Below are 57,671 nucleotides of genomic sequence, written 5' to 3'. Positions count from 1 at the left end.
TGGATCCAAATCGGTAATTTTTAAGGCGTAAGCCACCAAAGAACCGGCACCCGAACCGCGCCCAGGCCCCACAGGAATACCATTGTTTTTTGCCCACTGAATGAAATCCATCACCACCAAAAAGTAGCCAGGGAATTGCATTTGATTGATAACATTCAATTCAAAGGCGAGGCGATCTTCATACACTTTTCGACGGCTGCCATCAGGATCAGAGCCTTCTGGCAATAATTTTGGCAAGCGCTCTTCTAAACCCGCACGCGAAACTTGTTCAAAAAACTGCTCAATCGTCAAACCTTCCGGCACGGGGTAATTCGGCAAACACGGTTTGCCCAACTGCAACACCACATTACAGCGCTTTGCTATCTCAACGGTATTGGCTAAGGCCTGCGGCAAATCGCCGAATAATTCCTGCATTTCTTGTGCAGATTTTAGATATTGTTCTTCGCTATAACGGCGCTCACGGCGCGGATCATCCAGCGTACGACCGTCATTGATACAGACACGCACTTCATGCGCTTCAAAATCTTCTTGCGCAATAAAACGCACATCATTGGTTGCAACGAGCGGACAGTTTTTTTCTGCTGCCAAAGCCACTGCAGCATGCAAATACTGCTCATCACCGACACGATCCGTGCGCTGTACTTCCAAATAAAAACGATGAGGAAAATCTTTTTGCCACGCACTAAGCAGAATACGAGCTTCATCAATATTTCCCGACAACAGAGCGCGACCGATGTCACCCTGCTTACCACCAGAGAGCATGATCAAGCCATCATTTAACTCACTCAGCCATTGTCGCTGCACCACAGCGCGGCCTTGTGATTGTCCGTGTTGATAAGCACGAGAAATCAATTGCGTGAGATTGCGATAACCCTGATCGTTCTGCGCCAATGCTGTGACCATGACGGATGCGCCACATCTTCACCATCACTCAACCACAGATCACTGCCGATAATGAGTTTGATGCCTTTAGACTGCAGTTCCTTATAACACTTGATCAAGCCGTAAAAATTGCACAGATCCGTGATGGCAACTGCTGGCATCTCTTGCGCACGCAGGCGTGTCGTCAAGGCTTTGGTTGTCACCAAGCCATCAACTAACGAATATTCCGTGCAGACGCAAGTGGATAAATGTCGAGGCGCTCACAATTTCATCCAACCGATAAATGCTCTATATACCCTAGGCGGCAGCTCACCAATATACCTCAACCAGTTTCTCTATTCCGCTTTTACTGATCAATATGGACGAATCATGAGCAAGCCACTGTCGCACAAACTACAAAAATTGAGCAACCGTTGCTTTAGTACTGCCTACCGCCATAAAGTCCAGCAGCCCTGTTTTCGTCAATTTGAACAAAAAACGAAGGAGAGCCTATTCAGGACAAAAGTGGATTTTTATTCAACAATTTAAAAGTCTTTCCGAACAATTTGCAAATGCCGCGAAAAACCTGAGGATAAAAAGATACCGAAGCCAAAAGAGCTGGCAACTCCCGCGAAGAGCTAGAAGCTCGCATCAGCAAATATCTGCTAATGGATACTGATTTGCTAGAAGCGCAAATCATGATTGATCGTTTATGCAAATACATTGCAAGACGAGCATCAACATGATGTTGACTGCCTTAGCATGCGTTTAGAACGCCTTGCTGGCATCACCATAGAGCGAAGCAACTAACCCACTCACAGCAAAACACCTCACCACAGTATTTCATCAATGCTGTGACGCATTGCAGCCCAGCAAAAATGCGAGTGATGCAGCAATGACTAACTGGGGCAAAGCACTAAAGCTGCTTATCCACAGTGGATCAACACATCAACCAACTTCTCATTAAGCAGCATATTCTCCCCTCGATTAGACATGGATGATGTCAGCCAGCGATACGAGAAAAAATCAAGACAAAGCGCGTGAAATACGCAAAAACCTAATCGAAGAGGTATCACGGGAAAAAAACAAGATGCAGATACCAGCATCAGCAATGAAGACCTCATGCTTTCGATCAAAGCATTGGTGGCCTGCGCCGCAGCATCGAATACAGAGCTCAACAAACACATTGTTACAGGAACAACAGGGGGCACTTTAGCCACCAAAGAAGACATTTTTGAAGCCATCAATAGCATCACCAACACCGCTCAAGTTAATAGCGAGACGGGGTATCGCGAACTCCCAGAAATCAACCAATCACTGGCTGAGAAACTCGCCAGTGCTAGCGATATGCAGTCCAAGGCGCTTTCGACACTCAAACACAAAACTCTATTTCATTACTCTCTATGATGTTTGATCGCTTGCAGAACGAGGAGCAAATTGCAGCCCCCATCAAACCACTCATCGATGAACTACAAGCTCCCATCCTAAAACTTGCCGTTCAGAACCAAGATTTTTTTGCCAACCCTGACAACTCTGCACAAGAATTAATCAACGAGATCGCTCAGGTAGGCACACAGTGGACTCCCAAACAAAACATCAGCAAAGATCCCTTTTACAAAAAAATATCCTCGATTGTTGACGATATCAATGCATCAAGTTTATCAAGTACATCCATAGAACAGCACGAAGAAATTTTCGAAGAAAAACTTATCACACTGAAAGATTTTCTTGAGAGAGAGAAGCAACGATCGGCACTTCTTGGAAGAGCGCATCATTCAAGCGGAGTCCAGAAGGCTAGAACAGAAGCCGCGCGTGAAACTGCTGAAAAAACCATACTGAAGAAAATTTCGCTATAAAGCACCAGAACACACAGCTACATTTCTCTAAAGAATACTGGCAGCATGTTTTATTTTTCACATTAATCGCGATGATGACTTTCTCTATCAGAAGAACAACAAAAGCCAGAAAAACACTTGATGATTTGCTAATTTTTCTTTAGAGCAGAAAACCTCGATACCGAATTTAGCGCTGTTGCAGAGGCAATTGTTTGGCAACGGGTAATTCACATAGGCCTTGAGCTATCAAATGAAGAAGCAACACTGAAAGGTCTACGGGATGAATTCCACAACAGCCAACAGTCCATCAAAGATCAAATCAGCTGCCGCCGCAGAGGCTAGCGCAAAAGCAGCCGAGTTAGAACAAGCAGCAGCTCGTGCAGCCGAAGCACTGTCCAACGCTGTTAGCGTTGTTCTGAAGCGTTCAGGAAACCCAATCAGAGCCGATTCCTACGGCCAACACACACAGCCAATTGAACCACCGCCAGCGATTACTCAAGAAGCTGTTATTTTTGAAACAAGTAATACATCCCCCTCTCCATCTACTGAAGATGACACCACCTTTGACGGCGAAATCATTACAGACAGCCTGCCAGAAATAGATGACGAGATGACTTTGAAGATGAAATTTCACAAGACGAAGATTTTTCTGTCGAAGATATTTTTGATAAGCAAGCCGACATGTTGCGCGCTGACACATGGTTTAGGCTCAGTAATGCGACGCACGATAAACTAAAAATAAAGCTCGCCGTTATCAAACACAACGGCAACTATATTTTTTGGTAAACCGTGAAGGCGCAAAAATTATTACTGCCAAAAAGCCAGAGGTTGCCGAATTGTTGCGCTGTGGAGAATTAGAAATCGTGGATGACTCCATCTTTTTTGATCGCGCACTGGAATCTGTTATTCAGCCCTGCGCAAATAACACGCTTGACCGGCGCGTAGGATTTTCGATAATGGTGTTGCCCCCAAACGCTGCAGCGCCTCCATGTGCCGCACGGTGGGGTAGCCTTTATGTATCGCAAAACCATAGTCTGGATATTGCAGATCCAGCACAGACATTTCCCGATCGCGTTGCACCTTGCCAAAATAGAAGCCGCACTGATTACCGGCACGCGGCTATCGCCTTTCACTACCGCTTCTGCCGAATAGTGCCATTGCGGTAAACGATTGCCATCCACCAAAACAAATTCCGGTTGTATTTGTAGTGCTTCAACAGCTCGCTTCATTGCCAACAAACTGGCCTGCAAAATATTTAGTGCGTCAATTTCTGCTGGTGTTGCGCGAGCAATCGACCAGCACAATGCTTTTTCTTGAATCTCATCAAATAAAGCTTCACGCTTTTTTTCGCTAATTTTTTTTGAATCAGCCAATCCTTTAATAGGCTTTTCTGGATTCAAAATTACGGCAGCCGTCACCACATCTCCCACTAATGGCCCGCGCCCCACTTCGTCCACGCCGGCCAACAAAACATCTTGGTAAGAACAGATATATGCTTCGTTCACCCTGGCAATCTCAACAATTACGCTTTTGGCAGCAAATCGATGATTGCACGAGCTGCCGCTCTGCTGGCATCGCGACGAATATCTTTGTGGATCTCAACAAACGCCTGCTGCATATCAACCACTTTATTTGGCGCACGCAATATGTCGAGCAGTGCGCTAGCTAAATTTTCTGCTGTTGCTTGATCCTGCAAAAATTCTGGCACTAACGACTTATTCGCCAACAAGTTAGGCAGTGACACATAAGGTACTTTTAACAAGCGCGAAATAATGGCGTATGACAATCGAGCCATTTTGTACGCCACTACCATCGGCCGCTTCAACAACATTGCTTCTAATGTTGTAGTGCCTGACGCCATTAATACGATATCACTCGCTGCCATGCACAACTGTGACTGACCATCCACCAATTGCACAGTTAAATCGGAGTAATCTGCCAGCATCGCCTGTAATTGCTCCCGACGCGCAGCATTCGCAGCAGGCATCACAAACAACAATTTTCTTTCTCTCTGAATGCAACAACGCGCGGCATCTAAAAATAAACGCCCCATGCGTTCCACTTCACCCGCACGACTGCCTGGCAGTAATGCAACCACTGTTGCTGAACTTGAGATAGATAAAGCTACTCGCGCCTGCTGACTGTCACTCTCCATAGGAATGCTATCCGCCAAGGGATGTCCAACACAAACAGCACGCAACGAAGGATAGCGATCTGCGTTATCGCGATAAAATTTTTCTTCAAAAGGGAAAAGTGTTAGAACTAAATCTGTCGCGCGAGCAATTTTCTTTAAGCGACCTTGTCGCCAAGCCCATACAGAAGGGCTGACATAATGAACCGTCTTAATACCCGCTACACACAAAGACTCTTCCAGCGACATATTAAAATCAGGCGAATCAATACCAATAAAAACATCCGGCGGATTTGCCAAAAAATGTTCACGCAGAAATCGTCGAATGCGCAATAACTCTGGCAGGCGTTTGAGTGGTTCAATTAAACCCATCACAGCCAGACGATCTTGAGCAAAAAAGCTGTGACAGCCTTCCGCCAACATCAATGGACCGCCAATACCTTCTACTTGCAAGCCGGGATAACACTCACGCAGTGCTCGAATTAAGCCTGCGCCAAGAATGTCGCCAGAAGCTTCGCCAGCAACAATTCCCACACGAAAGTTTCTAGCACTCACAAAATATTCAACTAACGAACAATGCCACGCGTTGATCCGCGCAAAGATTCAATAAAAATATCGAGCGGCGGGCAATCAGAATGCATGACTTCCAACTCAGACAGCGCCTCTTCCAGCGTTAAACCTTCACGATAAACTGCTTTGTATGCACGATTAAGCACTGTCAATTGTTCACGCGTAAAGCCGCGTCGCTTTAAGCCTTCGAGATTAATTCCGCGCGCTTCTGCAGGATTACCATACGCCAACACAAAGGCAGGAATGTCTTTGCCCACAGCAGTTCCCATGCCGGTAAATGCGTGCGCGCCAATGCTGACGCGTTGATGCACCAGTGTATAGCCGCCCAATATTGCCCAGTCATTCACGCGCACATGGCCAGCTAACGCTGTGTTATTGACCAAAATTGTATGATCGCCAATCACACTGTCATGCCCGACATGCACATACGCCATCAACAAATTATGGTTGCCAATCGTTGTTTCAGCACGGTCTTGAATCGTACCGCGGTGAATCGTGACGCCTTCACGAATCACATTGTGATCGCCAATCACTAAACGCGTTTCTTCACCGCGGTATTTCAAATCTGGCGTATCCTCGCCCACCGTTGAAAATTGAAAAATGCGATTGTGTTTGCCAATAACGGTTGGGCCTTTCAAAACACAATGCGAGGCAACTTCTGTACCTTCGCCAATTTCTACACCAGGCCCGATGATTGTCCACGGCCCGACCTTTACATCGTTGGCTAGACGTGCTTGAGGATCAACAATGGCACGAGGATCAATCATTACTGCGCTCACACTTTGCGATCAGCACACAAAATAGTGCCTTCACTGGCCAACTCATCATCAACAAAAGCGCGGCAAGCAAATTTCCAAATACCACGCTTCTCAGAAATAATACTCGCTTCCAAACGCAAGCGATCCCCCGGTACAACAGGGCGCTTGAAGCGCACATCATCCGCACCGACAAAATAATAAATAGAACCGTCCTGCGGCTTTTTATTCATGGTTTTGAAGCCAAGAATACCAGCAGCCTGCGCCATTGCTTCAATAATTAAAACGCCAGGAAATACCGGAATATCGGGAAAGTGGCCATTAAAAATAGCCTCATTGATGGTGATATTTTTGAAAGCAACAATCGATTCGCCCTCTTTCAACTCCACAACGCGATCCACCAAAAGAAATGGATAGCGATGCGGCAAATATTCGCGAATTTCTTTTACATCCATCAACATATTTATTACCTTTTATAAATCGTAAAAACTACGAATGATTGCGTTTATTTTCGAGTGCTCGCACGCGCTGAAACAAAGACTCCAACTGTAAAAACCGCACTGCACTTTTGCGCCAAGCGGCTGTTTTTGTCAGCGCGGTTCCCGATGAATATGAGCCCGCTTCTGTAATCGAACCAGTCACCAAACTTTTTGCGGTGATGTGCACACGATCAGCAATACGCAAATGCCCGACAATACCCACCGCTCCAGCAATCGTGCAATGTTCACCAATTTCTGTACTGCCAGCGATGCCCGTGCAGGCCGCGATGGCCGTGTACTTACCAATCTTCACATTGTGCGCAATTTGCACAAGGTTATCGATGATAACGCCATCCTCAATCACGGTATCATCCAATGCACCGCGATCAATACAAGTGTTCGCACCAATCTCAACACGGTTACCAATTACCACACCACCCAATTGATGAATTTTTTGCCAACCATTGCTTTCTTGATCAGAAAAATTGGGGGCAAAACCAAATCCATCTGCACCAATAACAACTCCACTATGCAGAATGCAATTCTCACCAACTTGTACATTGTGATATATCGTCACGCGCGGGTGTATCAAGCTATTCGCACCAACGGTACTACCTCTCCCAACAAAACAGCCAGCTCCAAGCACAACACCGTTGCCGATGACTGCATTTTCAGAAACCACACAGTGCGCACCAATAACAGCCGTCGTTGCGACTTGAGCCGATGCGGCCACAACAGCGCTAGGATGAATACCTACATTTGTATAGGGCGCCTCAGCAAACAACGAAGAGAGTCGCGCATAGTCCAGATAGGGATTTTCAGAAATCAAACAAGGTACTGGGCAATCTGCAACCAATTCAGATTTGAGTATGACGGCGGCCGCTTGCGTTGATTGCAGTTGGTTACGGTAAGCTGGATTTGAAAAAAAACTGACACGCTCATTATTTGCAGCAGCGAGTGTTGCAAGGCCGCGAACAACTCGCTGGCTTGCATCGAGCGCCGAAACTCCCGATAAAGTTAGGGAGAGACGCTCGGCAATCTCAGCGAGCGTATATCCTCGCGACATTTTTATTTCTTACTGGATGATGTATTTAATTTATCTGTCACTTTTGCCGTGATATCGAAAGATCCATTGGCATGAATGACTGCTTTTCTATCTAACAACAGGCCAATACCTTCAGAATCGACAATGCTTTTTACTGCACTTTCTAAACGAGGACCAATGTTATCCATTAAACGCTTACCAGCTACCTGACGTTCTGCATTCAATTTACGCACAATCAATTCAAAATCAGCCTGCTTGAATTCAATTGTTTTTTGTTTTTCTTGACTACCACCTTTCTCAAGGTCTGTGCGCAAATTGGAAATATCTTTTTTGAGTTTTTCTGCATCATTGATCATTTTGAAATATCTGAGCGCGCTTCAAAAGCTTTCATTTCAGATTTAGCCATGCTGGTATTCAAAATAGCTTCTTGCACATCTAGTACAGCCACTTTACCACCATCAGCAAATACTACTGATACAGACATCAAAGCAACAACAGCAACTACCGTTCTCATCATTCTTTTCACAGTACAACCCCACATTACATCAGTTAAAAAAACAGCCGTTCATGCTACACAAAACAACATCAAGAAATCGTGACTTTTTTAGAAAGTTTGCCCCATTGAGAATTGGAACACCTCGGACTCATCATCGCTACCCGCATTCAGCGGCTTCGCCACACTAAACATCAGCGGTCCAAAACCAGTCACCCATGTCAAGCCAACACCAGTTGAATAGCGCAAATCTCCGGGGCTAAAGCTCAAGCCAGAGCAATTGACTTGTTTGCCACCGTAAGGTCTCGACGACATTAGCGCCAACAATAGTGGGCACTGCATCACTACAAGTGGTGTCGTATACATTACCAAAATCAAAGAATACTGAAGTCTGCATAGAGGATTGATCCTTCACAAACGGCGTGGGAACAATCAGTTCAACACTGCCGTCTATGACAACATTTCCACCAACAGGATCATCATTGCCGTCGTAGGAAATGCCCTCTACCAGGGTTTCATCGCCTGAAGCAGAAGTTCTCGCAACATAGGCTAACTGCCCATCAGGCATGACCGCGTATTGATACGCACGAGCAGGTGTTCCGCGCGGCCCTAATGTATTTCGCTTATACCCACGAACCGAGCCAAATCCACCTGCATAAAAGTTTTCAAAAAAGGGCAACTCGTCCGTACCGCCATAGCCGGCACCAAAACCAAAACGCCCACGGAATCTCAGCGTGTATTTATCGTTAAGCGGCTTAAAGACCTGACCGCGATAAACCGCTTTGAAATATTCAAGATCACTAATACCAGGAGCGGTTCCTTCAAATGCAAGGCTCTGTGAAAAACCACTCGTGGGTAATTTAGCTTTATTGAGCGTGGACTGGCTCCATGTTGCCGTTAATTTGATGTCATCAAAGCTATTTCCATGGCGATCCAAGAAGCCTTTGTAAGCGGGTCCAGCCGTCATACCCGTGTACACACCGTCAACAGGTGACTGCGGCGCACAAGTAGTGAGATCAGACAAGCATGATTGATCAACATAGGGAATACTAGGATCTGGAATCGATGCAGGAGTACCAGATATTTCCTGTGGGGGAGAAGAGCCTACTTTAATAGAGTTGTGTACATAGCCCACACCAAAGCCCAATCTTTCAATTTCAGAAATAGGGTATCCAAAATTCATATCTACGCCGTAACTATCGACTGAATAATCAGCAACGTTGTAGTTTTCTAAATCACGAGAGGTGTAATACACATTAAAACCGCGACTAACTCCATCTGCCGTGTAATAAGGATCCATATAAGAAAAACTGATTTGGTCCATGTAAGAGCTGGTGCTGATATTTAAGCCAACTTTTTTCCCTGTTCCCAAGAAATTATCCTGCTGAATACTTCCACCCAGAATCAATCCCGATCCTTGTGCAAAACCGATACTTGCACCGATGCTGCCAGAAGGCTGCTCTTCTACTGCGTACTCCACATCGATTTGATCACCGGTTCCCGGCACATCCGTTGTTTTCACATCAACCGTTTTAAAATACCCCAGACGCTCCAAACGCGTTTTTGACTGCTCAATTTTTGAAGAATCAGCCGTTGCAGATTCCATTTGACGCATTTCTCGACGCAACACTTCATCTGAAGTTTTCGTGTTACCTCTAAAGTTGATTCGATTGACATAAACACGATGATGCGGAATGACGGAGAAAGTAATTTTTACTGTTTTATCCGCTTCGTTTCTTTCAGGAATGGATTTCACCTCAGCGTAGGTGTACCCCTCACTTCCCAAACGCTTTGAAAGTGCCGTCTGCGAGTTAGTCAAGTTAACTTGTGAAAAAGTTTCGCCCTGCTTTAATGTCACTAAGCTGTGCATTTCTTCTTCCGGCACAATCAGCTGACCAGAAAAATCAATTTGGCTGACCGTATAAACATCACCTTCATGAATATTCACTGTAATAAAAATAGCCTCTTTATCATCAGACAAAGACACTTGCGTGGACTCAATATCGAAACGCAAATAGCCACGATCCATATAATAAGAACGCAACCGCTCTAAATCTCCCTCCATTTTTTCACGAGCATATTTGTCATTACTAGTAGCCCACGACAACCAATTTGAAGGCTCAGACTGAAACAAATCCAATAAATCTTCTGTGGCGAAAACGCTGTTACCGATAATATTAATAGCCTTGATACGCGCCACTTCTCCTTCGTCGATCCCAATAGAAATACCGACTCGATTACGCGGCAACTCGCGCACTTCTGTTTTTACTTTTGCACCGTAACGCCCTTGACCGACATACTGCCTTTCTAATTCAGAACCCATCGCCTCAAGTGTTGATGGCTTATAGATTTGCCCTTCTGTCATGCCCGCTTTTTTTAAGGCACTACTTAATTCTTCCGTTTTGATCAACTTGTTGCCAGAAATACTAATTTCCGCAATGGTTGGGCGCTCCACCACTTTAATAACCAACACATCGTGATCGCGATTAATTTGAATATCGTCAAAGTAGCCCGTACGAAACAATGCACGCGTTAATTCTTGTAGTTGACTGAATTCGATTTCATCACCGGTACTAACAGGTAGCGCAGCAAACACAGAACCTGGTGAAACGCGTTGCAAACCGTCGATACGAATATCTGCAATTTTGAAGGTGCCTTCCGCATGTACAACAGACGCAGCCAAAGCCATTAACAGCCCAGCTAACAATACTAGTTTTTTCAACATCTCAATCACTCAGAATCCCTTGTTTGCACCCAAGCGCAAACACATTAATCAACGCTTTATTTTCTCAACACAACGGCGTACAGCTACAAGCGCAACACATCGTTATAAATAGCAAACACCATCAAACTGGCTATTAATGCCATGCCAATTTGAGTACCTAATAACTGAACTTTCTCTGGCACAGGACTGCCTTTAGCTGCCTCGATCAAATAGAGCAGCAGCAAGCCGCCATCCAACACGGGGATGGGCAGCAAATTCACGACACCCAAATTAATGCTAAGAACGGCAAGCATACGGCAAAACACAGCCAAGCCGTGCTCCGCCGAATCGCCGGCCACTTTAGCAATGCCGAGGGGACCACTCAAGTTCTTTGGTGACAGATGTCCAACAAACAACTTTTGTAGCGTAACCAACAAAAGCTTTGACTGGCTGAGAGTCTCTGTAATGCCTTGGTGCAAAGCCTGTAATGGTGACTTACGCGTATAGCGAATGTAACGCTCATCCATGGGAGGAGAGCCAATTTGCGCACCAATTTGACCTATAACTTCCCCTTTTGAATCAATAACTTTTGCCGGCTTTACGACTATCTCCTTCAATACACCTTCGCGGCGCACACCCAACTTTAGCGCTTGCTCTGGCTTGCTTCGCACGCTTCCAAGCCAAGTTTCAATCCCTTCAACCGCTTGGCCATCCAGCGTTTCAATCACATCTTCGGCTCGTAGCCCAGCCTGTGCTGCCCTACCTTCTGGCAGCACATCGCGCACCAGTACAAAAGGTGGTTCATAAAACTGGAATCCCAACCCTGCAATGGGATCCGGCACCTCTGTATCGGCCAACCAACTCTGTAGCCCAACCAACAATTCATAGGTTGTTTCATTCTCGGCAAAGCGCACAGTGATTGCCAAATCACCCGTATCACCAATACGAGCAATCAACGCCTCCAAAACATCGGCCCGAGAAACAGTTGCAACACCATCCACAGCAATGATTTCTTGCCCTGCTTGCATGCCAGCACGCGCGGCCAATGAATCGGGCGTAACTTTACCGACAGTCGGTGCCAAGCTCAGCTGACTGCCAGAAAACAGTATCGAGAATAAAATAGCGGCCAGCAAAAAATTAGCCATAGGCCCGGCCAGTACGATCAAGCTGCGCTTCCACACAGGTTGGCGATTAAAGCTGCAATGCAATTCAGCCTCAGCGACAGGCGCTTCGCGCTCGTCCAGCATTTTGACATAGCCACCCAAAGGGATAGCAGCTACCACAAACTCACAGCCCGTTTTATCTGTGCGGCACCACAATGCTTTTCCGAAGCCAATGGAAAACCGTAAGACTTTGACGCCCAACTTACGGGCAACCCAGAAATGACCAAACTCATGCACAGCGACCAAAACAGCAATCGCCACAATAAAAGCACCAGTTGACCAAAAAAATCCTGCCATGGATTGCCAAATCGCGGTTGCATCAGCCATAACTTGCCACCTCGTATTCGGCTTGCGCTCTCGCCTTGCTATCGACAGCAATCAAAGCTGCTATATCAGGCGCAACAGGGAGATCAGCCAACGCACACAACACGCGCTCAACCACTTCAACAATGCCTGTAAACGGTAACTGCTCTGCCAAAAATGCGGCCACTCCCACTTCGTTCGCTGCATTCAAAACGGCTGGCGCACTGCCTTCTTTTTGTAAGACTTCGCGCGCTAAACGCAACGCAGGAAAGCGCACTTCATCTGGCGGAAAAAACTCCAGTTGCATAGCAGAAGCAAAATTCAAACGCTGCACGCCAGCATCAATGCGTTCAGGCCACGCTAAACCGTACGCAATTGGCGTGCGCATATCAGGACAGCCTAATTGCGCGAGCGTGGAGCCATCCACATATTCCACCATCGAATGCACGATGCTTTGCGGATGCACCACAATGTCCACTTTGTCATGTGCAATATCAAACAAGCGACACGCTTCGATCAACTCCAAACCTTTATTCATCATCGTTGCAGAATCGACAGAAATTTTTTGCCCCATGCTCCAATTGGGATGTGCACACGCTTGTTGCGGCGTTACAGCACGCATTTCTTCTAACGATGCATGGCGAAATGGTCCGCCGGATGCTGTCAAAATTAAACGATTAACACCGGCATCCTGCAAAGATTTCCCGTAAGGCAAACACTGAAAAATAGCATTGTGTTCGCTGTCGATAGGCAACAGCGTTGCACCAGATTTTTGCACCGCCTGCACAAATAAATGCCCAGCACATACTAAAGCTTCTTTATTTGCCAGCAGGATTTTTTTGCCAGCATTCACAGCAGCCAGCGTGGGCGCCAAGCCAGCAAAACCCACAATTGCCGCCATCACTGTATCAACAGATTGATGCGCAGCGACAAACTCTAAGCCGTCTACACCAGACAACACCTCTGTCGCCAATCCAGCTTGCTGCAACATTTGTGCAAATTTCTCTGCTGCATTGACATCCGCCACTACAGCAAACTGCGGCACAAACTGTTTGCACTGCGCGAGCAAAACATCAATACGCTGATTGGCGGTTAGCGCAAAAATTTTGTAGCGATTGGGATGCTGTGCGACCACATCCAAAGAGCTAACGCCAATAGAACCGGTGGAACCCAAAACAGTAATGGACTGCACAGCACTCATAACACAGCGCCCCACAAATACAGCAAAGCAAACACAGGCACAGCCGCTGTCCAGCCGTCGATACGATCCATCACGCCGCCGTGCCCTGGCAACAATTGACTGCTGTCTTTAATACCGCGCGCACGCTTCACCATGCTTTCAAACAAATCTCCCAGCACAGAAGCGCAAGAAATGAGCATCACAGATACAATCAACACAAAGCTTTTGAGTACGCTTACATTACAAAACACAGCCACCAACACAGCTAAAACAATATTCGCTAAAACACCACCCCAAAAACCTTCCCATGTTTTATTTGGGCTGACACGCTCTGCCAACTTATGTTTTCCAAAACGACGACCCGCAAAATAAGCGCCAATATCGGCTGCTGCAATAATGGCAATCACCAACCAAACTAAACCACTGTGCGCCACTAAAGGCTGCAAAAACAACATGCCAAGCCAAGCCGGCAGTAACAACCAAAATCCTAAAAACAACAAAACATTAGGATGCTCGAATAGTTTGACATTGGGATAACGACGAACAGCAACAAATGTTAAAACCCAGCCCAATACAGACAAAGCTAAACTGACAGTTAAAACACTTCCCGCCTGATACGCGTCTAAAAAAAACAAAGCCAACATCGCACAAGCCATCACACCAGCATAAGCAACTTGCTGGCCACGCTGTGCCAAACCCACCATATTGGCCCACTCGCCAGCAGCTACCAAAAAAATCAATGAGAACAGTGCAACAAAAGCGTGAAATGAAAATAACAACAATACAACAGCCAATCCAGCCGCCAAACAACACGCCGTGATGATTCGTGTTTTAAGCACCGGCACTTACCTGATCGCCAGACAAACCAAAACGGCGTTGGCGCGTATAGAAATCACTGATGGCAACGCGCATCGCATCCGCATCAAAATCGGGCCAAAACAAATCCGAAAAATACAGTTCAGCATAAGCAGCATGCCACAGCAAAAAGTTACTGATGCGCTTTTCACCACCGGTGCGTATCAATAAATCCACTGGCGGTAAATCACCCAAACTCATGGTTCGATTGACCAACTGCTCATCAATGTCGGCTGGCGTCATATCACCACGCACACAAGCTTCCGCCAATTTTCTTGCCGTATTGGTGATATCCCAACGACCACCATAATCGGCAGCAATCGACAGCACGCGTTCACCACCAGCAGTAAACGCTTCAGCCTCATCAATAAGCTTCAATAATTTTGGCGAAAACCGAGTGCGATCACCAATAACCCTCAGGCTTACACTCTCCTCTTTCATTTTTTTCTTTTCATTAGAAAGATACAGCGAGAACAAACCCATCAATGCATCCACTTCTTTCGATGGTCTCTGCCAGTTTTCTGAACTAAAAGCAAAAACGGTTATGTAAGGCACTCCTGCATCTTTTGCAGCACCGAGCACATCACGCACCCGTTCAACACCTTTCTTGTGGCCAGCCACACCGGGCAAACTACGCTGTTTTGCCCAGCGATTATTGCCATCCATAATCAGAGCAATGTGCTGCAATTTTGCAGATTTCACAGCAGGAGTTGTCATACGCGCTTCAATATCTCGACAGATTTAAATTTCTGTCAAATCTCTCTCTTTCACCGAGAACGCCTTATCAATTTCAGCAATGTACTTATCGGTGATTTTCTGCACTTCATCTTGCGCGCGGCGATCATCATCTTCGCTGATCGCTTTTTCTTTCAACAAATCTTTGAGCTGTGCATTGGCATCGCGGCGAATATTACGCACCGAAACGCGCGCTGTTTCGGCTTCCGCTTTAGCGTGTTTGATAAAGTTTCTGCGCGTTTCTTCCGTTAATGCCGGCATTGGAATGCGAATCACTGCACCTGCAGTGTTGGGATTCAAGCCTAAATCAGAAATCATGATGGCCTTTTCAATGGCTGGCACCACGGCTTTTTCCCAAGGCGTGATGGATAGCGTGCGTGCATCTTCCACATTGATATTCGCCAACTGCTGCAACGGCGTATCTGCACCGTAATAATTCACGACAATACCTTCCAAAATACTTGGATGTGCGCGACCGGTACGAATGCGATTAAAAGCATGAGACAAAGCCTCAATACTTTTTTTCATGCGCTCTTCGGCTTCTTTTTTGATGTCATTAATCATAGTGATGCACTCTCTAATAGCTTTCTTATTTAATCACTGTACTTTTCAATCATCAGCGTGCCTTCATTGCCGCCGACCACAATATTCAACAGTGCACCCACTTTAGACATACGAAATACGCGTACAGGCATATTGTGTTCACGGCACAAACAAATCGCGGTTAAATCCATCACACCTAATTTTTTGTCTAACGCTTCGTCGTACGTTAAACGCTCGTACATTTTGGCATTGGGATTTTTCATGGGATCCATGTCATAAACGCCATCAACTTTCGTTGCTTTGAGAACCAATTCGGCGTTGACTTCGATGCCGCGCAAACACGCAGCAGAATCTGTAGTAAAAAAAGGATTGCCCGTGCCTGCGGCAAAAATCACCACTTCGCCCTGCTCTAGGTAACGAATCGCGCGACGACGATCGTAGTGCTCCACCACGCCGCTCATGGGGATAGCTGACATCACATGGCTCTGGATATTGCTGCGCTCCAGTGCATCGCGCAGTGCGAGACCGTTCATTACAGTCGCGAGCATACCCATGTGGTCGCCAGTGACGCGATCAAGCCCCGCTGCCGACAGCGCCGCACCACGAAATAGGTTACCGCCACCAACAACCAAACCGACCTGCACGCCAATGCCCACGAGCTGACCAATCTCCAGAGCCATTTTGTCGAGCACTTTGGGATCAATACCAAAGCCCTCTTGCCCCATGAGTTCTTCGCCGCTCAGCTTGAGCAGGATGCGCTTGTATTTTCTGTCCTTGCCAGAGGTCATCGGCTTAATCCGTCAAAGAAAAGTGGCACACATTCTAGTGCATGGGGTGGGATATTTCAGCCGCAAACCCGACAAAAGCCACCAACAAAAACGGCGAAGCAGGTTGCCCAACTTCGCCGTTTTCTGATTTGCTTTGAAATTACTTAGCAGCAACAGCTGCTGCTACTTCCGCCGCGAAATCTACTTCTTTTTTCTCAATACCTTCGCCCACTTCCAAGCGAATGAAACGAGTGACTTTAGCGCTGTTTTTTGCCAACAACTCACCCACTTTCATGTCCGGCTCTTTAACAAACGCCTGCTCAACCAAAGACACTTCAGAGAGGTATTTTTTCACCGCGCCTTCCACCATTTTTTCAACGATGTTAGCTGGCTTGCCAGACTCAGCAGCTTTCGCTGCGGCAATTTCGCGCTCTTTGGCAATAACTGCTGGCGATACATCTTCCGCAGAGACCGCTTCTGGTTTCGCCGCAGCAACATGCATGGCCACATCGCGTGCCAAATCTTCACTGCCGCCTTCCATCGCAACCACAACACCAATTTTGATGCCGTGACGATAAGCAGCCAATACTGCGCCTTCGACCAACTCAGCGCGACGCACTTGGATGTTTTCACCAATTTTTTGCACGAGAGCAACACGCGCTTCTTCAACTGTTTGACCACCGAAATCCAGTGCGGCAATTTTTTCCACATTCGTTTCTCGTGCAGCCAATGCCACTTCAGCCACTTTGTTAGCAAAAGCTGTAAAGTTTTCATCTTTAGCAACGAAATCGGTTTGGCTATTCACTTCCAACACGATAGCGGTTTTGCCGTTATTGGCGATAACGATAGCGCCGTCGGCCGCAATATTACCTGCTTTTTTAGCAGCTTTTGCTTGACCGGATTTACGCAAATTATCGATAGCCACTTCGATATCGCCGTTGGCTTCCACCAGTGCTTTTTTGCACTCCATCATGCCAAGACCAGTGCGCTCACGCAGTTCTTTTACGCTGGATGCTGAAATCTCTGCCATTGTCTATTCCTCGTTTTAATCTATGAATGTTCAAAAACCAGAAAGGGGGACGCGCCCCCTTTCTTTGCAATCATCAAACAATGATTGAATTAGGCTTGTTCGCCATCCACTTCAACAAATTCATCTTTGTTTTGTGGTGCGTTACCGGCGCGCTCTAAGCCTTCCGCGCAAGCATCTGCCATGGCAGTGACATACAACTTCACTGCGCGCAATGCATCGTCGTTAGCGGGGATTACGATATCAACACCGGATGGATCGCTATTAGTATCCACGATACCGATAACAGGAATACCCAACTTGTTCGCTTCAGTGATCGCAATGCGCTCGTGATCCACATCGATAACGAACAATGCATCAGGCAAACCGCCCATGTCTTTGATACCACCGATCGCGAGTTCCAATTTTTCCATGTCGCGCGTACGCATCAAAGCTTCTTTTTTTGTCAGCAAATTGAAAGTGCCGTCTTGTGACTGCTTTTCCAATTCACGAAAGCGTTTGATAGAAGTGCGAATGGTTTTGTAGTTAGTCAACATGCCGCCCAACCAGCGGTGGCTGACGTAAGGCATACCCACGCGAGACGCTTGTTCAGCAACTACTTTTGCTGCGGCGCGCTTAGTACCAACAAACAAAATTTTGTTGCGCTTGGAAGATAAATCGCGCGCCAATGCCAAGGCTTCGTTAAAAGCAGGCACGGTGTGCTCAAGATTGATGATGTGAATTTTGTTGCGGGCACCAAAAATATATTTGCCCATTTTTGGATTCCAGTAGCGCGTCTGGTGTCCGAAGTGCGCACCTGCTTGCAGCAGGTCTGTCATGCTGATATTGGCCATAGTTTCCTCTCGGGTTAAGCCACCACAGCCCCCATCAACCTACCCCGTAGGGCACCCAGATTGATGTGACGAGTTGTGTGAGTCGTTGATCCGCGCCGACCCCATGCCGGAGCGGGCGGGCTTTATACCACAGGAGGTGGTTATTTGTCCCGTTTTTTGAGGTGTTTAACCAAGCGTTTGCGCTTCTGCAACTGGCGCGGCGTCAGCGTATTGCGCTTGCCCTCATAAGGGTTGTCGCCGCCTTTGAATTCAATGCGCAGCGGCGTACCCGACATCTGCAACACATCGCGATAGACATTTTCGAGATAGCGCCGATAGTGATCCGGCACCTTATCCACCTGATTGCCGTGTATCACGATCAAGGGCGGGTTCTGACCACCGGCATGGGCGTAGCGCAGCTTGATGCGACGACCGTTGACCAAAGGCGGTTGATGCGAGGAAACCGCGTCTTCCAAGATGCGTGTCAGGAACGGTGTGCTCAGTTTTTGCGTGGCAGATTTGTAGGCTTTCTTGATGGAATCGTACAAGTTACCCACGCCACTGCCGTGCAGCGCAGAAATGAAATGCGTGGTCGCAAAACGCGTGAACTGCATGCGGCGATCCAGCACGCGTTTCACTTCGTTGCGCTGATCTTCGTCGAGACCATCCCATTTGTTGATAGCAACAACGAGTGCTCGACCTTTCTCAATCACATGACCGAGCAGGTGTAAATCTTGTTCAACGATACCTTCTTGCGCATCCATCACCAGAATGACGACATTGGCATCTTCGATGGCTTGCAGTGTTTTCACGATAGAAAACTTTTCTATCGTTTCTTTCACATTTTTGCGCTTGCGAATACCCGCTGTGTCAATCAGCGTAAAAGTATCGTCGTTGCGCTGATAGTCGATATAAATACTGTCGCGCGTGGTGCCGGGCAAATCAAAAACTACTACGCGGTCTTCGCCCAACATGCGGTTAACTAGCGTGGACTTCCCTACATTCGGTCTGCCGACAATAGCAATTTTGATACGGCGCGGCTGCGTGCTGTCTTCACTTTCCTCAACAGAATCTTCTGCACCCCGTTCGCCGTCTGCGTCGCCATCCCATTCGTCGTCTTCATCAACTTCTACAATGTCTGCCAACTCAGGAAACAACGAATGCGCAACTGCTTCCATCAATTGATGCACGCCACGACCATGCGCAGCCGCAATGGGATGCACTTCTTGAAAACCTAAAGCAAAAAATTCACTGGTAGCGATATCAGGATCCGTACCGTCAGATTTGTTCACCACTAAAAAAGTTTTTTTGTGATTTTCACGCAAATGACGCGCAATTAACTCATCACCTGCCGACAATCCTGCGCGGCAATCCACTAAAAATAAAACAATATCTGCTTCTTCAATGGCCGTGAGTGATTGATGCGCCATCGCATCATCAATACCGTGTTCTTCTTCACCGAGACCGCCAGTATCTACCACAATAAAACGGCGACCTTCAAATGAAGCTTCGCCGTACTGTCTATCGCGCGTTAAACCTGCAAAATTAGCGACAATGGCATTGCGTGTGCGCGTGATGCGATTAAACAATGTGGATTTTCCAACATTGGGGCGACCGACTAACGCAATGACAGGTAACACAAATAATCTCTTTTTTTATTTAACGCTGAGTGCGTATAACTTACCGCTGACGGTCAAGGCATACAAAGTATCGCCATCACTTTGCAAATCTGCGCGCACACCATTGCCACCAATGTTGTAGCGGCCTGCATATGCGCCATCAGCGCGTTTCAGCAAATGCACATAACCGTATTTATCAGCTACCGCAAGATAAGCACCCAGCACAGCAGGCGAAGACAAACTGCGATTTTCAAAACCTCTAGACTTCCACAACTCATTTCCAGAATTCATGCTGAGCGCTCTGACAGAATCATCGCCCTCGACCATGTACACCACATCATCTGCACTGGCCATACTGCGCATCACAGAAGCTTTTTGCTCCCACTTCACTTGGCCGCTCTGTTGGTCGATATCGACAATTGCACCTTGATACGAAGCAACAATGACATCCGTCGAAGTCAACAGCGGGTCAGCTTGCACATCAATAATGCGCTCTAGTTCTGTACGACCATTGGGCACAATGAAGCGGCGTTCCCACTGCATCAATCCGGTACTGGCGTCCAACACTGCCACTTTGCCGTTATCAAATGCCACGAACACCGAGCCAGAACGAATAACTGGCGCGCTGTTGCCGCGCAGCGTTAATACCGCTTGCGAAGCTTTGTACGACCAGCGCACGCGCCCTGTACCCGCATCGAATGCTTGTACGCGCGCATCGGTTGACTGCGCAACAACCACATCGCCATTCGTCACTGGCGCTGCCAATACTTGGCTGCTGGTTTGTCCACGCCAGCGTTCACTGCCACTGGCGGCATCCAATGCAATGACGCCACCGTTATCTGTTGAAACAAACACCATATCAGCACCAGCGCCAACAGCACCCACTAACGCAGCATCAACTTTCGCTTTCCAGCGCACATCGCCACTGGCACGGCTGATGGCGACTACACCGCCATGCGCATTGGCCGCATAAATTGTGCCGCCATCTACAGCGGGGGTTAACGCCAACAACAAGGCATCATCGCCTTGGTTTCCCACACCGCGCGACCACTGCTTTGCTAACGAAATTGTGCCAGTGGGTAATGATTGCAACTGAGCCACTTCAGCTTTCTTTTTATCTTCCAACAAACTGCACGCAGACAGCGTTGTTACCAAACTTGCAACCAAAACGCCGCGCGCGCACTGTGACAACATGGCTTTCATGACGGATGAATGACTCACGATGCCCCCTCTCACTTACTTTTTGTATCAGTTTTGGCGGAAGGCAACATTGATAATTTCACCTCCAAAATAGATACGCGTTCACGGTTGCTCGCTGTATCAAATACTTGTTTGGCTTTTTGATAACTAGCGCGCGCATCCTCTGCTTTGTTTTGCGCTGAAAGAATATCCCCACGCAACTCTGCCACTTCACCTTCCCACGCAGCACCAACCGTTTTAATTCCATTTAAAGTAGCCAAGGCTTTATCGCCTTCATTCTGTGCATTTTGTACTTGTGCAAGACGCAGGCTCACCAAGGACTTCAAACTGTTGTCTGCATTATTCTGCTGCACCCATTCCAAAAACTGTGCTGCAGCCGGTAAGTTATTCGCTGCCACAGCATCTTTTGCCAAACGCAAACCGGCAAATACTGCATAAACAGAACGCGGATATTCTTTACGCAATTGCTCCGCCAGCGCAGTGACTTTTTTCGCGCCATCTACAGACTCTGTTGCCGTCAACATTTGCTGAAATAAATCAGAAGCCGCTTCCGTTTGCTTGGCTTGATAAGACTGCCACTGCGTCCATCCAAAAAAACCAATCAGTGCAATCACGACACCAACAAGGGTTGATCTGCCATTTTCACGCCACCATTTTTTGATGAGTTCAACCTGTTCTTCTTCGGTTTGATAGTCCGCCATAATGCGCTTTGCGCTCCTCTCTCAGTGACTCAATAATAATCAGGAAACTACGCCGACAAATGCTGGCGTAAAAAGGCTTGCAGTGTACCAAAAGGTACTTCCTGCTGTTCGCGCTCGTCGCGCAGAAACTTAACCGCGACAACCTGCTTGTGCAGCTCATCGTCGCCCAGCACCAAAGCAATGTTCGCGCCACTGCGATCTGCGCGCTTGAACTGATTTTTGAAACTGCCACCGCCACTATTGAGCAGCACCACAGCCTCAGGTGACGCATCGCGGCACTGCTCAGCCAACAGCAACGCATCGCCTAGCGCAGTTTCAGAAAACACGATAAACACATCCGGTGATTCCGCCTGCACACTACCTACTTCTTCCAGTAGCAACGCCAATCGCTCAACCCCCATGGCGAAACCAAAGGCAGGCGTCGGTTTACCACCCAGCTGCTCGACCAAACCATCGTAGCGACCACCCGCGCACACCGTACCTTGCGCACCTAAGGAGCGCGTCACCCACTCAAACACGGTGGCGTTGTAGTAATCCAAACCGCGCACCAAACGCGAATTGAGTTCAAAGGGTACGCCTACGCGTGTTAATGCAGCGCACAGTTGATCAAAATGCAGACGAGATTCATCGTCTAAATAATTCTGCATTTGCGGCGCATCAACCAATAGCTTCTGCGTATTAGCATCTTTACTATCCAAAATACGCAAGGGATTGCTGTGCAAACGCCGCTTGCTGTCCTCATCTAAATCTGCAACAAACTTTTCTAAATAAGTGACTAATGCCGCTCGATAATTGGCGCGTGCAGCATTGGAACCTAAAGAATTCAGTTGCAGCGACACATGATCCGTCAAACCCAATTCACGCCAAAGCCGCGCGGTGAGCAACAACATTTCCGCATCGATATCGGGCCCTGCAAAACCAAACGCTTCAACGCCGATTTGATGAAACTGGCGCAAACGCCCTTTTTGCGGGCGCTCGTGACGAAACATAGGGCCCGCATACCACAATTTTTGCGTTTGGTTGTACAGCAAGCCATTTTGCTCGCAGGCACGCACGCAACTGGCTGTACCTTCAGGACGCAGCGTCAGGCTGTCGCCGTTGCGATCTTCGAAGGTATACATTTCTTTTTCGACGATATCCGTGACTTCGCCGATTGCGCGCTTAAACAGTGCGGTATTTTCTAAAATAGGAAAACGAATTTCACGATAGCCATAACTGCGCAACACATCTGCAACAGTTGCTTCAAGAAATTGCCACACATGAGAGTCTTGCGGCAGCAAATCATTCATGCCGCGAACCGATTGAATTTTACTCACCACGAAAAACCTTGCTGAAATTTCTGATTAACTTTTTGCGATGACGGCGGCTTGCTGCGCCACTTTGTCGCGAATCATTTTTTCTAACGAATCCACCAACTCGCTGTTTTCCAGCTTCACGCTGGGTTTACCATCAACAAACACCATGTTGCTAGGCGAGCTACCCGTCAAACCAATATGCGCCACTTTCGCCTCACCGGGTCCGTTGACATAACAACCAATGATGGCGACATCCAGTGAATCGTTGATATCTTCCAAACGCGATTCCAATGCATTGACGGTTTGAATTACATCAAAATTTTGGCGCGAACAACTAGGGCAAGCGATGATATTGATGCCTTTGGTGCGCAAGTGCAGGCTTTTCAAAATATCAAAGCCCACCTTAATTTCTTCCACAGGATCTGCCGCCAGCGACACACGAATGGTATCGCCAATGCCATCCATCAATAGCATTCCCAAGCCCACCGACGACTTCACTGTACCTGCACGCAATGCGCCTGCTTCAGTAATACCCAAATGCAAGGGCTGTTCAATTTGAGAAGCAATTTTTCGATAAGCTTCAACAGTCAGAAAAACATCCGAAGCTTTTAAGCTCAATTTGAAATCATGGAAATCCATTTTGTATAAGATATCGATATGTCTAAATGCGGATTCCACCAGCGCATCTGCATTCGGCTCGCCGTATTTTTTCTGTAAATCTTTTTCCAAAGAACCTGCATTCACACCAATACGAATAGGGATATTTTTCTCGCGTGCTTTTTCCACCACGGCACGCACGCGATCTTCTCGGCCGATATTGCCTGGATTGATACGCAAGCAATCCACACCGAGGTCCGCTACGCGCAGTGCAATTTTGTAATCGAAATGAATATCAGCAACCAACGGCACTTGGACTTGTTGACGAATAACACCGAATGCATCCGCAGCCTCCATCGAAGGCACAGAAACACGCACAATATCTGCGCCCACATTTTCTAATTGGCGAATTTGCACAACGGTTGCTGCAACATCGGTTGTTTCAGTATTCGTCATACTTTGCACAGCGATCGGCGCATCACCACCAACAGCTACATTGCCCACCATGATCTGACGCGACTTTCTGCGCTTGATCGGACTTTCCGTCAACATTGATTTTACCTCGTCACTCGACTCGATCTGTTTTTGTGTCATCACCCAACACAAACCGCGCAGATTGCGCGCCCGTTTTAATTGGCACAGATACCGGTGTACCGTTGTAGTTCACATTGGCTGCGGCAGCTCTACCCAGCCAAATATACAAAGGCGGAGCCACATCCAAATCCAACACATCACCTTTGTGATAGTTTTTTTCGTGCACTATTTTTCCGTTGTGGCTTTTAATTTGCACCCAACAATCGTCAGAAAACTCGATATGCAAGGCTGAATCCAGTTGATCGTTTTCTACTGTTTTTTGATCATTCACTGCATTGGAATTTTCTACGGCACTGACTGCGGCCTCATTGAGAGGAGCTGCGGCTAGCGGGGTAATTTGTAGCGGTGATTGGTCAATCAGTGTCGTTGTTGTCGATGACGAAAGAATATCTTCTGCGGCATCAATATTATTCAGTTGAGCCTCTTCCGATGCCGGTACAGCTTCCGACTCAGCGACTTCAATAATAGGTTGCGGCATTTGTGAAGAACGCGATATCCACTGCCAATAACCACCAGCAACCAGCAATACAAGCAACAGAGCAATAACAGGGCTGTATTTACGGTATGGATTCGGTGTAGAAATGACCACGATTTTAGCGCGAGCAGGAGTAGAAACTTCCTTATCAACTTTTGGCGCAATACGCTCATAAGCACGCACTAATACATCGCCATCTATTCCGTACAGCTTGGCGCAATTGCGTAAATGGCCTTTCACAAATACCGCACTACGAAATTCAGAGAATCGCCCACTTTCCAGCGCTAACAATTGATGCGGCGTTAAGCGCAACTCACTTGCCACACCTTCCAATAAAAAATTTTTTTCTTCGCGGCGTTGCTTTAAGACTAAACCAATATCAATCGCGCTGGACAAAGCAGCCGCTTCACCATTCACAGCATTCATTTAGCTCTCGCCCAAGCTTGATATTCACTGTACTGCGGAGAGTTGGCGAAATGGTTTTTAAGCAGCAGCGCATAACTGGATTCTTTATCCGCTTGTTTTAGTGCACGCGACAAACGAATACCCAACCAGAGGGACTGAGCATTTTGCTTAGAAGTTGCTATATATTTTTCATACAGCTGACTGCTTTGAGCAAATTCTCCTGTATCAAATTTCAGCTCTGCCATTTCTAAAATAACAGCTGTGTTGCGCGCATTATTGACATAACTACGACGCAAAGCCTCTTCAGCCTCTTTCATCTTTCCTTGCTTTTTAAGGCAAATACCGTAGTTAAGAAATGCAGCATCGCGCTTAGCATACATAACATCGTCTGTTGCTTTAGCAAACTTTTCGCACGCTTCGTCATAGCGTTTGCGCTGATATAAGAACACACCGTAATTAACATAGGTGGCCGTAAAATCAGAATCACTACTCAATGCCGTCTTATATTCTTTTTCTGCCAACTCAAATTCACCATCCGTCAGATAATAATAGGCCAACACATTGTGCATCTCGGCTGAATCATCATCGATTGCCAAACCTCTTTTAATAGCGCGCAAAGCCATATCGCGACGGCCGTCACGCATATAACCATTGGCCAGCGTAATGTAATCCGACAACGCCGATTTCATATCCACTTTACTATCAGCACGAGGAACAGGTTTTCCTGTCGCGTCATTGACTGTCTCTGTCACGCAGCCTGATAACAGCAAAGTGCCGCACACAAAAATACTCATCAACAAACGCACTAAAAACTTCATTACTACTCTCCTTGAACTATACGCACAATATCGCCAGTGGAAGCTGATCTTGCCTGCTCGTAACGCGCGCTGCGCCGCGTCCGGTCATTCACCATGCCGGCCAACTGACCACAGGCTGCATCAATATCGTCACCACGGGTGGTGCGAATGGTGGTTGTATACCCTGCTTCAATCAAAATGTCACGGAAACGGTACAAACGGTTATTGCTGACGCGTCGATAGTCCGACAGTGAAAACGGATTAAATGGAATCAAATTGATTTTGGATGGCACATCGTGCAACAGCGCTGCCAATTGCTGCGCGTGCTCAGGTTTATCGTTCACACCGTCAATCAGCGTGTACTCGATGGTTGCGCTTCGTTTATCCGGCAGACCAGCGAGATAGCGCTTGACTGAATCTAGCAACATAGCAATCGGGTATTTGCGGTTGATCGGCACCAATTCATCGCGCAGCGCATCGTTCGGTGCGTGCAGCGAAATCGCCAGCGACACATCGGTGTGCTTGCCGAGTTCATCCAACATCGGCACCACGCCTGAAGTGCTGAGCGTGACGCGCCGTTTCGACAAACCGTAAGCGTGATCGTTCATCATCAAATTGACGGCATCGACCACATTGTCAAAGTTAAGCAGAGGCTCGCCCATGCCCATCAGCACCACATTGGAAATCACGCGATCCGCTTGCGGGTTCAAACTATCGAAAGATTTTGCCGCCAACCACAACTGACCGACAATTTCTGCGGCAGTTAAATCGCGCTGAAAACCCTGTTTGCCGGTGGCGCAAAAACTGCAATCCAGCGAGCACCCCACCTGTGACGACACACACAGGGTTCCGCGTTTTTTTTCGGGGATAAAGACGGTTTCGATACAACTGCCGCCGGAAACACGCATCAACCACTTGCGCGTACCGTCGATCGATTCCAATTGTTGCAACAATTCCGGTGGTCGCACTTCCGCCACGGCGGCGAGTTTTTCGCGCAGAGATTTTGAGAGATTGGACATCTGCTCAAAATCATCCACACCGCGTTGATGTATCCATTGCAATACTTGGCGCGCGCGGAACGGTTTTTCACCCAACTCCGCAAAAAATGCCTCTAATTTGGCCGAGCTGAGACCGAGCAGATTCACCTTGTCGACTATCTGGCTCATGTCATCGCGCCTCCGGGCGCTCGGCATGCAGGATTTCAGCGCAGGTAAATATCGGTCGCTGGGAAGAAGTACGCAATTTCTCGTGCTGCAGAAGCAGCTGAGTCAGAACCGTGTACAGCGTTAGCGTCGATGCTGGTCGCAAAATCCGCACGAATCGTGCCTGCATCGGCTTGTTTTGGATCCGTTGCACCCATCAACTCACGGTTTTTAGCGATAGCGTTTTCACCCACCAGCACCTGAACCACGACAGGGCCAGAAGTCATGAACGCCACCAAATCTTTGAAGAAACCGCGCTCGCGGTGCTCGGCATAGAAACCTTCAGCCTCTGCTTGGCTGAGGTGCTTCATGCGCGAAGCAGCGATTTTAAGACCTGCTTGCTCAAAACGGCTGTAAATAGCACCGATCGCATTCTTAGCAACAGCGTCAGGTTTGATGATAGACAAGGTGCTTTCTACAGCCATTACGACAATCTCCGAGACAAGTTAGGGGTGGCGCAAGGCCAAAATCAGGGGCGGCATTATAGGGGCAAGTAGCAATGCTTGCCACGCAGAATTTCGACTCAATCCAGCTCGTCCATCCAAGCGGCTTGAATGGCCTCTAGCACTTTCTCGCCACAGCGCTCGGGATCGTCATTGAAGTCTGGCAGTGCCAACACGAGATCCCGCAAGGTTACAAAGTTGACATAACGCGGGTCGATCTCTTTTTGTGTATCCGCCAATTCAATGGCGATATCTTGTACATCCGTCCACTTCATAAAGCCTCCTCAGTGGCGTTCTGACGCGAGGTTGATGGTGTACTTAGGAATCTCAACGACCAAATCTTCATCAGCAACCAACGCCTGACAACTCAAGCGCGAATCCGGCTCCAAACCCCACGCTTTATCCAACATATCGTCTTCCAGTTCATCGGGTGACTCCAGCGAATCCCCTCCTTCGCGTACGATGACATGGCACGTTGTGCAAGCACAGGACATCTCGCAGGCATGTTCAATTTTGATACCGTGCTTCAACGCAGTGACACAAATACTGTCGCCCTTGATGGCTTCAACCACCGCACCATCAGGGCACAGCGTTTCATGAGGCAAAAAAACAATTTTTGGCATTTCAATTCTCCTTGCTGCTATTCGTTACGGAAAAATCATCGACACTTTTACCTGCCAATGCTTTTTGAATAGCAGCATCCATGCGACGCGCGGCAAAAAACTCACTGTCACGACCAGCGCGCTCGACCACTTCAGCAATCGCACGGCTGTCTTCATTTTTTTCTTGATTTTGCAATTCCTTCATCAAGTTTTGTAGCAATGTATGTTCAGCGTCACTCAACAAAGCGCGATCTACGCGCACCGCAGATTGCAAACTTTCCAACATACGGCGTGCTTCCAAACGCTGCTCTCTAATTTTTCTTGCCAACACATCTTCTTTCGCATTCGCAAAAGAATCCTGCAAGATACGCACGATGTCGCCATCTTCTAAACCATAAGAAGGTTTAACGGTAACGCTCGCCTGCACACCACTGCTATTTTCGCGTGCGCTGACACTGAGCAAACCATCGGCATCCACTTGGAAAGTCACGCGAATATGTGCAGCACCCGCCACCATCGGTGGAATATTGCGCAATTCAAATTTTGCCAGCGATCGACAATCGCTCACCATTTCGCGTTCACCTTGCACCACATGAATACTCATCGCGGTTTGGCCGTCTTTGAAAGTGGTGAACTCCTGTGCTTTCGCCACAGGTATCGTGGTATTGCGCAAAATGATTTTTTCCACCAAACCGCCCATGGTTTCGATACCGAGAGACAGCGGAATGACATCCAGTAACAACAATTCGTTATCAGGACGATTGCCGACCAACTGATCGGCTTGTATTGCAGCGCCTAAAGCCACCACACAATCAGGATCAATATCGGTCAACGGCGTTTGCTGAAAAAAATCGCCCACTTTTTTGCGCACAAAAGGACAGCGCGTTGAACCACCGACCATTACAACATGCGCAATTTCGTTTGCTGGTACTTTGGCATCGCGCATTGCTTTACGACAGCAACGCACACCTCGCTCGACTAAAGGCTCAATCAGCGCATCGTATTGCTCGCGTGAAATAAAACCAGTCCACGCGCCGAAAGCGATTTCAACAGAATTGGTATACGACAACGCTTCTTTCGCAACGCGGCAAGCATCCAGCAACGCACGGCGCGCTGAAAAATCTAAAGCATCAACTTTGGCTTGCTGTAAAACCCATTCTGCCAATGCATTATCAAAATCATCGCCACCTAACGCGGTATCGCCAACCGTTGCTAACACCTCAAACACGCCGCGCGACAAACGCAGAATAGAAATATCTAGCGTACCGCCACCTAAATCAAAAACAGCGATCACACCCTCTTCGCCGCGATCTAAACCGTAAGCAACCGCTGCTGCGGTGGGCTCATTGAGCAGGCGCATCACCTTCAAACCGGCGAGTACTCCAGCATCCTTCGTTGCCTGACGCTGCGCATCATCAAAATACGCAGGCACCGTGATCACCACGCCATCTAAATCGCCGCCTAGCGTTGCGCTAGCGCGCGTAGATAATTCACGCAAAATTTCAGCCGAAGCTTGCACGGGGCTGATCAACCCCGCCGCCGTTTCAATTTTCACCATGCCGTCTTGATCAGCAAAATGATAAGAGAAACCACCACCGAGCTGCTGCATGTCTTGCACGCCGCGCCCCATCAAACGCTTCACCGACACCAATGTATTCAGTGGATCTTCGGCTGCCTGTAAGCGCGCAACGGCACCTACCTCAGCATGACCATCGGCAAAATAATGCACAGCCGAAGGCAAAATCACTTCGCCATTTTCATCAGCCAATACAACAGGCGAACCACTGCGCACAGTGGCAACCAGAGAATGCGTTGTACCCAGATCTATACCCGCTGCACGCTTGTGTGCGTGCGGCGCAGGACTCATACCGGGTTCAGAAATTTGTAACAGTGCCATTTTGCTCAGCCGTATTTTTCACTCAACGCGAACCAATCATTCATCCAATAATAGCTCTTGTCGATTTTCAATTTCTTGTAACAATTTTGTTGCAAACTGCAATTTATCGACAGCACTTTGCGCGGCTGACCAATCTTTTTTCTGCCAGTAATCCGCAAACTGATGTTGATATTGGCGCGATTGCTGTTGCACATCTGCCGTCAGCTGATCCAACGCCGACAAATCACCCGCCGCATCGTCCAGTCGCTCGCGCAATTCAATTTGCGCCATCAAAAAAGCACCGTCATGCACGGTTCTTTCCTGCGCATGCGCCTGCCCTTCGCGCTCCAACAAATATTGCGCGCGTAAAAGAGGAGATTTCAATGTATTAAAGGCGGCGTTCACTTGTGCCGCTTGCTGCTGCGCCAAACGCTGCGAGCGATCACACTCGCGCATAAAACGATCAGGATGCACAGCTTGTTGCAATTGGCGATAGCGCTCAGCCAATTGAGCCACATCAACTTCCCAAGACGGCTGCAAACCAAAGATAGAAAAATAATCCTGCTCGTCGCTCAGCAGCGGTTTCAAAGTGCAGGCGATGGCGTGCTCGGTAGAGGTGGCCATAAAAACTCAGATATGAAAACTTTCGCCACAACCGCATTCGGCACTGACGTTAGGATTGTTGAATTGAAATCCTTCGTTCAAGCCTTCCTTGGTGTAATCCAGTTCGGTGCCGTCGAGATAAACCAAGCTCTTGCCATCCACGACGACTTTCACGCCGTCGTTATCAAATACTGCATCGCCTTCTTGCAGTTCATCGACAAACTCCAACACATAAGACAATCCAGAACAGCCTGCCGTTTTTACACCTAAGCGCACGCCCACACCGCGCCCGCGGTTGGTTAAAAAATTGCGCACATGATTGCGCGCAGCTTCTGTCATCGTTATGGCCATTTACTCACCTCCGACAGTCGCATTGTTTTGCATAGCGTTATTTTGCAAACAATCACTGCCCGCGTTTTTGCTTGAGATCACTGATCGCTGCTTTGATGGCGTCTTCCGCCAAAACAGAGCAGTGAATTTTGACCGGCGGCAACGCCAGCTCTTCAGCAATATCCACATTTTTGATCAATGAAGCTTCGTCCAGCGTTTTGCCTTTCACCCACTCCGTCAACAACGAACTGGAGGCAATCGCAGAACCGCAGCCATAAGTTTTGAACTTAGCATCTTCGATAATGCCTTGATCATTCACTTGAATTTGCAGACGCATCACATCGCCGCAAGCGGGCGCACCGACCATGCCCGTGCCAACATTGTCTGATTTTGTATCCAACACGCCGACATTGCGTGGGTTTTCATAATGATCGATCACTTTTTCACTGTATGCCATAACTACCTCCAACTGCGTGATTAATGCGCAGCCCATTGAACAGAATTCAAATCAATCCCTTCTTTGTACATATCCCACAAAGGTGACAATTCGCGTAATTTGCTCACGGCTTTGCGCAACTGCTCTACCGCAAAATCAATATCTTCTTCCGTTGTAAAACGACCGATACTGAAACGCAGCGAGCTGTGCGCCAACTCATCACTCAAGCCTAAGGCGCGCAATACATAAGAAGGTTCCAAGCTCGCCGAAGTACACGCAGAACCCGAAGACAGTGCGAGATCTTTCAGCGACATCATCAACGATTCACCTTCAACAAAAGCAAAACTGATATTGAGATTGCCTGCGATGCGATGATCCAAAGAGCCGTTGATAAATACTTGTTCAATATCGCTAACGCCAGCCAACAAACGATTGCGCAACGCTAAAAAGCGCGCGTTTTCTGTTGCCATTTCTTCACCTGCGATGCGAAATGCTTCACCCATACCAACGATCTGATGCGTAGGCAAAGTGCCAGAGCGCATACCGCGCTCGTGACCGCCGCCGTGCATTTGCGCTTCGATACGCACACGCGGTTTACGCCCTACATACAACGCACCAATACCTTTAGGACCGTAAACTTTGTGCGCTGACAGTGAAAGCAAATCCACTGGCAACTCCGCCATATTCAATGGTACTTTGCCTGCGCTCTGCGCTGCATCCACATGATACAAAACGCCTTTTGCACGACAGATTGCACCAATCGCCGCGATGTCATTGATCGTGCCAATTTCATTATTGACATGCATGATAGAAACCAAAGTGGTGTCTGGACGCAACGCATCCGCCACTTGTTGCGGCTCAATCAAACCTTCAGGTGTTGGATCCAAATAAGTGACTTCAAAACCTTCGCGCTCTAATTGACGGCAAGTATCCAACACGGCTTTGTGTTCGATTTTGGAAGTGATGATGTGTTTGCCTTTTTTCTCATTGAAATGGGCAACACCTTTAATCGCCAAGTTGTCAGATTCTGTCGCACCAGAAGTCCAAACAATTTCACGCGGATCTGCACCAATCAATGCAGCCACTTGATTGCGTGCATTTTCTGCAGCTTCTTCGGCTTTCCAACCAAACATATGCGAACGCGACGCGGGATTACCAAAATTGCCATCCAGCGTTAAGCACTCGCACATTTTTTGTGCAACACGAGGGTCAACTGGCGTGGTAGCTGCGTAATCAAAATAAATCGGTAGTTTCATGGCTGTTCTCCACCTAAAAATTACTGCGTGCCAAAACAACTATGCAGTTGTGCGCGCACTCAACACCGTAATCGGGCGTTCTTCGTCAGCTTTTCTCAGCTGGCGCGCAGACACTTCTTGCACATTCTGACTATTCACCAAACTCGCCAAAGTGATTGCTCCAAGAAAGTCGTGGATCTTCTCACTCAGCAAACACCACAAATCGTGTGTTAGGCATTTTTCGCCCTGCTGGCAATCACCTTCGCCGCCACAGCTAGTCGCATCAATGGATTCGTTAACGGCATCAATGATTTGCGCAACTGAAATCTGTGCTGCATCTCGGCTGAGTCGGTAGCCGCCGCCGGGGCCGCGAACACTACTGACTAAATCATTGCCGCGCAACTTTGCAAACAATTGCTCAAGGTAGGACAGAGAAATACCTTGGCGATTGGAAATTTCAGCGAGGCTGACCGGCCCTTTATCGACGCGCAGCGCCAAATCCAACATCGCTGTTACCGCATAGCGGCCTTTGGTTGTGAGACGCATGACAGTCACCTACCACAGTCATTGAACATGGGCTCATTATGCAGCCAACCAAGTATTTCTCTCAATCTTTTATCCGAGAAAATCACTCGGATGATACTTAGCCAACTCACCTACCCACCCAACTATCGTCTCTGCAGGAATAGCCCAGAAGGAGTTCACTTCAACAGGGGTATCTGGTAGCATTCGCGTCCCGTTTTTCCCGTTGCCGTGTCAAACGCAGAAGTTCGATGGCGGCACAACATCCGGAGCGTTAACCATGAAAGCCGATATCCACCCGAAATACGCCGAAGTCACCGCAAAATGCAGCTGCGGTAACACCGTTGTTACTCGCTCTACGCTGTGCCGCGACATCAACCTCGATGTATGCGCAGCCTGCCACCCGTTCTACACAGGCCGTCAAAAAGTGGCCGAGACCGGTGGCCGTATCGACCGCTTCAAGCAACGCTTTGGTTCTCGCGGTATCAAATAAGTTTAATTTCCAAACGGATACGGCAGCGCTCTCTGCTGCCGTTTGTTCAAGCCACACCACCCTAACTGTCAGGATCCAACGGCATGCTTGATGTCAAAAAGCCGTGTGATGAAGAGTTGCGCCGCGCCGCGCTGGATTACCACGCCCTGCCTACGCCTGGCAAACTCGCCACCGTGCTGACAACACCGGCCGACGATCAACGCGATCTGTCATTGGCTTATAGCCCCGGTGTGGCTGAACCGGTGCGCGAAATCGCGCGCGATCCTGAATTGGCTTACCTCTACACTGGCAAAGGCAACCAAGTTGCCGTTATCTCCAACGGCACAGCCATTCTCGGATTGGGCAATTTGGGCGCGATGGCCAGTAAGCCCGTGATGGAAGGCAAGGCACTACTGTTCAAACGCTTTGCCGACATCAACGCCACCGATATTGAAGTGGATACCGAAGACAGCGAGCGTTTTATCGATGCTGTTGCTCTGATCGCCAACTCCTTTGGCGGCATTAACCTCGAAGATATCCGCGCGCCCGAGTGCTTCGATATCGAAGCGGCTTTGATTGAGCGCTGCCAAGTTCCTGTTTTCCATGATGATCAACACGGCACTGCCATCGTCGGCCTCGCCGGTTTGCTCAACGCGCTGGAAATTCAAGGCAAAAATCTGGCCGATGCCAAAATCGTATTCTTGGGCGCAGGCGCCGCTGCCGTTGCTAGCTGTGATTTATTAATTGCCGCCGGTGCCAAGCACGACAATATTTTGATGTTGGATAGCAAAGGCGTGCTGCACACCGACCGCCAAGATTTAGGCAAACACAAACTGCGTTTTGCGGTAAAAACCGACGCACGCACGCTTGACGATGCCATTGAAGGCGCTGATGTGTTTGTTGGCCTGTCAGGCCCCAACTTACTCAGCCCAGAACAGTTGCTCAAAATGGCAGCCAAGCCGATTGTGTTTGCTGGCTCCAACCCCGACCCAGAAATTCGCCCTGAACTGGCACTCGCTACACGCGACGATCTCATCATCGCCACAGGCCGCTCGGATTACCCCAACCAAGTCAATAATGTATTGGGCTTCCCCTTTATTTTTCGCGGCGCACTCGATGTTCGCGCTTCCGTGATCAATTTAGAAATGAAAATGGCTGCTGTGCATGCCGTGCGCGAAATCACCAAAGAAACCGTACCAGCCTCTGTCGTTACCGCCTACGGTGGCAAGCCATTGGCTTTTGGTCGCGATTACATTTTGCCAAAACCAACCGACCCGCGATTGTTGTCTCGCGTTTCTGCAGCCGTAGCACGCGCCGCTGTCGATAGCGGTGTTGCCCGCCTGCCCTACCCAGCGCACTATCCGCTATAACTAAACCCGCTGTAAGCCATCGTCGTTATAGAATGGCTGCAAGTTTTTTTTGCAGCGACAACGACATGACACAACAACAGCCTGATGATTTTCTTGCGTTTCTCGACGCATCACCCACACCTTTTCACGCGACACAACAAATGCAAATGCGTTTGCTGGCGGCGGGGTTTTCTGCGTTAGACGAAGGACAGCATTGGGATATTCAAGCCGGTGGTCGTTATGTCGTCACGCGCAATGATTCATCGTTGATTGCCTTTGTTGTTTCGCAACAAGACCCCACACAAAGTGGTATTCGTTTGGTCGGCGCACACACCGATAGCCCCTGCTTAAAACTCAAACCAGAACCGGATTTACAGCGGCAAAATTACGCACAACTCGGCGTGGAAGTATACGGCGGCGCGTTGCTGCATCCTTGGTTTGATCGCGATCTCACTTTAGCGGGGCGTGTGAGTTACAAAACCAGTAATAGAACTTTAGCAAACGCACTGATTCATTTTCCTCGCGCGATTGCCTGTATTCCTAGCTTGGCGATTCACTTGGATCGCGATGTCAACAACGGTCGCGCGCTCAACGCGCAAAAAGAATTGCCACTGTTGTTGCAGGGCACTACTCACAATGATGCACCCAACATTCGTCAACTTTTGCTCACGCAATTATTAACGCAGCACCCGAATTGCGATGCAGAAAGTATTTTAGATTTCGATATTTGCGCTTGCGACACACAGACCGCTGCAAAAATTGGTTTACACGAAGAATTTATCGCCAGCGCGCGTTTGGATAATTTGCTCAGTTGCTATGCCGGCTTACAGGCTTTATTGCAATGCGATGGCTTACAACCTGCCATGTTGGTTTGCACTGATCATGAAGAAGTGGGTAGCGTTTCTTGTTGCGGCGCACAAGGCACATTTCTCACCAGCGTGCTGCAACGCTGGCTGGGCAACAGTGAAACACTTGCACGCACCGCGCATCACTCCTTAATGATTTCCGCTGACAATGCGCACGGCATTCATCCCAATTACCCAGAAAAACACGACGAAAAACACGGCCCCGTACTCAATGGCGGCCCTGTGATCAAAATCAACGCCAATCAACGCTACGCCAGCACTGCCGTGACGCAAGCATTTTTCCGTCACCTGTGCGAACAACATCAAATTCCCGTACAAAGTTTTGTTGCGCGTGCCGATATGGGTTGCGGCAGCACAATAGGCCCGCTGACTTCAGCAGAAACAGGAATAAAAACTGTCGATATTGGTGTGCCAACTTTCGCCATGCACTCAATCAGGGAATTAGCAGGTGTGCAGGATGTGGATTACTTACAGCGCGCCCTACTCGCCTTTTTTAACAGTGCGTACTTGCCAATATAAGTGCATTACTACTGTTTCAAAGTAAGACACGGCGAATTGTCGCACCAGTTAAACGCGGTAATTTCCTGCACCTTAGCACCCGTAGGCACTGAAAACCTCCCTGCGGGTAACTTGTGATAGGACGGCTCTGGCGACAAGCGTTCAAAAATAATTTCACGATTATTCAACAAATAACGCGCTTGATACTGCGCCAATATTGCCGGATCGCGCAGCATATCCGTCAATAAATTGTTTCTTTCTTTCACAATGTATTTTTTACGCGCAATGATGACATCTGGCTTACGCGAAAGAATACCTTCAATGATTTCTTGATTCGTTTGCACGCGTTTTTCTTCTGGCCACCAATATCCAACCAAAAACTCCATAACTTTTTCATACGAGTGATAAAGCCAAGATTGCTCAGCAGCTTGATGAAAGCGCGACAGGCCAATGGCGCGATAGCCCAACCCCAAATTATCAATAAATTGTGTTTTCTCTCCCGCATACCAAGGCGCTTGGCCAATTTGGTCATACACAACCACGGCATCATCGCGATAATTCAAGTGAACAAAATCACCGACAGAAGCGATCAAGTTGTAGCGAATATTAAATACACCCACCTTATCTAGTTTTTCTTGAAAACTATCAGGATTTTTTATCAGGCGCCCAACCTTCCCCCAATAATCTTTGTTGTTACTCAATGCATGGAGGAAGTTAGCAAGAAAAGGACCTCGTCGTGAATTTTCAAATTGCACCGTTTGCGCATACACCAAGGTGTATGCCAACAACACAACCAGTAAGGCTTGCGATGCACCGCGCAGCCACCAGCCCGCAGGCTGCCACCAACGCGCCAATAACATCAGCGTAAACATATAAATAAACGGCAACACAATGCCCGTGTGGCGATTAAAGGCTTTGTCTTCAAAAACAAACACCGTCCACAGTAATGAGAGCACCAAAAAACCTGCCAATGCCACATCTTGCTGCTGCCAACGCCGCACAACACCAGGCAGCGCTATCAACAACAGCAGCCACCAGCCGGAATACCAGCCGTAGGTCAAAAGATTTCTGAATGACTGTAGATGATTAGGGTTAACTTTGAAATAAAACGGGTGCGGCACGAGATCGTGAAAATACCAAAAACGCCACGCGGTAACAGCGAGAAACGACAACGCAATCCACACAACGCCGAGCCAAAACTGCGAAGTTTTTCTCTGACAGAAAAACAAATACGGCACAACGGCTGCCAGCATAAAAACACCTTCCGGTCGTGCATTGATTAACACAATCGCAGGCAGCCACCACCAACGCACTCTGTCGGGATTCGTCGCCCAATCCAACAGCCACAACGCAACAAACCAATAAAATGCCGTTTCAAGACCGCGCACCGACCACACATAAAACGGAATACTCGCCGCCATAAAAAAAGCAGGCAGCAGCGCAAGAAAACGATCGGGAATAAATCGTTGCGACAAGACAAACACTTTATGGATACACAACACACCAAATACAAAGCACAGCAGCTTTGTGGCAAGCACAATATGTAAAGGCAGAAAGGTCAGCAGTGTGATCAAGCCCAGCCAAATCAAACCGCTGCAAGCTTCAATGCGTTCGCCACCGACATTGAACACATAGCCGTAACCGTTGGCGATATTTTCGGCAAAGCGAAAATAGATAAAGGCATCTTCTTCGATGTCGTCAAAACCAATGGCGACCAGTGCAGCATAAAAAATGACACACAAACCAAAGGCCAACCACGGAAACATTGTTTTTTTATTGGAGAAATCCATCACGCCGCACTTGCAGAAACCGTGTACAGTCACCACTTTCACAAAATCGCTTGCACGGTAAAGCAATTTTCGAGGAAAGCAAATGCGCGGATTTCTCTGGCTACTTCTCGCCATGCCTCTGATTGAGCTGTGGCTCATCATTCGCGTGGGCTCGTCGCTTGGCGGGCTCACCACCATCGCACTATTGATCGGCGCCGGCATCCTCGGTATGAATCTGCTGCGCCTGCAGGGCTTCAACACGCTGAGCAAATTGGATCAACGCCTGCAACGCGGCGAACTGCCCGCCGAAGAAATCTTAGATGGCTTTGCGCTCACGCTGGCCGCCTTCCTGTTCATCATCCCCGGCTTCATCACCGACATCCTCGCCGTCCCCTTGCTCATTCCTCCTGTGCGGCGTTTGTTAGTAAAACGCGCACTCGGCACGCATTTTTATGTACAGCGTTACAGCACTCACGGGAGCGTGCATGAGCAAACAGCGCCTCGTTCACCGCGCGGTTACAGCGGCGACATCATCGAGGGCGAGTTCAGCAATGAGGATGACGCGCGCCTGCGCTGAGGGAAATTTTGCCCGCATCCATTGAAATGCAGCCGTACATCCCCATAAACAAGCCACCTCTTTGAACGAAGAGTAAGTAGAGAAATAACCCTCTGCTAACTATCTGTTTTTATTCACTAAAACTTTACGGAGAGACCCATGAAGATCCGTCCTTTGCACGATCGCGTCGTTATTCGCCGCGAAGAGAAAGAAGAAAAATCTGCCGGCGGCATCGTGCTGGCATCAACTGCGCGTGAAAAACCCAACAAGGGTGAAGTGATCGCTGTCGGCCCAGGCAAGGCACTGGACAACGGCCCAGTGCGCGAACTGCAAGTTAAAGTCGGCGACAAAGTGGTGTTTGCCAGCTACGCCGGCAGCCAAACGCTGAAAGATGGCGATGAAGAGTTCATCATCATGAGCGAAAGCGAAATCCTCGGCGTGCTGGCATAAGTTTGCACACCACTACCCTTCCAAGAATCTGTTAGAGGAAAGACCATGACAGCTAAAGATGTGAAATTCGGCGACAGCGCTCGCCAAAAAATGTTGAAAGGCGTAAATGTACTGGCCGATGCCGTGAAAGTGACACTGGGTCCTAAAGGCCGCAATGTGGTACTCGATAAATCTTTTGGCGCGCCAACCATCACTAAAGATGGCGTATCGGTAGCCAAAGAAATCGAACTGAAAGACAAGTTCGAAAACATGGGTGCACAACTGCTGAAAGAAGTCGCTTCCAAGGCGAATGACGAAGCGGGTGACGGCACCACAACCGCCACTGTACTGGCGCAGGCCATCGTCAACGAAGGCCTGAAGTCTGTTGCTGCCGGCATGAACCCGATGGATCTGAAACGCGGCATCGACAAAGCCGTTGCTGCTGCCGTTGAAGAAATCAAAAAAATGTCTACGCCTTGCGCGGACACCAAAGCCATCGCGCAGGTTGGTACTATCTCTGCGAACAGCGACAACAGCGTGGGTGAAATTATTGCCACCGCGATGGAAAAAGTCGGCAAAGAAGGCGTTATCACCGTTGAAGAAGGCAACGGCTTGGAAAACACACTGGATGTGGTTGAAGGTATGCAGTTCGACCGCGGCTACATCTCACCTTATTTCATCAACAACCAAACCAGCATGAGCGTGGAGTTGGACAACCCGCACATCCTGTTGGTCGACAAAAAAATCTCCAACATCCGTGAAATGCTGCCGGTATTGGAAGCCGTTGCTAAGTCTGGCCGCCCATTGGCCATCATCGCTGAAGATGTAGAAGGCGAAGCGCTGGCGACTTTGGTCGTCAACAACATGCGCGGCATCGTGAAAGTCGCTGCCTGTAAAGCGCCTGGCTTCGGCGACCGCCGCAAAGCCATGCTGGAAGACATCGCCATTCTGTCTGGCGGTACCGTGATCGCTGAAGAAATCGGTTTGGAGCTGGAGAGCGCAACGCTGGCTCACCTCGGCCACGCCAAGCGCATCACCATGGACAAAGAAAACACCACCATCATCGACGGCGCTGGCGATGCCAAAGCCATCGAAGCACGCGTTGCTGCGCTGCGCGTACAGATGGAAGAAACCACTTCTGACTACGACCGCGAAAAACTGCAAGAGCGCGTAGCCAAACTGGCTGGCGGTGTTGCTGTGATCAAAGTCGGCGCTGGCACGGAAGTGGAAATGAAAGAGAAGAAAGCCCGCGTAGAAGACGCGCTGCACGCAACCCGCGCCGCTGTAGAAGAAGGCGTAGTAGCTGGCGGTGGCGTTGCGCTGATCCGCGCTGTGCAAGCGCTGGAAGGTCTGAAAGGCGACAACGAAGACCAAACTATCGGCATCACCTTGGCGCGCCGCGCGATGGAAGCACCTATCCGTCAAATCGTGAGCAACGCGGGTGACGAAGCCTCTGTGGTGGTTGATAAAATCAAACAAAACAAAGGCAACTTCGGCTACAACGCAGCCACTGGCGAATACGGCGATATGTTGGCGATGGGTATTCTCGACCCCGCTAAAGTGACCCGCGCTGCGCTGCAAGCGGCTGGCTCTGTGGCTGGTTTGATGATCACCACCGAAGCGATGGTCACTGATGTAGTAGAAGACAAGCCTGCTGGCGGTATGCCAGACATGGGCGGCATGGGTGGTATGGGCGGCATGGGCATGATGTAAGCCCTGTTCCATCGCTCTACAGAGAAGCCCGCCTCGTGCGGGCTTTTTTGTGCCCTCTTTTTGCTCCTCTTCCTTATTACATTATGGAATCCAATCGGATACCATAAAACCATGAACACAATAGCGCAGCACGCCAACACAGCCGCACACCAACTACAGCTAGCCAGACAGCAAGCAGGCTTGAGTCTGCGTGCGCTGGCCGAGCGGGCAGGCACTTCGCATGCCACGCTACTCGCCTATGAAAAGGGCAAGAAAACGCCTTCGGTATCCACCTTTCTGCGCATTCTGGAAACGGCGGGCTACGCCGTAGATATTCAGTTAAACAAGCGCATCCGTGAGCGCGATGGCATTCCGCGCGGCGAAGAATTGGAAGCCGTGTTGCGCTTGGCAGAGCAGTTCCCAGCCAAAGTTAAACCACAGATGGACTTCCCCATCTGGCCTGCAAAACGAGCCAGCAACTGATGGATCTGGTCGCCCGCATCATCGCACTGCATCAAGCATTACAAACTGCCGAGCTGCGTCATGCCTTCGGCGGCGCGCTGGCGCTGGCGTGGTGTACGGAACGCGCGCGCGGCACGATCGATATCGACATCAATATTTTTATCGCAGCGACAGATTTTGAAGTCGCACTCAACGCACTGCCTTCTGAAATTTCTATCAACAAAAAAGAAAGCGGCATTCTGAAACGCGACGGACAAGTGCGCGTGTGGTGGGATAAAACGCCAGTCGATATTTTTCTCAACACCACCGCGCTGCATGAAGAAATGGCAAATCGTATTCGCTGGGAAACACTGGCTGAATACCGCTTGCCGTTTCTCTCCTGCCAAGATTTAGCGGTATTTAAAGCCTTTTTTAACCGCACCAAGGATTGGGCGGATTTAGAGGAAATGAAGGCAGCTGGCACGCTGGATGTGAAATATGTGGTTTCAACGCTGGTGGAATATCTCGGCGCTGACGACGAGCGTGTGATGAAATTGCGCAAGTTATAAAGTGGATTTCCAGAAACAAAAAAGCCTCGACTAGCGAGGCTTTTTTCTATCTTTCGTGCGAAGTAATCAAGCCATGGCTTTGATCTGCGCGCTCAAACGGCTCTTATGACGAGCAGCTTTATTTTTGTGGATTTGGTCTTTATCAGCAATGCGATCGATCACAGGCACAGCTGCTGTGTAAGCTGCCTTCGCCGCTTCCTTGTTACCGCTTTCAATCGCCAGCACAACTTTTTTGATGTAGGTGCGGAGAGTTGAGCGCAGGCTAGCGTTGTGATCGCGACGCTTGACAGCCTGAAGGGCGCGTTTTTGGGCTTGCTTGGAATTGGCCACTGTTGAACCTCAAAATATTGGGAATTTCAGGACGCGCAAATATGCCGTCTGTGTCGCCCTCTGTCAAGCAAAAACAGCGGGTTTTGCCGTGTATTCGTTGCTTTCATACAGGTGCTTGTGTACAGTGCCTCTCCCTGATTTTCAGGGTTCCCTCCTACGGTGAGATGGCCGAGCGGTTTAAGGCGCACGCCTGGAAAGTGTGTGTACGTTAATAGCGTACCTAGGGTTCAAATCCCTATCTCACCGCCATTTACTTCCCGGGTAACAGCCCGTTTGCTGTCATCTCACTCCTAGCCTGTTTTTTTGCATATTTAACGATTGATCGTTTTCATGGCTTTCATCTTTAGGAAGCGGCACGCGCGACAAATCCAGCTCGCCTTTGAAGGCTTGTTGACTCAGAGCTCCGTTGAGGGATTCGAGCTCGGTTAGGCTTTTCTGGTAGCGAGATTTGAGCGTTTCAATTTTTTCTGCGACTGCTGCATATTCCTCCTGCAGCTCAGGCGGCGGTAGAGGAATTCTCAAGCCTTTAAGCTGAGTAGCTGTCAGTTGAGGAACAGCGGCACCATTGCCAATTTGCTGTAGTAGCCGAGCAATAGTCGAGGAAGTAATGAAAGCATGAAGATAGATTGAGCGTATCAACGCCTTCGGGCGCATGATCATCATTTGGGCGTTGATGAACGCTTGGAGATATTTGTCCGAATCGTAGATGCAACAACTTCCCAAGGTCCCTCTCAATGTAATGAGTACATCACCTACGGTTGCTTTTCCGCGTGACAGGGATTCAAATTTTTCTTGTGTGATGAACACCTTGCTGTCTAGGTTGAGGCGATCTTTGACAATATTCTTGGTACTTAAGAAGAGGATGCCGTCATCGACCAAGTCCGGGCCACTTGGGTAATTGCTTGATCGATCACCATTCTCAAAATATGCAACCTCAATAAGCGTTGGCGTACTCCACCCCTTCTCATTCCTCACCGGGTCGCCAAACATCTCCAAAAACACGCTCTTGAGCAGGTCGTCTAGGTGTTGCAGGTGTTGTTTGCGCTGGGCGATCAGCCCTTCCACTTTGCCGAGCAGATGGGCAATGCGGATTTGGTCGTCGAAATCTGGTGTCCCATCCTTGAAAGGAATTGGGATTTCAATCTCTTTGAGAAATTTAAAATGCCTGCTGTAACCGGCTTCTTTGATTTGGACAGAACGCAAGTAGTAGTAAACGTAGCGAGCATTTGCAAACCTAAAATTTACATATAGGGCTTTAGCGCCATCCGCACCGAGAGCAATTGCCTCATCTACATATTTCAGAACACGCGTATGTGCTCCTTGAACGCAGCTAAAGCCTGCTCGCGCAGGGCAATGCGATCCACGAGGAATAGCACTCGCTCTGCGTGGCCTGCACGCATCAAGGCATCGACCATGGCAATACAGGTACGTGTCTTGCCGGTGCCAGTGGCCATCACCAGCAGGAAGTCGCGCTTTTTTTGTTCGATGCCTTCGAGCACCGAGCGAATGGCGCGGATTTGGTAGTCGCGTCCAGCAATCGATGTGTTGATAAATTCCTGCGTCAGCGGCTTACGATTGCGACGGATATAGGTAAAGCGTTCCAGATCGTCGCGGGTGGGAAAACCGATCACCTTGCGTGGCGGCGCGTTTTCCAAATCCCAGAAATAGAGCTCGTGGCCGTTGGTGTAGAAGCAGAACGGCAGTTCGCCGCCCAGCTGTTTCTGAATGTTGTAGCAGTACTGCTTTGCCTGCTCGCGGCCAATGGCGGCATCGCGGCTGGTCTTTTTGGCTTCGATTACTGCCAACGGTTTGCCGTCTTTACCGAGCAAAACGTAATCGCTGAATTGGTGGCCTTCGTAAGCTGTGCGCGGCTCTGCTACTCCATCGGGCAAAGCGGTAAGAATGTCGAATTCTTCGACCACCTGAGTAGGGTCTTTGACATTCCAACCTGCCAGTGCAAGCTGCTGGTCGATCAGCTCAGAGCGAGTTTGTGCTTCGGATTTCGTCATGTTTCAACTTTGTTTGTTTGATCTTCTTGGCGCAATTTTTTTCAAAAAAAATCTGAACAAACTTAGAAGGTGCAGCCTTGCCATTTGTCATCCTCCCATCTATTTATTGTTGTCAAACCGGCCCCCACAGCGTGCGACTGTTGATTCTCACACAAAACTGCCCCACTTAGGGCGCATTTTTGCGTTGAAAATTAACCCGTACATGTAGTGGTCAAAGGCCTTTCCTGATAATTCCCTGACGGTATACTCTGCGGCTAATTTTTTTCTACAGATCATCAGGTTATGACCAATCAGCCGCTCGGCAAAGTAGGTTTCGTCAGCCTCGGCTGCCCCAAAGCCCTTGTCGATTCCGAACGCATCCTCACGCAACTGAAACTGGAAGGCTATGACATCGTGCCGACTTACGAAGGCGCGGATGTGGTGGTGGTAAACACTTGCGGTTTTATCGACAGCGCGAAGCAAGAATCGCTCGATGCGATTAGTGAGGCGATGGCGGAGAACGGCAAAGTGATTGTCACCGGCTGCATGGGCAACGGCGCAGATGCCGAGCGCATCAAACAGGCGCATCCCAATATTTTGTCGATTTCCGGCGCGGCGCAATACGAGCCGGTGATGGCAGCGGTGCATCAATATGTGCCGCCGCAACAGCAACACAATCCGCACATTGATTTGGTGCCGCCGCAGGGCATCAAACTCACGCCACGACACTATGCGTATTTAAAAATTTCAGAAGGCTGCAATCATCGCTGTGCGTTTTGCATTATTCCTTCCATGCGCGGTGATTTGGTCAGCCGACCGATTGGCGATGTGATGGATGAAGCGGAACGACTCGTGCAAGCGGGCGTGAAAGAATTATTGGTGATTTCGCAAGACACTTCCGCCTACGGTGTGGATGTGAAATACCGTACCGGTTTTTGGCAGGGGCAGCCAATTAAAACGCGCATGTTGGAATTGTGCGAAGCACTAGGCTCGCTCGGTGTGTGGGCGCGGCTGCATTATGTGTATCCGTATCCGCATGTGGATGATGTGATTCCGTTGATGGCGGCGGGAAAAATTTTGCCCTACCTCGATATTCCTTTTCAGCACGCATCGCCCTCGGTGTTGAAAGCGATGAAGCGCCCCGCGCACGGTGAAAAAACTTTAGAGCGCATCAAACAGTGGCGCAGTATTTGTCCTGATATCACACTGCGCTCCACTTTTATTGTCGGCTTCCCTGGTGAAACCGAAGCCGATTTCCAAATGCTGCTCGATTGGTTGGAAGAAGCGCAGTTGGATCGCGTCGGTTGTTTTCAATATTCCCCCGTGGAAGGCGCAGCGGCAAACGCGTTACCTGATCAAGTTTCAGACGACATCAAGCAAGCGCGTTGGGAACGATTCATGGCAACCGCGCAACGCATTTCTGCCGCCAAAATGCAGCAAAAAATCGGCAAGGAAATGGATGTGCTGATTGATGAAGTTGATGAAGACGGCGCGATTGGTCGCAGCAAAGCCGACGCACCAGAAATCGACGGCGCGGTTTATATCAACGATGCCACGCATTTAAAGCCGGGTGAGATTGTACGCGTGCGCATTGACGAAGCGGATGAATACGATCTCTGGGCAAGTTTGATTTAATTTTTTTCTTTTGGATTTTTTATGGCTTATTTAACCGCAGCACAAATCAAAACACTGACAGAATTTCTCGACGCACCTTCGCGCCCAGAAAACACCATGACACTGCCCGAAGTGCGCGGCTTTTTGTGGGGCATCGCCAGCGCACCCGCTGATATCGAAGTAGACGATTGGCTGCCGTATATTTTTGAAGGCGACGACGCCAACTACAAAGATGACGCGGAAGAAGATGCTATTTCTGCGCTGTTTATTGATTTGCTGAACGAGCAATACGAGCGCATCGAAAACGACGAATCCGAATTATCCGACAGCGATTACCGGTGGCATGAAGTAGAAGACGAACGCTGGGCACTCACAGCATGGTGCAGTGGTTTATTGAAAGCACACTACTGGCAAGAAGAGATTTGGAATGAATTGTTAGCAGAAACAGAACCTGTCAAAACTGAAGACGGTATGTTCGATATTGTGGAAGAAGTGGATAGCACGCTCGGCATTGCCGCTCTGTATGCCGACATTCCCGCCGCACTGGAAGACGCAGAAGAATCCGCTGAAGTCTTCATGGCATCCATGGCAGAAATTGCCGAGCAGCTGCCGTGGATCATGATGAATTACGCGGAGTGTGGCTGCCTGTTGTCCGACATGCTCAATGCAGAACCCGAGGAGCCGTATCGTCGTGAACAACCGAAAATCGGCCGCAACGATCCCTGCTTTTGTGGCAGTGGCAAAAAATATAAAAACTGCTGCATTCACGCGGCAAACGACGATTGAGTCATGACGAAAACTGCTTTTGATTTATCGGCGTTTGATTTGCTGCTGTTTGATCTCGACGGCACGCTGGTCGATAGCGCACCCGATATTGCCGCTGCTGTCGATGAAACGCTGCAAGCACGCGGTTGGCCTGTTGCCGGTATAGAGCGCGTGCGCAGTTGGGTGGGCAATGGCTCGCGCAAGTTGATCGAGCGCGCCGTGTTGTTTGCCGCGCAAAGCAGCGATGCCGATTTACTGCACGCCGTACACGATGAATTTTTGGTTCAGTACGCACAACACAACGGCCCAGAAACGCGTGTGTTTGATGGTGCGCGAGAATTTCTTGCGCACTGCCAAAATCTCAACAAAAAAATGGCTTGCGTGACTAACAAACCAGCGCATCTCGCCAACGCCTTGTTAGATCATCTCGATATGAAAAAATATTTTTCTATCGTGATCGGCGGCGATACTTTTCCACAACGCAAACCAGACCCAATCGCTCTACTGCATTGCTGTGAAAAATTACACACACCCATCGAACGCACGCTGATGATTGGCGATTCCGAAACCGATGTAAAAAGTGCGCGCAACGCTGGCATGAAAGTGCTGTGTGTTTCGTATGGCTACAACCACGGCGGCTCGGTGAGCGCAGAGAATCCAGACTGGTTGGCTGATGACCTCAGAGTCGTAAGATAACGGTGCGCCATCTCAAGGCACGCACGCACCGTCTTGACGCGTGCGCCGTTCCTCCGCGCTGCATATATCCCCTGTACTGCATATAAAAAGCAATCAACCTGTTGATTATTAAGTAAAAATCATTATTGGCATGCTTATTGATTGAGATAACGAAGAACAGACCATCGTTCTAATTTCTCAACTTGGAGTGTGTTTTTATGAAGATTCGTCGTGCTGTAGAAAGTGCAGTAAAAATTGCCACCGCAAGCTCGTTATTGCTGGCTGGCTCACAAACCATGGCGCTGGAATTAGGCTTAGGCTTTGAGGGCAGCGCCAACCTCGGCCTCACCAGCGACTACATGTGGCGTGGTATCAGCCAAACACGCAACGGTGTTGCGGTGCAAGGCGGTTTGGATCTCACACACTCTTCTGGTTTCTACTTGGGCACTTGGCTGTCCAATGTCGATTTTAAGTTGGCACCCAAAGCACACACCGAGCAAGACATCTACGCGGGTTACGGCTTTACCGCTGGAGATTTCACTTTCGATCTCAAATACACAAAATATATTTACGACAACGCCAACGCGTTAGATTTCAGCGAAACACATGCACAAGTGAGTTATGCAACCGACAGTATTGGCACTTTCGCGATTGGCGCAGATTACTCCAACAACACGCCAGTTATTAACACAGACAGCGCCTTCCACTACTACGGTACTTATAGCTACTCATTGCCTGCAGAAGTTGGTTTGACAGCGACAGTCGGTCAGTACGATTACAAAGATGCTGGCTGGGTTGGCGGCACAGATTCCAAATACTCCTACTACAACATCGGCGTCACCAAAGAGCTCTTTGGTGTGAATGTTGGCTTGGCTTACACCGATACCAACATCGACGAAAACAACTGCAAAGTTTTTGCCGGCGGTGATGATTACTGCGGCGGCACTTTAGTGTTGTCTGCTTCGAAAACTTTCAAATAAAAGGAGCGATGCGATGAAATTAGTCACAGCCATTATTAAACCTTTCAAGCTTGATGATGTACGCGAATCGCTGTCAGACATCGGCGTACAAGGCGTTACCGTTAGCGAAGTCAAAGGCTTTGGCCGACAAAAAGGCCACACCGAACTGTATCGCGGCGCGGAATATGTCGTGGATTTTTTGCCCAAAGTAAAACTAGAAATTGCTATTGCTGATGAGCTGGTTGACGCAGTGATTGAAGCGGTTTCTAAAGCAGCGAACACAGGAAAAATCGGTGACGGCAAAATTTTTGTCACCGCGCTTGAGCAGGTGACCCGTATCCGCACGGGCGAAACGGGCAACGCTGCCGTTTAACACTCATCCCACACTATTTTTTATTTCGGAGAACGACCGTGAAAAAATTACTGATGACTTTGGGGATTACCAGTGCTGCGCTGGCACTACCTGCTTGGGCACAAGATGCCGCACCTACGCTGGACAGTGGCGACACGGCTTGGATGCTAACCTCGACGCTGCTCGTCATTATGATGAGCATTCCTGGGCTTGCTTTGTTTTACGGCGGCTTGGCGCGTGCAAAAAATATGCTGTCTGTGTTGATGCAAGTTTTTGTTATCTTCTCGCTGATTACTGTGCTCTGGGCGATTTACGGCTACAGCTTGACGTTTGAAGGTGGCAATGCCTACTTCGGCTCCGCTGCAAAGTTGTTCTTAAGCGGAGTCACGCCTGATTCTCTATCCGGCACAATTCCTGAGTATGTCTTTGTTGGCTTCCAATCTGCGTTCGCTGCTATCACTGTGGCGCTGATCGTCGGCTCATTTGCTGAACGCATCAAGTTCTCTGCTGTGCTGATATTTGCAGTCATTTGGTTCACCTTCTGCTATATCCCCATTGCTCATATGGTATGGGGTGCGGAAGGTTTGCTCTTCAAAGATGGCGCTCTAGACTTTGCTGGCGGCACGGTCATCCATATCAATGCAGGTGTTGCCGGTCTTGTCGGTGCCTACATGGTGGGCAAGCGTCGCGGTTTCGGCAAAGTAGCCATGCCCCCACACTCGCTGACTCTAACGATGGTGGGAGCATCACTTCTGTGGGTAGGCTGGTTCGGTTTTAACGCCGGCTCCGCACTCGCTGCAGGTGGTACCGCTGCACTCGCCTTCGTCAACACTATCTTTGCCACTGGTGCTGCGGTGCTGTCGTGGATTGGCGTTGAAGCCGTCTTTAAGCGCAAAGCCTCCATGTTGGGCGGCGCGTCGGGCGCAGTAGCAGGCCTGGTAGCTATCACACCAGCCTGTGGTTTTGTCGGTCCTATGGGCGCAATTGTGTTGGGCTTGCTGGCAGGTGCGATTTGCTTCTGGGGTGTAACCGGCTTAAAGAAACTGCTAGGTGCTGATGATGCCTTTGATGTATTCGGTGTTCACGGCGTTGGCGGCATCTTGGGCGCATTACTCACAGCAGTATTTGCTGCTTCCAGCCTAGGCGGCGTTAAAGCTGACGACTACTCCATCGCAGCCCAGTTAGTTATACAAGCCAAAGGCGTGCTAATTACTATCGTACTGAGCGCAGTGGTTGCCGCCATCGCTTACAAAATTGCAGATGCGCTGGTGGGTTTACGCGTGACAGAAGAAGATGAACAACAAGGCCTTGATCTTTCTTCACACGGAGAACGCGCCTACGATAACTAATAAATTCTGAACATTTATCAATATAAAAAGGCACCTTTCGAGGTGCCTTTTTTAATGGATGACTTTTTCTAACTCCGCTTCAACCGCCCATTTTGGCGTACAGCTCTGGATCAATTTTCAAAAAAATGGCTTCGCCTTCTGCGTACACAGTGCCCTCACTGTCTTGCATCACACACTGCATAAATACTTTGCGTCGTTCTTCGCCAGTCATTTTTACGCAATAAGTTAATTCGCGATTGAGCGGCACAGGCAAACGATAAATCGTTTTCAAAGTGCCGGTCATTGCTGGCACACTCAAGCCGCTGTGCGCGATGCCAATACCAAAGGCTTCATCCATATACGCAGCCACATAACCGCCATGCACCAATCCTGGCGGGCCTTCAAACGCCGCACCAAAAGTGACTACCGCACTCAAGCCTTCAGCTGTTTTGAAATATTTTGCTGGCGCTGCAAGTGCATTGCAGTTACCGCTGATAGGGCGATAAGACAGCGAATTTTCCGCACCGTAATCGTAGTTGCTGCCCGATTCGCTCTCACCGGATTCCGTTGTGCCGAAAGGTCGCGTACGCAACGGCGTTTCCATCCTTTCCACATCATCAGCCAAAATTTCCAAGGCAGATGCCAAACGCCCAACAAATTCTTCTGGCAGTTGTTTTTGTACCAATGCGTGATTAATTTTTCGCAGTGCTGTTGCAACGCGATCAGAATCGCCATCAATCATAGCGTTAATAGGTAGTGCATTGACTGTCATAAAACCTCCTTTTACTCCAAGGGTCCGCAGGCTAATCCGTTGATTTTTTTATCCTCCAAAACAGCCGCAGCGCGCTCATGCAGTATTTTTGACTCAGGGGCATATTGTGTTTGATACGCCGTTTGCTGTGCATGCCAAGCTTGTACTGCCTGTTCGATATTATCGGGTTTCAACTGCACACCAAAACCTTTTTCTGCATTCGGTGCTGCAAACATCACATCCAGCATTTTCTGTCCTAGCGCTTGCGTAAAATGTGACGCATCCAAATACCATTGCATCGCCACACCTACCTGCTGCGGCACAGCTTCTCGCGCATAAATGTGATAGCCGCTGAAATCCCACAGCGAAACACCCTCCATATCCGCACCATACACAGCAACAATTTCCGCCAGTAATTTTCTTTTTAATTCATCCGAGTAAGGATCCAAACCTGCCGCCTGCATTGCTTCCAACAAGCGCACATGCACAGGGGGAATAAAAAAAGTTACCACGACATTATTGTTTTTTGCCATCTCCAGCATGTCGCGAAAAACTGCCATTTTGTTGATTGCACCTCGTCGCGCAAAAGCAAAACGGTTATCTGTACAAATACTCCAACCAGTACGCACCATACGGTCTTCAAATTGATGGAAGCGCACTTCGTAACCATCATCAACGGCTTGACGCTGCTCCTTTTCAGCATTGGTCGTGCCATCGATCATGATTTTGTCTTTGCTCTTATCCTGTTTGCGCAAAGTATTCACGCTCGCCAATACCACGCCTGGGCTGAACAACAACAGCAGCGCGGTATCGCGCTCACGCACAAAGCGCCCGCGCGTTGTTTCATCAAGTTTTGCCACCGGATACGGATAATCACCAGAAGGCATCCACGCATTAAACATAAATGGATCGAGATCAATCAGCACATTTTTTACTTTACTGGTTGCCAGCGCATGTTCAAACAAATCTCGAATTTGCAATAAATCTGCGCCTTGAATACCTGCATTAAAACCAGCGCCGTATTGCGCCCACGCGGTATTTTTTATTGGAATCCCCATCAACATACGCGACGAACCAATACCTAAACGCTCGTATTGACCACGCTCAATTTGCGAAGGTTTTGCCAGCCGTGCATACGGTATGTATGCGCTCTTAACGCTGTTAAATCCCTCTTTACGCACAATGCGATACACATCCAAGGGATCCACCACCGCATTCAACGACACCACCAATGCCAGCAGCATCAGCAGCGCCACAAAAATAACTGTTACATAAGCACCGTGTCGCATAAATCAAAACCGGAAATAAAGAAATTCACTGACTTTATTCATGCTCATCAGCGACACCAACAACAAACCCGCCACCAACAACCCCCAGCGCACGCTAGCACTCCACTGAATGCGCGATGGATACTCGCGCACCAGTTCACTGCCCGACACAACCGTGTGCTGTGCAGCAAACATCTGCGCCACATTTGGCATCAACCAAATAATGCCGTACGCCAATAACAGATGATGTAAAACATCTTTATCCACAAAACGAATTGCATAAGGTGAATACTGCACGGGCAATCCCAATTTTGTTAGCCAGTAGAAGAAACTCTGTTCTCCTGGCGCAATAAAGACACCATGCAAGCCGACAAGGCCTTTCAACATAACCCATGCAGCCGACATATCATCTGCACGGAAGAACACCATAGAAACAACAATGCTCAAAAAAGTAATGACATAAGCAATAGGCTTCATAAAGACGCCGAAACGCGGGCAGTTTTTATATCCATCCACCAAGGCATTCCAGCCATGACAAATCATCAAGTAGGCACCATGCAGCGCACCCCAAAACACAAAAGTCCACGCAGCGCCGTGCCACAAACCACCGATCAACATGGTTAAGAATAAATTGCGGTAGCGATTGAATTTTCCTCGGCGATTACCGCCCAAAGTAAAATACAAATAGTCGCGCAAAAAACTACTGAGCGTGATGTGCCAGCGCTGCCAGAACTCAATGAAATTGCGTGATTTATATGGCGAAAAGAAATTCAACGGCAGGCGCACGCCAAACAATAACGCCAAGCCGATCGCCATATCGGAATAGCCAGAAAAATCAAAATACAGCTGTGCCGTGTAGGCCAATAAACCGCCCCACGCTTCAAAAAAACTCACCGACAAACCCTGTGCAGCCGCATTAAAGACTGGCGCAACAGGTGCCGATACATTGTCAGCGATCCCTGTTTTCTTAAATAAACCGAAAGCAAAAATGGACAAGCCCACCGCAAGATGGCGGAAAGTTAGGCCGTTAGTTCGCACACGCAAAAACTCTGGCATCAACTGGCGATAATGCACGATAGGCCCCGCAATCAACTGCGGAAAGAAAGTCACGAATAAACAATAGTGCAGGAAACTGTAGTGCTCAATTTTTCGATGATAGCTATCGATCAAAAACGCAATTTTTTGGAAAGTAAAAAAGGAAATGCCAAGAGGCAAAATAATATGCAGCAAGTGGTAGTTGGTATCAGCCACGCCATTGATGGTGCTGATAAAAAAATCCATGTATTTGAAGTAGCCCAGCACCACTAAATTAAAAGTCACACCCACAATCATCAGTAAACGCGGTGCAAATTTTCTTTGGTGTATTCCCAAACCCAAACCGTAGTTGACCAACATCAGTGCGCCAATCAACAACAAATAAATGGGATTCCACCAGCCGTAGTAAAACAGCGAGCAGCCCGTCAGCCACGCCATTGCCCATTCCAAGCCACGGGTGCGTTGCAGCATCCAATAGCCGAGAACCGTGACAGGCAAAAAAGCGAGGACAAAAATGTAGGAGCTGAATATCATGGAATAACGAGTACGGATGATGAGCAACGGCGTGCGATTATCCGTGGATTACCTCGCAATGACCACCGCCGACTAGGAGATCGCCATGGCCTACACCGCCCCCCTCGACCACATGCGCTACTTGTTGAACGATGTTTTTAACGCACAGGAACATTGGGCGCAGATGCCAGCCTTTGCACAAATAGACAGCAGCACGGTCGATGCCATTCTCAGCGAGGGCGCAAAGCTGTGCAGCGAAGTGATTGCGCCACTCAATCGCAGCGGCGATGAAGAAGGCGCGCAGTTGATTGATGGCGTTGTGCGTACACCGAGTGGCTTCCCCGCAGCTTACCGCCAACTCGCCGAAGGCGGCTGGGTGGGATTAACGGGCGACCCCGCTTACGGCGGTCAAGGTTTGCCAAAAATGCTCACCGTGCTGTTTGAAGAAATGCTGTTCAGCGCCAACAGCGCTTTCATGCTGTATCCCGCGCTCACCAGCGGCGCGGCGCTCGCCATCCACGCCCACGCTAGTGAAGCTCTGAAGCAAACTTGGCTGCCCAAGTTATACAGCGGCGAATGGACAGGCGCGATGTGCATGACAGAACCGCACGCTGGCTCTGATCTTGGCATCATGACCACACGCGCAGAACCACAAACAGACAATAGCTACAAAATTACTGGCACAAAAATTTTTATCACCGGCGGCGATCACGATCTCACTGAAAATATCGTACATTTGGTGTTGGCAAAATTGCCAGATGCACCTAAAGGCGCGAAGGGTATTTCGCTGTTTTTAGTGCCAAAATTTTTGTTGGATGCTGATGAAAAAATTGCGCAGCGCAATGCCGTCACTGCCAGCGCGTTGGAACACAAAATGGGCATCAAAGCATCCTCCACTTGTGTGATGAATTTTGATGGTGCAACGGGATGGCTCGTCGGTGAACCGCATCAAGGGCTAGCGGCGATGTTCACCATGATGAACTACGAACGGCTGTCGATTGGCTTGCAAGGTATCGGCTGCGGCGAAATGTCTTATCAGAATGCTGTGCGCTACGCGAAAGAGCGCTTGCAAGGTCGTGCTGCACACGGCGCGGTGAATCCGCAAGCAGCCGCTGATCCGATTATTCATCACGCCGATGTGCGCCGTATGTTGCTCACGCAACGCGCGTACACCAGCGCAGGGCGCGCACTCGCTGTTTACATCGGCCTGCAATTGGATCAAGCTAAATATCATCCCGATAAAACTATTGCCGAAAGCGCAGCACAACGCGTTGCGCTACTCACGCCCGTCGCCAAAGCGTTTTTTACTGACAAAGGTTTTGAAGCCTGCGTACTCGGCCAGCAAGTGTTCGGCGGCCACGGCTATATTCGTGACAACGAGCAAGAACAACTGGTACGCGATGTGCGCATTGCACAAATTTATGAAGGCACCAACGGTATTCAGGCGCTTGATTTACTCAAACGCAAAGCGTTACCAAATAACGGCAAAGCCATGCGTGATTTTATTTTAGAAATGGAACAAGACACCCTAAACACACCACCGATTTTTGCCACCGAAGAAGACGCGGTATTAGAAGCCTGTTCAACGCTGCGTGAATTAACACTGTGGTTAGTTAAACAAGACAAACGCGATGCCGATTTGTGCAGCAGCGCCGCGTGTGATTATTTACATATCGTTGGTCACACGATTTATGCGTGGCTGTGGTTAAAAATGATTTCTGCCAACCCATCAGATCCGGACCGCCGCGTGGTGGGGCGTTTTTATTTCAGTCGATTGCTGCCCAACATCCGCGCACTGGATGCAGCGGTGCGCAGCGGTCCCGATGCCATCATGGATTTGCCCGTGGATAAATTTTGACGAGCGTAGATTTTTTTATGCAAGGTGTGTGGCGATATCACCGCGCAAAGCGCGCAATTGCTGTCGCCACACCGCAACCATTGGCGCGTCATCTGCCAAGTTCAACGCGTCTCGCACCGCTAAAACAAACGCCTCAAGAAACGCATCGTACATCGCGATATTAACACCCCAGCCATCGTGATCACTGACCATGGTTTGCACCATGATGGCGCTGTACGATTTTCCTTCCAAACGATCAACAACTGTCTGTATCAATTCATTGACCATCTTGCCCTGCACCGCTTGCGCTTCGCGCGTGGCAAATAAAGGCTGCGCTTGTGGGCAAAGCGTAAAAAAACGCTCGTAAACCCATGGCACTAAATCAATCTCTGCCAGTGCCAACTGTTCTAAACTTTGTTCGATGTCGTGCAAATCATTCATTTTTCCCAACCGTTTGTGTGTTTAGTAGTAGGATAAGCGTAGCAGATGTAGCAGCAGGAGTAGCCCATCATGCTCAGCACACAAGGTAATCTCGCCAATAACCCCAGCCCTTGCTCTTTTATTATTTTTGGCGCGACCGGCAATCTCGCTTCAGAGAAGTTATTCCCAGCACTCTACGCACTGGCGGCAGCAAAACGCCTGTCACCTGCGCTGCGTTTTGTCGCCGTCGCTAGGCGCAACTGGTCGCAGCAAGAGTGGCAGCAATATTTTCTCAAAACGCTGCAAACGCACCTTAAAAAAATACCTTGTGATCAGGTCGTTGCGCAAAGTCTCGCTGATCGTTTTGATTATGTCGCTGGCGATTACACGCAAGCGGAAGCCTACACCGCACTAAAAACTTGTCTTGCTGCACCACGCGCATTACCTGAAGGCAGCGCGTGTGAAAACTTGGTTTTTTATTTGGCGATACGCCCGATGGATTACCTCACTGTTGCCAATCACTTGCACGATGCAGGCTTTGCAGGTGGTGCACTCAAACATCGCATCGTGATTGAAAAACCGTTTGGTGAAGATTTGGATAGCGCACAAACACTCAATCAACATTTGCATCAATATTTTGATGAGAACCAGATATTCCGCATTGACCATTACCTCGGCAAAGAAACCGTGCAAAATATGTTGGTGTTTCGTTTTGCCAACACCATGATCGAGCCAATTTGGAATCGCAATTACATCGACCATGTGCAAATTACCGTTGCCGAGCAATACGGCGTAGAGAATCGCGCAGGCTATTTTGATAACACCGGCACACTGCGCGATATGTTGCAAAACCATTTGCTGCAACTGCTTACCGTCACCGCGATGGAACCGCCCGCAACACTCAACGCCGATGCACTGCGCGATGAAAAAGTAAAAGTGCTGCGCTCTATTCGCCCGATACCACGACAATCCGTGCAATCAGTGGCATTTCGCGCGCAATATGGCGCAGGAAAAATCAACGGAGAAACTGTACTTGCGTATCGCGATGAGCCGGATATCGCGCCGCACTCCACCACAGAAACCTTTGTGGCCGCCAAGTTTTATATCGATAACTGGCGTTGGAAAGGCGTACCGTTTTATTTACGCACCGGCAAACGCTTGAAAGAAAAAACTTCTTCCATTGCGATTCGTTTCAAACAACCACCGCAACAATTATTTCGCGAAACGGCATTGGAATGGATAGAGCCAAATTGGATTATTTTGTCTTTGTATCCTGACGAATGTATGCGCATGGAAATTCACGCCAAACAACCAGGACTAGAAATGATTACACGCACAGCTGAGTTGCAAGCGCCGTATCGTCAACCGAACGAACCTGCATTAGAAGCGTACGAAACACTTTTACTGGATGTGATTCTGAACGACCGCAGTTTATTTATTCGTTTTGATGAGGTGGAAATGGCGTGGCGCGTGGTTGATCCGATTTTGCGACAGTGGGCTGCGACACAAGAGTTTATTCACACTTACCCTGCGGGCAGCTGGGGGCCGGAAGAATCTAGTCGATTGTTTGATAGCGAAGATCAGCGGTGGCGCAATGACTAACACGGCTAGCGTGCGCTGGCATCCACAACCCGATGAAGCCAGCTTAAACGCTTTCATTGCACAGCAAATTGCGGCACTGGCTACTCAGTGCATCGTGCAAAAAAAAGCTTTTCATATTGTGCTGGCTGGCGGTAACACACCAAAAAATATTTATCGCTTACTGTGCGATATAAAAACCGATTGGTCGTGCTGGCATATTTATTTTGGTGATGAACGCTGCGTACCGATGGATAGCACTGAGCGCAACGACAACATGGCGAGCGAAGCGTGGCTATCGCATGTAGCGATTCCTAAAGCGCAAATCCACCGTATGCGTGTTGGAGAACTGTCTGCTAGCGATGCCGCCGCGCAATACACAAAAACATTGCACGAAGTAGGCACATTTGATTTGGTGCTACTCGGT

General features: G+C 48.8%; 60 protein-coding genes, 1 tRNA gene and 2 pseudogenes (1 of these 63 running past the window's edge). 21 read left to right on the top strand and 42 right to left on the bottom strand.

What is annotated here, in order from left to right; translation table 11 throughout:
* Positions 1-1,146 (bottom strand): annotated as a pseudogene (gene dnaE / locus R3E63_06955) (DNA polymerase III subunit alpha); it reaches 2,376 nt to the left of the window's first position.
* 837 nt (positions 1,147-1,983) lie between these two features.
* Between dnaE and R3E63_06950 the strand changes: the two are divergent.
* The 3 genes from R3E63_06950 to R3E63_06940 all read left to right on the top strand — a co-directional run bounded on the left by R3E63_06950 (position 1,984) and on the right by R3E63_06940 (position 3,432).
* The gene (locus R3E63_06950) at positions 1,984-2,268 is read left to right on the top strand and encodes a hypothetical protein (GenBank protein ID MEZ5539676.1); all 285 of its coding nucleotides are present in this window, start codon (positions 1,984-1,986) and stop codon (positions 2,266-2,268) included.
* The gene (locus R3E63_06945) at positions 2,265-2,717 is read left to right on the top strand and encodes a DUF1631 family protein (GenBank protein ID MEZ5539675.1); all 453 of its coding nucleotides are present in this window, start codon (positions 2,265-2,267) and stop codon (positions 2,715-2,717) included. Before R3E63_06950 ends, R3E63_06945 begins: the two co-directional genes overlap by 4 nt.
* Positions 2,718-2,976: 259 nt before the next feature.
* Positions 2,977-3,432 (top strand): hypothetical protein, encoded by a 456-nt coding sequence (locus R3E63_06940; GenBank protein ID MEZ5539674.1) that lies wholly within the window; start codon positions 2,977-2,979, stop codon positions 3,430-3,432.
* Between the two features lie 118 nt (positions 3,433-3,550).
* Here the strand turns inward: R3E63_06940 and rnhB are convergent.
* The 33 genes and pseudogenes from rnhB to iscR all read right to left on the bottom strand — a co-directional run bounded on the left by rnhB (position 3,551) and on the right by iscR (position 33,214).
* Positions 3,551-4,201, bottom strand: a pseudogene (rnhB, locus tag R3E63_06935) (ribonuclease HII).
* A gap of 17 nt (positions 4,202-4,218) precedes the next feature.
* Complete coding sequence (gene lpxB, locus R3E63_06930) at positions 4,219-5,382, bottom strand: lipid-A-disaccharide synthase (GenBank protein ID MEZ5539673.1); 1,164 nt, start codon at positions 5,380-5,382, stop codon at positions 4,219-4,221.
* An 11-nt stretch (positions 5,383-5,393) separates the two neighbouring features.
* The gene (gene lpxA / locus R3E63_06925) at positions 5,394-6,164 is read right to left on the bottom strand and encodes an acyl-ACP--UDP-N-acetylglucosamine O-acyltransferase (GenBank protein MEZ5539672.1); all 771 of its coding nucleotides are present in this window, start codon (positions 6,162-6,164) and stop codon (positions 5,394-5,396) included.
* 8 nt (positions 6,165-6,172) lie between these two features.
* Entirely contained in the window at positions 6,173-6,610 is a 438-nt protein-coding gene (gene fabZ, locus R3E63_06920; protein ID MEZ5539671.1) for a 3-hydroxyacyl-ACP dehydratase FabZ, read from the bottom strand.
* Positions 6,611-6,641: 31 nt separating this feature from the next.
* A complete protein-coding gene (gene lpxD, locus R3E63_06915) occupies positions 6,642-7,697 on the bottom strand; it encodes a UDP-3-O-(3-hydroxymyristoyl)glucosamine N-acyltransferase (protein ID MEZ5539670.1) in 1,056 nt (351 codons plus the stop codon).
* Between the two features lie 2 nt (positions 7,698-7,699).
* Positions 7,700-8,032 carry an OmpH family outer membrane protein gene (locus R3E63_06910; GenBank protein MEZ5539669.1) on the bottom strand — a complete coding sequence of 111 codons (333 nt, stop codon included), beginning with the start codon at positions 8,030-8,032 and terminating at the stop codon, positions 7,700-7,702.
* Positions 8,029-8,193, bottom strand: a complete 165-nt coding sequence (locus tag R3E63_06905; GenBank protein ID MEZ5539668.1) for a hypothetical protein — start codon at positions 8,191-8,193, stop codon at positions 8,029-8,031. Before R3E63_06905 ends, R3E63_06910 begins: the two co-directional genes overlap by 4 nt.
* A 235-nt stretch (positions 8,194-8,428) precedes the next feature.
* On the bottom strand, positions 8,429-10,894 hold the full coding sequence (gene bamA, locus R3E63_06900) for an outer membrane protein assembly factor BamA (protein MEZ5539667.1): 2,466 nt from the start codon (positions 10,892-10,894) through the stop codon (positions 8,429-8,431).
* Between the two features lie 83 nt (positions 10,895-10,977).
* Positions 10,978-12,363, bottom strand: coding sequence for an RIP metalloprotease RseP (gene rseP / locus R3E63_06895; GenBank protein MEZ5539666.1), 1,386 nt, complete (start codon positions 12,361-12,363; stop codon positions 10,978-10,980).
* The gene (gene ispC / locus R3E63_06890; protein MEZ5539665.1) at positions 12,356-13,540 is read right to left on the bottom strand and encodes a 1-deoxy-D-xylulose-5-phosphate reductoisomerase; all 1,185 of its coding nucleotides are present in this window, start codon (positions 13,538-13,540) and stop codon (positions 12,356-12,358) included. The genes rseP and ispC overlap by 8 nt, the downstream gene beginning before the upstream one ends.
* On the bottom strand, positions 13,537-14,358 hold the full coding sequence (locus tag R3E63_06885) for a phosphatidate cytidylyltransferase (GenBank protein MEZ5539664.1): 822 nt from the start codon (positions 14,356-14,358) through the stop codon (positions 13,537-13,539). The genes ispC and R3E63_06885 overlap by 4 nt, the downstream gene beginning before the upstream one ends.
* Positions 14,351-15,091 carry a polyprenyl diphosphate synthase gene (gene uppS, locus R3E63_06880; GenBank protein ID MEZ5539663.1) on the bottom strand — a complete coding sequence of 247 codons (741 nt, stop codon included), beginning with the start codon at positions 15,089-15,091 and terminating at the stop codon, positions 14,351-14,353. Before uppS ends, R3E63_06885 begins: the two co-directional genes overlap by 8 nt.
* Positions 15,092-15,115: 24 nt before the next feature.
* Positions 15,116-15,673, bottom strand: a complete 558-nt coding sequence (gene frr / locus R3E63_06875; GenBank protein MEZ5539662.1) for a ribosome recycling factor — start codon at positions 15,671-15,673, stop codon at positions 15,116-15,118.
* 29 nt (positions 15,674-15,702) lie between these two features.
* Positions 15,703-16,440, bottom strand: coding sequence for a UMP kinase (gene pyrH, locus R3E63_06870; GenBank protein MEZ5539661.1), 738 nt, complete (start codon positions 16,438-16,440; stop codon positions 15,703-15,705).
* A gap of 139 nt (positions 16,441-16,579) precedes the next feature.
* Positions 16,580-17,449 carry a translation elongation factor Ts gene (gene tsf, locus R3E63_06865; GenBank protein MEZ5539660.1) on the bottom strand — a complete coding sequence of 290 codons (870 nt, stop codon included), beginning with the start codon at positions 17,447-17,449 and terminating at the stop codon, positions 16,580-16,582.
* 89 nt (positions 17,450-17,538) lie between these two features.
* Entirely contained in the window at positions 17,539-18,279 is a 741-nt protein-coding gene (gene rpsB, locus R3E63_06860; GenBank protein MEZ5539659.1) for a 30S ribosomal protein S2, read from the bottom strand.
* A gap of 140 nt (positions 18,280-18,419) precedes the next feature.
* On the bottom strand, positions 18,420-19,898 hold the full coding sequence (der, locus tag R3E63_06855) for a ribosome biogenesis GTPase Der (protein ID MEZ5539658.1): 1,479 nt from the start codon (positions 19,896-19,898) through the stop codon (positions 18,420-18,422).
* A 15-nt stretch (positions 19,899-19,913) separates the two neighbouring features.
* Positions 19,914-21,098, bottom strand: a complete 1,185-nt coding sequence (gene bamB, locus R3E63_06850) for an outer membrane protein assembly factor BamB (protein MEZ5539657.1) — start codon at positions 21,096-21,098, stop codon at positions 19,914-19,916.
* Between the two features lie 11 nt (positions 21,099-21,109).
* Complete coding sequence (locus R3E63_06845) at positions 21,110-21,778, bottom strand: tetratricopeptide repeat protein (GenBank protein ID MEZ5539656.1); 669 nt, start codon at positions 21,776-21,778, stop codon at positions 21,110-21,112.
* A 47-nt stretch (positions 21,779-21,825) separates the two neighbouring features.
* A complete protein-coding gene (gene hisS / locus R3E63_06840) occupies positions 21,826-23,097 on the bottom strand; it encodes a histidine--tRNA ligase (GenBank protein MEZ5539655.1) in 1,272 nt (423 codons plus the stop codon).
* A gap of 24 nt (positions 23,098-23,121) precedes the next feature.
* Positions 23,122-24,222 carry a flavodoxin-dependent (E)-4-hydroxy-3-methylbut-2-enyl-diphosphate synthase gene (gene ispG / locus R3E63_06835; protein ID MEZ5539654.1) on the bottom strand — a complete coding sequence of 367 codons (1,101 nt, stop codon included), beginning with the start codon at positions 24,220-24,222 and terminating at the stop codon, positions 23,122-23,124.
* 13 nt (positions 24,223-24,235) lie between these two features.
* Positions 24,236-25,165: a DUF4115 domain-containing protein gene (locus R3E63_06830; GenBank protein ID MEZ5539653.1), complete on the bottom strand. Its 930-nt coding sequence runs from the start codon at positions 25,163-25,165 to the stop codon at positions 24,236-24,238.
* On the bottom strand, positions 25,162-25,962 hold the full coding sequence (gene pilW, locus R3E63_06825; protein MEZ5539652.1) for a type IV pilus biogenesis/stability protein PilW: 801 nt from the start codon (positions 25,960-25,962) through the stop codon (positions 25,162-25,164). The genes R3E63_06830 and pilW overlap by 4 nt, the downstream gene beginning before the upstream one ends.
* A 2-nt stretch (positions 25,963-25,964) precedes the next feature.
* On the bottom strand, positions 25,965-27,107 hold the full coding sequence (gene rlmN / locus R3E63_06820; GenBank protein ID MEZ5539651.1) for a 23S rRNA (adenine(2503)-C(2))-methyltransferase RlmN: 1,143 nt from the start codon (positions 27,105-27,107) through the stop codon (positions 25,965-25,967).
* Positions 27,108-27,142: 35 nt separating this feature from the next.
* The gene (ndk, locus tag R3E63_06815; protein MEZ5539650.1) at positions 27,143-27,568 is read right to left on the bottom strand and encodes a nucleoside-diphosphate kinase; all 426 of its coding nucleotides are present in this window, start codon (positions 27,566-27,568) and stop codon (positions 27,143-27,145) included.
* A 98-nt stretch (positions 27,569-27,666) separates the two neighbouring features.
* The gene (gene iscX / locus R3E63_06810) at positions 27,667-27,861 is read right to left on the bottom strand and encodes a Fe-S cluster assembly protein IscX (GenBank protein ID MEZ5539649.1); all 195 of its coding nucleotides are present in this window, start codon (positions 27,859-27,861) and stop codon (positions 27,667-27,669) included.
* Between the two features lie 9 nt (positions 27,862-27,870).
* The gene (fdx, locus tag R3E63_06805) at positions 27,871-28,209 is read right to left on the bottom strand and encodes an ISC system 2Fe-2S type ferredoxin (protein MEZ5539648.1); all 339 of its coding nucleotides are present in this window, start codon (positions 28,207-28,209) and stop codon (positions 27,871-27,873) included.
* A gap of 1 nt (position 28,210) precedes the next feature.
* Positions 28,211-30,085 carry a Fe-S protein assembly chaperone HscA gene (hscA, locus tag R3E63_06800; protein MEZ5539647.1) on the bottom strand — a complete coding sequence of 625 codons (1,875 nt, stop codon included), beginning with the start codon at positions 30,083-30,085 and terminating at the stop codon, positions 28,211-28,213.
* Positions 30,086-30,121: 36 nt separating this feature from the next.
* Positions 30,122-30,688, bottom strand: a complete 567-nt coding sequence (gene hscB / locus R3E63_06795; protein MEZ5539646.1) for a Fe-S protein assembly co-chaperone HscB — start codon at positions 30,686-30,688, stop codon at positions 30,122-30,124.
* Between the two features lie 6 nt (positions 30,689-30,694).
* Positions 30,695-31,018 (bottom strand): iron-sulfur cluster assembly protein IscA, encoded by a 324-nt coding sequence (gene iscA, locus R3E63_06790; protein MEZ5539645.1) that lies wholly within the window; start codon positions 31,016-31,018, stop codon positions 30,695-30,697.
* A 52-nt stretch (positions 31,019-31,070) separates the two neighbouring features.
* Positions 31,071-31,454 carry a Fe-S cluster assembly scaffold IscU gene (iscU, locus tag R3E63_06785; protein MEZ5539644.1) on the bottom strand — a complete coding sequence of 128 codons (384 nt, stop codon included), beginning with the start codon at positions 31,452-31,454 and terminating at the stop codon, positions 31,071-31,073.
* 20 nt (positions 31,455-31,474) lie between these two features.
* Positions 31,475-32,689 (bottom strand): IscS subfamily cysteine desulfurase, encoded by a 1,215-nt coding sequence (locus R3E63_06780; GenBank protein MEZ5539643.1) that lies wholly within the window; start codon positions 32,687-32,689, stop codon positions 31,475-31,477.
* Between the two features lie 39 nt (positions 32,690-32,728).
* Positions 32,729-33,214, bottom strand: coding sequence for a Fe-S cluster assembly transcriptional regulator IscR (iscR, locus tag R3E63_06775; GenBank protein ID MEZ5539642.1), 486 nt, complete (start codon positions 33,212-33,214; stop codon positions 32,729-32,731).
* Positions 33,215-33,470: 256 nt separating this feature from the next.
* Here iscR and rpmE point away from each other — a divergent pair, with 256 nt between their 5' ends.
* The 3 genes from rpmE (at position 33,471) to R3E63_06760 (ending at position 36,396) form a co-directional block, all read left to right on the top strand.
* On the top strand, positions 33,471-33,683 hold the full coding sequence (gene rpmE, locus R3E63_06770) for a 50S ribosomal protein L31 (GenBank protein MEZ5539641.1): 213 nt from the start codon (positions 33,471-33,473) through the stop codon (positions 33,681-33,683).
* An 83-nt stretch (positions 33,684-33,766) separates the two neighbouring features.
* A complete protein-coding gene (locus R3E63_06765) occupies positions 33,767-35,032 on the top strand; it encodes a malic enzyme-like NAD(P)-binding protein (GenBank protein ID MEZ5539640.1) in 1,266 nt (421 codons plus the stop codon).
* Between the two features lie 65 nt (positions 35,033-35,097).
* Positions 35,098-36,396, top strand: a complete 1,299-nt coding sequence (locus tag R3E63_06760; protein ID MEZ5539639.1) for a M18 family aminopeptidase — start codon at positions 35,098-35,100, stop codon at positions 36,394-36,396.
* Between the two features lie 8 nt (positions 36,397-36,404).
* On the opposite strand, the gene R3E63_06755 is transcribed toward R3E63_06760, so the two are convergent.
* The gene (locus R3E63_06755) at positions 36,405-38,207 is read right to left on the bottom strand and encodes a hypothetical protein (GenBank protein ID MEZ5539638.1); all 1,803 of its coding nucleotides are present in this window, start codon (positions 38,205-38,207) and stop codon (positions 36,405-36,407) included.
* Positions 38,208-38,247: 40 nt separating this feature from the next.
* On the opposite strand from R3E63_06755, the gene R3E63_06750 reads away from it, so the two are divergent.
* The 5 genes from R3E63_06750 (at position 38,248) to R3E63_06730 (ending at position 41,831) form a co-directional block, all read left to right on the top strand.
* Positions 38,248-38,721, top strand: coding sequence for an FxsA family protein (locus R3E63_06750; GenBank protein ID MEZ5539637.1), 474 nt, complete (start codon positions 38,248-38,250; stop codon positions 38,719-38,721).
* A 138-nt stretch (positions 38,722-38,859) separates the two neighbouring features.
* Positions 38,860-39,150: a co-chaperone GroES gene (locus R3E63_06745; protein MEZ5539636.1), complete on the top strand. Its 291-nt coding sequence runs from the start codon at positions 38,860-38,862 to the stop codon at positions 39,148-39,150.
* Between the two features lie 45 nt (positions 39,151-39,195).
* Complete coding sequence (gene groL, locus R3E63_06740; protein MEZ5539635.1) at positions 39,196-40,842, top strand: chaperonin GroEL; 1,647 nt, start codon at positions 39,196-39,198, stop codon at positions 40,840-40,842.
* A gap of 111 nt (positions 40,843-40,953) precedes the next feature.
* Positions 40,954-41,304, top strand: coding sequence for a helix-turn-helix transcriptional regulator (locus tag R3E63_06735; GenBank protein ID MEZ5539634.1), 351 nt, complete (start codon positions 40,954-40,956; stop codon positions 41,302-41,304).
* The gene (locus R3E63_06730; GenBank protein ID MEZ5539633.1) at positions 41,304-41,831 is read left to right on the top strand and encodes a hypothetical protein; all 528 of its coding nucleotides are present in this window, start codon (positions 41,304-41,306) and stop codon (positions 41,829-41,831) included. Before R3E63_06735 ends, R3E63_06730 begins: the two co-directional genes overlap by 1 nt.
* Positions 41,832-41,897: 66 nt before the next feature.
* On the opposite strand, the gene rpsT is transcribed toward R3E63_06730, so the two are convergent.
* Positions 41,898-42,161: a 30S ribosomal protein S20 gene (gene rpsT / locus R3E63_06725; GenBank protein ID MEZ5539632.1), complete on the bottom strand. Its 264-nt coding sequence runs from the start codon at positions 42,159-42,161 to the stop codon at positions 41,898-41,900.
* Between the two features lie 158 nt (positions 42,162-42,319).
* Between rpsT and R3E63_06720 the strand changes: the two genes are divergently transcribed.
* Positions 42,320-42,410 (top strand) — tRNA-Ser (locus tag R3E63_06720).
* A gap of 30 nt (positions 42,411-42,440) precedes the next feature.
* On the opposite strand, the gene R3E63_06715 is transcribed toward R3E63_06720, so the two are convergent.
* Positions 42,441-43,364, bottom strand: a complete 924-nt coding sequence (locus R3E63_06715; GenBank protein MEZ5539631.1) for a restriction endonuclease subunit S — start codon at positions 43,362-43,364, stop codon at positions 42,441-42,443.
* 95 nt (positions 43,365-43,459) lie between these two features.
* Entirely contained in the window at positions 43,460-44,170 is a 711-nt protein-coding gene (locus R3E63_06710) for a DEAD/DEAH box helicase family protein (protein ID MEZ5539630.1), read from the bottom strand.
* 282 nt (positions 44,171-44,452) lie between these two features.
* Between R3E63_06710 and rimO the strand changes: the two genes are divergently transcribed.
* From rimO to amt, 6 genes are all read left to right on the top strand, one after another.
* Complete coding sequence (gene rimO / locus R3E63_06705) at positions 44,453-45,784, top strand: 30S ribosomal protein S12 methylthiotransferase RimO (GenBank protein MEZ5539629.1); 1,332 nt, start codon at positions 44,453-44,455, stop codon at positions 45,782-45,784.
* 21 nt (positions 45,785-45,805) lie between these two features.
* Positions 45,806-46,549, top strand: a complete 744-nt coding sequence (locus R3E63_06700) for a UPF0149 family protein (protein ID MEZ5539628.1) — start codon at positions 45,806-45,808, stop codon at positions 46,547-46,549.
* 3 nt (positions 46,550-46,552) lie between these two features.
* On the top strand, positions 46,553-47,224 hold the full coding sequence (locus tag R3E63_06695; GenBank protein ID MEZ5539627.1) for a phosphoglycolate phosphatase: 672 nt from the start codon (positions 46,553-46,555) through the stop codon (positions 47,222-47,224).
* Positions 47,225-47,421: 197 nt separating this feature from the next.
* On the top strand, positions 47,422-48,183 hold the full coding sequence (locus R3E63_06690) for a TorF family putative porin (GenBank protein ID MEZ5539626.1): 762 nt from the start codon (positions 47,422-47,424) through the stop codon (positions 48,181-48,183).
* A 13-nt stretch (positions 48,184-48,196) separates the two neighbouring features.
* Entirely contained in the window at positions 48,197-48,535 is a 339-nt protein-coding gene (glnK, locus tag R3E63_06685; GenBank protein MEZ5539625.1) for a P-II family nitrogen regulator, read from the top strand.
* A gap of 53 nt (positions 48,536-48,588) precedes the next feature.
* On the top strand, positions 48,589-49,863 hold the full coding sequence (gene amt, locus R3E63_06680; GenBank protein MEZ5539624.1) for an ammonium transporter: 1,275 nt from the start codon (positions 48,589-48,591) through the stop codon (positions 49,861-49,863).
* Positions 49,864-49,942: 79 nt separating this feature from the next.
* On the opposite strand, the gene R3E63_06675 is transcribed toward amt, so the two are convergent.
* The 3 genes from R3E63_06675 to R3E63_06665 are packed head-to-tail and all read right to left on the bottom strand — an operon-like array spanning position 49,943 to position 53,367.
* Positions 49,943-50,614, bottom strand: a complete 672-nt coding sequence (locus R3E63_06675) for a PaaI family thioesterase (protein MEZ5539623.1) — start codon at positions 50,612-50,614, stop codon at positions 49,943-49,945.
* Between the two features lie 11 nt (positions 50,615-50,625).
* Entirely contained in the window at positions 50,626-51,882 is a 1,257-nt protein-coding gene (locus tag R3E63_06670; protein ID MEZ5539622.1) for a hypothetical protein, read from the bottom strand.
* A gap of 3 nt (positions 51,883-51,885) precedes the next feature.
* Complete coding sequence (locus R3E63_06665; GenBank protein ID MEZ5539621.1) at positions 51,886-53,367, bottom strand: MBOAT family O-acyltransferase; 1,482 nt, start codon at positions 53,365-53,367, stop codon at positions 51,886-51,888.
* Positions 53,368-53,515: 148 nt separating this feature from the next.
* Between R3E63_06665 and R3E63_06660 the strand changes: the two genes are divergently transcribed.
* Entirely contained in the window at positions 53,516-55,267 is a 1,752-nt protein-coding gene (locus R3E63_06660) for an acyl-CoA dehydrogenase family protein (GenBank protein ID MEZ5539620.1), read from the top strand.
* Between the two features lie 15 nt (positions 55,268-55,282).
* Here the strand turns inward: R3E63_06660 and R3E63_06655 are convergent, their stop codons facing one another.
* The gene (locus R3E63_06655) at positions 55,283-55,687 is read right to left on the bottom strand and encodes a globin (GenBank protein ID MEZ5539619.1); all 405 of its coding nucleotides are present in this window, start codon (positions 55,685-55,687) and stop codon (positions 55,283-55,285) included.
* 69 nt (positions 55,688-55,756) lie between these two features.
* Here R3E63_06655 and zwf point away from each other — a divergent pair, with 69 nt between their 5' ends.
* Both zwf and R3E63_06645 read left to right on the top strand, forming a co-directional pair.
* On the top strand, positions 55,757-57,268 hold the full coding sequence (zwf, locus tag R3E63_06650) for a glucose-6-phosphate dehydrogenase (protein ID MEZ5539618.1): 1,512 nt from the start codon (positions 55,757-55,759) through the stop codon (positions 57,266-57,268).
* Positions 57,261-57,671, top strand: a 411-nt coding sequence (locus tag R3E63_06645; protein MEZ5539617.1) for a 6-phosphogluconolactonase, incomplete at its 3' end; no start/stop codon positions are given. The genes zwf and R3E63_06645, both read left to right, overlap by 8 nt.

It is taken from the genome of Pseudomonadales bacterium (assembly GCA_041395665.1).
Lineage (GTDB): Bacteria > Pseudomonadota > Gammaproteobacteria > Pseudomonadales > UBA7239 > UBA7239.
The sequence above is the reverse complement of the archived record's forward strand: the minus strand, read 5'-3'. Positions and strand labels throughout refer to the sequence as shown.

What these genes read in the sequence shown, in the direction of transcription:
- R3E63_06950 (MEZ5539676.1), top strand. Translation starts at nt 1,984, where the DNA reads ATGCTTTCGATCAAAGCATTGGTGGCCTGCGCCGCAGCATCGAATACA.
- R3E63_06945 (MEZ5539675.1), top strand. Translation starts at nt 2,265, where the DNA reads ATGATGTTTGATCGCTTGCAGAACGAGGAGCAAATTGCAGCCCCCATC.
- R3E63_06940 (MEZ5539674.1), top strand. Translation starts at nt 2,977, where the DNA reads ATGAATTCCACAACAGCCAACAGTCCATCAAAGATCAAATCAGCTGCC.
- lpxA (MEZ5539672.1), bottom strand. Translation starts at nt 6,164, where the DNA reads ATGATTGATCCTCGTGCCATTGTTGATCCTCAAGCACGTCTAGCCAAC.
- lpxD (MEZ5539670.1), bottom strand. Translation starts at nt 7,697, where the DNA reads ATGTCGCGAGGATATACGCTCGCTGAGATTGCCGAGCGTCTCTCCCTA.
- R3E63_06910 (MEZ5539669.1), bottom strand. Translation starts at nt 8,032, where the DNA reads ATGATCAATGATGCAGAAAAACTCAAAAAAGATATTTCCAATTTGCGC.
- R3E63_06905 (MEZ5539668.1), bottom strand. Translation starts at nt 8,193, where the DNA reads ATGATGAGAACGGTAGTTGCTGTTGTTGCTTTGATGTCTGTATCAGTA.
- bamA (MEZ5539667.1), bottom strand. Translation starts at nt 10,894, where the DNA reads ATGTTGAAAAAACTAGTATTGTTAGCTGGGCTGTTAATGGCTTTGGCT.
- rseP (MEZ5539666.1), bottom strand. Translation starts at nt 12,363, where the DNA reads ATGGCTGATGCAACCGCGATTTGGCAATCCATGGCAGGATTTTTTTGG.
- ispC (MEZ5539665.1), bottom strand. Translation starts at nt 13,540, where the DNA reads ATGAGTGCTGTGCAGTCCATTACTGTTTTGGGTTCCACCGGTTCTATT.
- uppS (MEZ5539663.1), bottom strand. Translation starts at nt 15,091, where the DNA reads ATGACAACTCCTGCTGTGAAATCTGCAAAATTGCAGCACATTGCTCTG.
- frr (MEZ5539662.1), bottom strand. Translation starts at nt 15,673, where the DNA reads ATGATTAATGACATCAAAAAAGAAGCCGAAGAGCGCATGAAAAAAAGT.
- pyrH (MEZ5539661.1), bottom strand. Translation starts at nt 16,440, where the DNA reads ATGACCTCTGGCAAGGACAGAAAATACAAGCGCATCCTGCTCAAGCTG.
- tsf (MEZ5539660.1), bottom strand. Translation starts at nt 17,449, where the DNA reads ATGGCAGAGATTTCAGCATCCAGCGTAAAAGAACTGCGTGAGCGCACT.
- rpsB (MEZ5539659.1), bottom strand. Translation starts at nt 18,279, where the DNA reads ATGGCCAATATCAGCATGACAGACCTGCTGCAAGCAGGTGCGCACTTC.
- R3E63_06845 (MEZ5539656.1), bottom strand. Translation starts at nt 21,778, where the DNA reads ATGGCGGACTATCAAACCGAAGAAGAACAGGTTGAACTCATCAAAAAA.
- ispG (MEZ5539654.1), bottom strand. Translation starts at nt 24,222, where the DNA reads ATGTTGACGGAAAGTCCGATCAAGCGCAGAAAGTCGCGTCAGATCATG.
- R3E63_06830 (MEZ5539653.1), bottom strand. Translation starts at nt 25,165, where the DNA reads ATGAATGCTGTGAATGGTGAAGCGGCTGCTTTGTCCAGCGCGATTGAT.
- pilW (MEZ5539652.1), bottom strand. Translation starts at nt 25,962, where the DNA reads ATGAAGTTTTTAGTGCGTTTGTTGATGAGTATTTTTGTGTGCGGCACT.
- rlmN (MEZ5539651.1), bottom strand. Translation starts at nt 27,107, where the DNA reads ATGAGCCAGATAGTCGACAAGGTGAATCTGCTCGGTCTCAGCTCGGCC.
- ndk (MEZ5539650.1), bottom strand. Translation starts at nt 27,568, where the DNA reads ATGGCTGTAGAAAGCACCTTGTCTATCATCAAACCTGACGCTGTTGCT.
- iscX (MEZ5539649.1), bottom strand. Translation starts at nt 27,861, where the DNA reads ATGAAGTGGACGGATGTACAAGATATCGCCATTGAATTGGCGGATACA.
- fdx (MEZ5539648.1), bottom strand. Translation starts at nt 28,209, where the DNA reads ATGCCAAAAATTGTTTTTTTGCCTCATGAAACGCTGTGCCCTGATGGT.
- hscA (MEZ5539647.1), bottom strand. Translation starts at nt 30,085, where the DNA reads ATGGCACTGTTACAAATTTCTGAACCCGGTATGAGTCCTGCGCCGCAC.
- hscB (MEZ5539646.1), bottom strand. Translation starts at nt 30,688, where the DNA reads ATGGCCACCTCTACCGAGCACGCCATCGCCTGCACTTTGAAACCGCTG.
- iscA (MEZ5539645.1), bottom strand. Translation starts at nt 31,018, where the DNA reads ATGGCCATAACGATGACAGAAGCTGCGCGCAATCATGTGCGCAATTTT.
- iscU (MEZ5539644.1), bottom strand. Translation starts at nt 31,454, where the DNA reads ATGGCATACAGTGAAAAAGTGATCGATCATTATGAAAACCCACGCAAT.
- R3E63_06780 (MEZ5539643.1), bottom strand. Translation starts at nt 32,689, where the DNA reads ATGAAACTACCGATTTATTTTGATTACGCAGCTACCACGCCAGTTGAC.
- iscR (MEZ5539642.1), bottom strand. Translation starts at nt 33,214, where the DNA reads ATGCGTCTCACAACCAAAGGCCGCTATGCGGTAACAGCGATGTTGGAT.
- rpmE (MEZ5539641.1), top strand. Translation starts at nt 33,471, where the DNA reads ATGAAAGCCGATATCCACCCGAAATACGCCGAAGTCACCGCAAAATGC.
- R3E63_06765 (MEZ5539640.1), top strand. Translation starts at nt 33,767, where the DNA reads ATGCTTGATGTCAAAAAGCCGTGTGATGAAGAGTTGCGCCGCGCCGCG.
- R3E63_06760 (MEZ5539639.1), top strand. Translation starts at nt 35,098, where the DNA reads ATGACACAACAACAGCCTGATGATTTTCTTGCGTTTCTCGACGCATCA.
- R3E63_06750 (MEZ5539637.1), top strand. Translation starts at nt 38,248, where the DNA reads ATGCGCGGATTTCTCTGGCTACTTCTCGCCATGCCTCTGATTGAGCTG.
- R3E63_06745 (MEZ5539636.1), top strand. Translation starts at nt 38,860, where the DNA reads ATGAAGATCCGTCCTTTGCACGATCGCGTCGTTATTCGCCGCGAAGAG.
- groL (MEZ5539635.1), top strand. Translation starts at nt 39,196, where the DNA reads ATGACAGCTAAAGATGTGAAATTCGGCGACAGCGCTCGCCAAAAAATG.
- R3E63_06735 (MEZ5539634.1), top strand. Translation starts at nt 40,954, where the DNA reads ATGAACACAATAGCGCAGCACGCCAACACAGCCGCACACCAACTACAG.
- R3E63_06730 (MEZ5539633.1), top strand. Translation starts at nt 41,304, where the DNA reads ATGGATCTGGTCGCCCGCATCATCGCACTGCATCAAGCATTACAAACT.
- R3E63_06710 (MEZ5539630.1), bottom strand. Translation starts at nt 44,170, where the DNA reads ATGACGAAATCCGAAGCACAAACTCGCTCTGAGCTGATCGACCAGCAG.
- rimO (MEZ5539629.1), top strand. Translation starts at nt 44,453, where the DNA reads ATGACCAATCAGCCGCTCGGCAAAGTAGGTTTCGTCAGCCTCGGCTGC.
- R3E63_06700 (MEZ5539628.1), top strand. Translation starts at nt 45,806, where the DNA reads ATGGCTTATTTAACCGCAGCACAAATCAAAACACTGACAGAATTTCTC.
- R3E63_06695 (MEZ5539627.1), top strand. Translation starts at nt 46,553, where the DNA reads ATGACGAAAACTGCTTTTGATTTATCGGCGTTTGATTTGCTGCTGTTT.
- R3E63_06690 (MEZ5539626.1), top strand. Translation starts at nt 47,422, where the DNA reads ATGAAGATTCGTCGTGCTGTAGAAAGTGCAGTAAAAATTGCCACCGCA.
- glnK (MEZ5539625.1), top strand. Translation starts at nt 48,197, where the DNA reads ATGAAATTAGTCACAGCCATTATTAAACCTTTCAAGCTTGATGATGTA.
- amt (MEZ5539624.1), top strand. Translation starts at nt 48,589, where the DNA reads ATGACTTTGGGGATTACCAGTGCTGCGCTGGCACTACCTGCTTGGGCA.
- R3E63_06675 (MEZ5539623.1), bottom strand. Translation starts at nt 50,614, where the DNA reads ATGACAGTCAATGCACTACCTATTAACGCTATGATTGATGGCGATTCT.
- R3E63_06670 (MEZ5539622.1), bottom strand. Translation starts at nt 51,882, where the DNA reads ATGCGACACGGTGCTTATGTAACAGTTATTTTTGTGGCGCTGCTGATG.
- R3E63_06665 (MEZ5539621.1), bottom strand. Translation starts at nt 53,367, where the DNA reads ATGCTGCAACGCACCCGTGGCTTGGAATGGGCAATGGCGTGGCTGACG.
- R3E63_06660 (MEZ5539620.1), top strand. Translation starts at nt 53,516, where the DNA reads ATGGCCTACACCGCCCCCCTCGACCACATGCGCTACTTGTTGAACGAT.
- R3E63_06655 (MEZ5539619.1), bottom strand. Translation starts at nt 55,687, where the DNA reads ATGAATGATTTGCACGACATCGAACAAAGTTTAGAACAGTTGGCACTG.
- zwf (MEZ5539618.1), top strand. Translation starts at nt 55,757, where the DNA reads ATGCTCAGCACACAAGGTAATCTCGCCAATAACCCCAGCCCTTGCTCT.